At 70.1% G+C, this 53,980-nt stretch carries 44 protein-coding genes, 1 tRNA gene and 4 pseudogenes; 23 read left to right on the top strand and 26 right to left on the bottom strand.

All coding sequences use genetic code 11. The features are described from left to right. Positions 1 to 278 precede the first annotated feature (278 nt). Both AB0K08_RS16360 and AB0K08_RS16365 read left to right on the top strand, forming a co-directional pair. Positions 279 to 2,306, top strand: coding sequence for a VWA domain-containing protein (locus AB0K08_RS16360; RefSeq protein WP_363356304.1), 2,028 nt, complete (start codon positions 279 to 281; stop codon positions 2,304 to 2,306). 23 nt (positions 2,307 to 2,329) lie between these two features. After that, positions 2,330 to 4,222, top strand: a complete 1,893-nt coding sequence (locus AB0K08_RS16365) for a bifunctional 3'-5' exonuclease/DNA polymerase (RefSeq protein ID WP_363356306.1) — start codon at positions 2,330 to 2,332, stop codon at positions 4,220 to 4,222. Positions 4,223 to 4,273: 51 nt separating this feature from the next. On the opposite strand, the gene AB0K08_RS16370 is transcribed toward AB0K08_RS16365, so the two are convergent. Then, positions 4,274 to 5,419 carry an acyl-CoA dehydrogenase family protein gene (locus tag AB0K08_RS16370; protein WP_363356308.1) on the bottom strand — a complete coding sequence of 382 codons (1,146 nt, stop codon included), beginning with the start codon at positions 5,417 to 5,419 and terminating at the stop codon, positions 4,274 to 4,276. 62 nt (positions 5,420 to 5,481) lie between these two features. Next, positions 5,482 to 6,543, bottom strand: coding sequence for a tellurite resistance/C4-dicarboxylate transporter family protein (locus AB0K08_RS16375; RefSeq protein ID WP_363356310.1), 1,062 nt, complete (start codon positions 6,541 to 6,543; stop codon positions 5,482 to 5,484). A gap of 165 nt (positions 6,544 to 6,708) precedes the next feature. On the opposite strand from AB0K08_RS16375, the gene AB0K08_RS16380 reads away from it, so the two are divergent. Further along, the gene (locus tag AB0K08_RS16380) at positions 6,709 to 7,008 is read left to right on the top strand and encodes a DUF4193 domain-containing protein (RefSeq protein WP_363356312.1); all 300 of its coding nucleotides are present in this window, start codon (positions 6,709 to 6,711) and stop codon (positions 7,006 to 7,008) included. Positions 7,009 to 7,039: 31 nt separating this feature from the next. Here AB0K08_RS16380 and AB0K08_RS16385 read toward each other — a convergent pair whose 3' ends face one another. Beyond that, positions 7,040 to 9,292 (bottom strand): transglycosylase domain-containing protein, encoded by a 2,253-nt coding sequence (locus AB0K08_RS16385; RefSeq protein ID WP_363356314.1) that lies wholly within the window; start codon positions 9,290 to 9,292, stop codon positions 7,040 to 7,042. 120 nt (positions 9,293 to 9,412) lie between these two features. After that, positions 9,413 to 9,823: a nuclear transport factor 2 family protein gene (locus tag AB0K08_RS16390; RefSeq protein WP_363356316.1), complete on the bottom strand. Its 411-nt coding sequence runs from the start codon at positions 9,821 to 9,823 to the stop codon at positions 9,413 to 9,415. 136 nt (positions 9,824 to 9,959) lie between these two features. On the opposite strand from AB0K08_RS16390, the gene AB0K08_RS16395 reads away from it, so the two are divergent. Continuing rightward, positions 9,960 to 10,571, top strand: a complete 612-nt coding sequence (locus AB0K08_RS16395; protein ID WP_363356318.1) for a GNAT family N-acetyltransferase — start codon at positions 9,960 to 9,962, stop codon at positions 10,569 to 10,571. Positions 10,572 to 10,603: 32 nt separating this feature from the next. Here AB0K08_RS16395 and AB0K08_RS16400 read toward each other — a convergent pair whose 3' ends face one another. The 4 genes from AB0K08_RS16400 to AB0K08_RS16415 form a co-directional block, all read right to left on the bottom strand. Then, positions 10,604 to 11,944 (bottom strand): SLC13 family permease, encoded by a 1,341-nt coding sequence (locus AB0K08_RS16400; protein WP_363356320.1) that lies wholly within the window; start codon positions 11,942 to 11,944, stop codon positions 10,604 to 10,606. 429 nt (positions 11,945 to 12,373) lie between these two features. Continuing rightward, complete coding sequence (gene selB / locus AB0K08_RS16405) at positions 12,374 to 14,233, bottom strand: selenocysteine-specific translation elongation factor (protein ID WP_363356322.1); 1,860 nt, start codon at positions 14,231 to 14,233, stop codon at positions 12,374 to 12,376. Between the two features lies 1 nt (position 14,234). Beyond that, positions 14,235 to 15,638, bottom strand: a complete 1,404-nt coding sequence (gene selA, locus AB0K08_RS16410; protein WP_363356324.1) for an L-seryl-tRNA(Sec) selenium transferase — start codon at positions 15,636 to 15,638, stop codon at positions 14,235 to 14,237. A gap of 77 nt (positions 15,639 to 15,715) precedes the next feature. After that, a tRNA-Sec gene (locus AB0K08_RS16415) sits at positions 15,716 to 15,811 on the bottom strand. Positions 15,812 to 15,891: 80 nt separating this feature from the next. On the opposite strand from AB0K08_RS16415, the gene selD reads away from it, so the two are divergent. Next, complete coding sequence (gene selD / locus AB0K08_RS16420) at positions 15,892 to 16,932, top strand: selenide, water dikinase SelD (RefSeq protein ID WP_363356326.1); 1,041 nt, start codon at positions 15,892 to 15,894, stop codon at positions 16,930 to 16,932. Positions 16,933 to 17,024: 92 nt separating this feature from the next. On the opposite strand, the gene nrfD is transcribed toward selD, so the two are convergent. The 5 genes and pseudogenes from nrfD to AB0K08_RS16445 form a co-directional block, all read right to left on the bottom strand. Beyond that, the gene (nrfD, locus tag AB0K08_RS16425) at positions 17,025 to 18,182 is read right to left on the bottom strand and encodes an NrfD/PsrC family molybdoenzyme membrane anchor subunit (RefSeq protein WP_363356328.1); all 1,158 of its coding nucleotides are present in this window, start codon (positions 18,180 to 18,182) and stop codon (positions 17,025 to 17,027) included. Further along, a complete protein-coding gene (locus tag AB0K08_RS16430) occupies positions 18,179 to 19,387 on the bottom strand; it encodes a 4Fe-4S dicluster domain-containing protein (RefSeq protein WP_363356330.1) in 1,209 nt (402 codons plus the stop codon). The genes nrfD and AB0K08_RS16430 overlap by 4 nt, the downstream gene beginning before the upstream one ends. Before the next feature lie 219 nt (positions 19,388 to 19,606). Next, a pseudogene (gene fdh, locus AB0K08_RS16435) lies at positions 19,607 to 22,915 on the bottom strand (formate dehydrogenase); the annotation flags it as partial. Between the two features lie 46 nt (positions 22,916 to 22,961). Then, positions 22,962 to 24,839 (bottom strand): S-layer homology domain-containing protein, encoded by a 1,878-nt coding sequence (locus AB0K08_RS16440; RefSeq protein ID WP_363356332.1) that lies wholly within the window; start codon positions 24,837 to 24,839, stop codon positions 22,962 to 22,964. Between the two features lie 167 nt (positions 24,840 to 25,006). Then, entirely contained in the window at positions 25,007 to 27,640 is a 2,634-nt protein-coding gene (locus tag AB0K08_RS16445; protein ID WP_363356334.1) for an NB-ARC domain-containing protein, read from the bottom strand. 216 nt (positions 27,641 to 27,856) lie between these two features. Between AB0K08_RS16445 and AB0K08_RS16450 the strand changes: the two genes are divergently transcribed. The 5 genes from AB0K08_RS16450 (at position 27,857) to AB0K08_RS16470 (ending at position 32,211) form a co-directional block, all read left to right on the top strand. Continuing rightward, on the top strand, positions 27,857 to 28,516 hold the full coding sequence (locus tag AB0K08_RS16450) for an NUDIX domain-containing protein (protein ID WP_363356336.1): 660 nt from the start codon (positions 27,857 to 27,859) through the stop codon (positions 28,514 to 28,516). Further along, on the top strand, positions 28,513 to 29,871 hold the full coding sequence (gene nadA, locus AB0K08_RS16455) for a quinolinate synthase NadA (protein WP_363356338.1): 1,359 nt from the start codon (positions 28,513 to 28,515) through the stop codon (positions 29,869 to 29,871). The genes AB0K08_RS16450 and nadA overlap by 4 nt, the downstream gene beginning before the upstream one ends. Next, entirely contained in the window at positions 29,868 to 30,728 is an 861-nt protein-coding gene (gene nadC, locus AB0K08_RS16460; protein WP_363356340.1) for a carboxylating nicotinate-nucleotide diphosphorylase, read from the top strand. Before nadA ends, nadC begins: the two co-directional genes overlap by 4 nt. Beyond that, positions 30,725 to 31,873 (top strand): cysteine desulfurase family protein, encoded by a 1,149-nt coding sequence (locus tag AB0K08_RS16465; protein ID WP_363356342.1) that lies wholly within the window; start codon positions 30,725 to 30,727, stop codon positions 31,871 to 31,873. The genes nadC and AB0K08_RS16465 overlap by 4 nt, the downstream gene beginning before the upstream one ends. A gap of 128 nt (positions 31,874 to 32,001) precedes the next feature. Continuing rightward, positions 32,002 to 32,211 carry a dodecin gene (locus AB0K08_RS16470; protein ID WP_363356391.1) on the top strand — a complete coding sequence of 70 codons (210 nt, stop codon included), beginning with the start codon at positions 32,002 to 32,004 and terminating at the stop codon, positions 32,209 to 32,211. Here AB0K08_RS16470 and AB0K08_RS16475 read toward each other — a convergent pair. From AB0K08_RS16475 to AB0K08_RS16485, 3 genes are all read right to left on the bottom strand, one after another. Then, positions 32,183 to 32,428 (bottom strand): DUF2798 domain-containing protein, encoded by a 246-nt coding sequence (locus AB0K08_RS16475; protein ID WP_363356344.1) that lies wholly within the window; start codon positions 32,426 to 32,428, stop codon positions 32,183 to 32,185. The two genes, AB0K08_RS16470 and AB0K08_RS16475, sit on opposite strands and share 29 nt — an antisense overlap. Positions 32,429 to 32,621: 193 nt before the next feature. Continuing rightward, entirely contained in the window at positions 32,622 to 34,289 is a 1,668-nt protein-coding gene (locus AB0K08_RS16480; RefSeq protein WP_363356346.1) for an ABC-F family ATP-binding cassette domain-containing protein, read from the bottom strand. A 7-nt stretch (positions 34,290 to 34,296) separates the two neighbouring features. Then, positions 34,297 to 36,654 carry an FdhF/YdeP family oxidoreductase gene (locus tag AB0K08_RS16485; RefSeq protein ID WP_363356348.1) on the bottom strand — a complete coding sequence of 786 codons (2,358 nt, stop codon included), beginning with the start codon at positions 36,652 to 36,654 and terminating at the stop codon, positions 34,297 to 34,299. A gap of 75 nt (positions 36,655 to 36,729) precedes the next feature. Here AB0K08_RS16485 and AB0K08_RS16490 point away from each other — a divergent pair, with 75 nt between their 5' ends. Further along, positions 36,730 to 37,374, top strand: a complete 645-nt coding sequence (locus AB0K08_RS16490; RefSeq protein ID WP_363356350.1) for a M23 family metallopeptidase — start codon at positions 36,730 to 36,732, stop codon at positions 37,372 to 37,374. Here AB0K08_RS16490 and AB0K08_RS16495 read toward each other — a convergent pair. Continuing rightward, positions 37,361 to 38,365: a GNAT family N-acetyltransferase gene (locus AB0K08_RS16495; RefSeq protein WP_363356352.1), complete on the bottom strand. Its 1,005-nt coding sequence runs from the start codon at positions 38,363 to 38,365 to the stop codon at positions 37,361 to 37,363. The genes AB0K08_RS16490 and AB0K08_RS16495 overlap by 14 nt on opposite strands. A 96-nt stretch (positions 38,366 to 38,461) precedes the next feature. Here AB0K08_RS16495 and AB0K08_RS16500 point away from each other — a divergent pair, with 96 nt between their 5' ends. Genes AB0K08_RS16500 through arfB form a run of 3 tightly spaced genes read left to right on the top strand, consistent with a single transcriptional unit; the run spans position 38,462 to position 40,053 of the window. Next, positions 38,462 to 39,058 carry a 1-acyl-sn-glycerol-3-phosphate acyltransferase gene (locus AB0K08_RS16500; RefSeq protein WP_363356354.1) on the top strand — a complete coding sequence of 199 codons (597 nt, stop codon included), beginning with the start codon at positions 38,462 to 38,464 and terminating at the stop codon, positions 39,056 to 39,058. Further along, entirely contained in the window at positions 39,055 to 39,594 is a 540-nt protein-coding gene (locus AB0K08_RS16505) for an FABP family protein (protein ID WP_363356356.1), read from the top strand. The genes AB0K08_RS16500 and AB0K08_RS16505 overlap by 4 nt, the downstream gene beginning before the upstream one ends. Positions 39,595 to 39,612: 18 nt before the next feature. Beyond that, a complete protein-coding gene (gene arfB, locus AB0K08_RS16510; protein ID WP_363356358.1) occupies positions 39,613 to 40,053 on the top strand; it encodes an alternative ribosome rescue aminoacyl-tRNA hydrolase ArfB in 441 nt (146 codons plus the stop codon). Between the two features lie 16 nt (positions 40,054 to 40,069). On the opposite strand, the gene AB0K08_RS16515 is transcribed toward arfB, so the two are convergent. The 3 genes from AB0K08_RS16515 to AB0K08_RS16525 all read right to left on the bottom strand — a co-directional run bounded on the left by AB0K08_RS16515 (position 40,070) and on the right by AB0K08_RS16525 (position 42,497). Then, positions 40,070 to 40,573, bottom strand: coding sequence for a flavodoxin family protein (locus AB0K08_RS16515; RefSeq protein ID WP_363356360.1), 504 nt, complete (start codon positions 40,571 to 40,573; stop codon positions 40,070 to 40,072). Between the two features lie 116 nt (positions 40,574 to 40,689). Beyond that, positions 40,690 to 41,130 (bottom strand): YtoQ family protein, encoded by a 441-nt coding sequence (locus tag AB0K08_RS16520; RefSeq protein ID WP_363356362.1) that lies wholly within the window; start codon positions 41,128 to 41,130, stop codon positions 40,690 to 40,692. A 38-nt stretch (positions 41,131 to 41,168) separates the two neighbouring features. After that, positions 41,169 to 42,497 (bottom strand): NtaA/DmoA family FMN-dependent monooxygenase, encoded by a 1,329-nt coding sequence (locus tag AB0K08_RS16525; protein WP_363356365.1) that lies wholly within the window; start codon positions 42,495 to 42,497, stop codon positions 41,169 to 41,171. A 182-nt stretch (positions 42,498 to 42,679) separates the two neighbouring features. Here AB0K08_RS16525 and AB0K08_RS16530 point away from each other — a divergent pair, with 182 nt between their 5' ends. Then, entirely contained in the window at positions 42,680 to 43,075 is a 396-nt protein-coding gene (locus AB0K08_RS16530) for an MmcQ/YjbR family DNA-binding protein (protein ID WP_363356367.1), read from the top strand. Next, entirely contained in the window at positions 43,072 to 43,440 is a 369-nt protein-coding gene (locus tag AB0K08_RS16535) for an MmcQ/YjbR family DNA-binding protein (protein ID WP_363356369.1), read from the top strand. Before AB0K08_RS16530 ends, AB0K08_RS16535 begins: the two co-directional genes overlap by 4 nt. Positions 43,441 to 43,497: 57 nt before the next feature. On the opposite strand, the gene AB0K08_RS16540 is transcribed toward AB0K08_RS16535, so the two are convergent. The 3 genes and pseudogenes from AB0K08_RS16540 to AB0K08_RS16550 all read right to left on the bottom strand — a co-directional run bounded on the left by AB0K08_RS16540 (position 43,498) and on the right by AB0K08_RS16550 (position 44,327). Next, positions 43,498 to 43,761, bottom strand: coding sequence for an antibiotic biosynthesis monooxygenase (locus tag AB0K08_RS16540; protein ID WP_363356373.1), 264 nt, complete (start codon positions 43,759 to 43,761; stop codon positions 43,498 to 43,500). After that, positions 43,758 to 44,060, bottom strand: coding sequence for a HigA family addiction module antitoxin (locus AB0K08_RS16545; RefSeq protein WP_363356375.1), 303 nt, complete (start codon positions 44,058 to 44,060; stop codon positions 43,758 to 43,760). Before AB0K08_RS16545 ends, AB0K08_RS16540 begins: the two co-directional genes overlap by 4 nt. Continuing rightward, positions 44,047 to 44,327, bottom strand: a pseudogene (locus tag AB0K08_RS16550) (type II toxin-antitoxin system RelE/ParE family toxin). The gene AB0K08_RS16545 and the pseudogene AB0K08_RS16550 overlap by 14 nt, the downstream one beginning before the upstream one ends. Positions 44,328 to 44,716: 389 nt before the next feature. Between AB0K08_RS16550 and AB0K08_RS16555 the strand changes: the two are divergent. The 7 genes and pseudogenes from AB0K08_RS16555 to AB0K08_RS16585 all read left to right on the top strand — a co-directional run bounded on the left by AB0K08_RS16555 (position 44,717) and on the right by AB0K08_RS16585 (position 51,191). Continuing rightward, positions 44,717 to 45,022 carry a helix-turn-helix domain-containing protein gene (locus AB0K08_RS16555; RefSeq protein ID WP_009374917.1) on the top strand — a complete coding sequence of 102 codons (306 nt, stop codon included), beginning with the start codon at positions 44,717 to 44,719 and terminating at the stop codon, positions 45,020 to 45,022. Next, positions 45,019 to 48,102: a DNA-directed DNA polymerase gene (locus tag AB0K08_RS16560; RefSeq protein WP_363356378.1), complete on the top strand. Its 3,084-nt coding sequence runs from the start codon at positions 45,019 to 45,021 to the stop codon at positions 48,100 to 48,102. Before AB0K08_RS16555 ends, AB0K08_RS16560 begins: the two co-directional genes overlap by 4 nt. Before the next feature lie 10 nt (positions 48,103 to 48,112). Next, on the top strand, positions 48,113 to 48,418 hold the full coding sequence (locus AB0K08_RS16565) for a DCL family protein (protein ID WP_094394865.1): 306 nt from the start codon (positions 48,113 to 48,115) through the stop codon (positions 48,416 to 48,418). Between the two features lie 17 nt (positions 48,419 to 48,435). Further along, positions 48,436 to 48,759 (top strand): hypothetical protein, encoded by a 324-nt coding sequence (locus AB0K08_RS16570; RefSeq protein WP_363356380.1) that lies wholly within the window; start codon positions 48,436 to 48,438, stop codon positions 48,757 to 48,759. Positions 48,760 to 49,010: 251 nt separating this feature from the next. After that, the gene (locus AB0K08_RS16575; protein WP_363356382.1) at positions 49,011 to 49,427 is read left to right on the top strand and encodes a hypothetical protein; all 417 of its coding nucleotides are present in this window, start codon (positions 49,011 to 49,013) and stop codon (positions 49,425 to 49,427) included. Continuing rightward, a pseudogene (locus tag AB0K08_RS16580) lies at positions 49,424 to 50,188 on the top strand (relaxase/mobilization nuclease domain-containing protein); the annotation flags it as partial. The gene AB0K08_RS16575 and the pseudogene AB0K08_RS16580, both read left to right, overlap by 4 nt. Positions 50,189 to 50,246: 58 nt before the next feature. Further along, positions 50,247 to 51,191: a hypothetical protein gene (locus AB0K08_RS16585; protein ID WP_363356384.1), complete on the top strand. Its 945-nt coding sequence runs from the start codon at positions 50,247 to 50,249 to the stop codon at positions 51,189 to 51,191. Between the two features lie 265 nt (positions 51,192 to 51,456). Here the strand turns inward: AB0K08_RS16585 and AB0K08_RS16590 are convergent, their stop codons facing one another. The 3 genes and pseudogenes from AB0K08_RS16590 to AB0K08_RS16600 all read right to left on the bottom strand — a co-directional run. Next, the gene (locus tag AB0K08_RS16590; RefSeq protein ID WP_363356387.1) at positions 51,457 to 52,011 is read right to left on the bottom strand and encodes an antirestriction protein ArdA; all 555 of its coding nucleotides are present in this window, start codon (positions 52,009 to 52,011) and stop codon (positions 51,457 to 51,459) included. A 137-nt stretch (positions 52,012 to 52,148) separates the two neighbouring features. Continuing rightward, the gene (locus AB0K08_RS16595; protein WP_363356389.1) at positions 52,149 to 53,417 is read right to left on the bottom strand and encodes a recombinase family protein; all 1,269 of its coding nucleotides are present in this window, start codon (positions 53,415 to 53,417) and stop codon (positions 52,149 to 52,151) included. A 17-nt stretch (positions 53,418 to 53,434) separates the two neighbouring features. Next, positions 53,435 to 53,980, bottom strand: a pseudogene (locus tag AB0K08_RS16600) (IS1634 family transposase); the annotation flags it as partial.

Genomic DNA, 53,980 nt, shown 5'->3' on the forward strand with positions numbered 1-53,980 from the left:
AAGTCGCGAGGATAGTCCACACCCGCCACCGGCATCTGCGGCACCAAATCAGCCATACTCCAGCATACTTCAGCTAAGCAGATACCCAATACACACATTCGAACATGGGCGCCGGACACGTTAAGGCCCGTCGGCCGCCCCCGTGGAAAAGAACCACCGCCCGGTCACCTGTGGAGGAGCGGCCACCACGCCCCTTCGCACCCCCTGCCCACTCCCGCTCCGGAGACGTAGAGTGGCCTCACCGGCTCCGCCCACCCCGACACGAACCAGGGGGCCCCATGAGACACCGGTCCTCCTCCCGCTACGGCCGCTACGACGGCGGCCCCGACCCGCTGGCCCCTCCGATCGACCTCTCCGAGGCCCTCGACGCGGTGGCCGACGACGTCATGGCCGGTTACTCCCCCGAGCGGGCCCTCCGCGAGTTCCTCCGCCGGGGCGGCCGGAGTCTGACCGGCCTGGACGACCTGGCGGGGCGGGTCCAACAACGCCGCCGTGACCTGCTGGGGCGCCACCGGCTCGACGGCACCCTGCAGGAGGCCAAGAAGCTCCTGGACGAGGCCGTCCTCGAGGAGCGGAAGCAGCTGGCCCGCGATATCCGCATGGACGAGACGGACCGCTCCTTCCGCGAGATGCAGCTACAGAACCTGCCGGACTCCACCGCGGCCGCCGTCACCGAACTCGCCGGCTACGACTGGCAGTCGGACACCGCGCGGCGGGCCTACGAGCAGATCAAGGACCTACTCGGACGCGAGATGCTGGACCAGCGCTTCGCCGGCATGAAGAACGCCCTGCAGAACGCCACAGACGAGGACCGTGAGGCTATCGCCTCGATGCTCGCAGACCTCAACGGGCTGCTGGAGAAGCACGCCCGCGGGGAGGACACCCCGGAGGACTTCGAGCAGTTCATGGCGCAGCACGGCGACCAATTCCCGGAGAACCCCCAGGACATCGATGAGCTCATCGACGCCCTGGCCCGGCGTTCGGCCGCGGCCCAGCGCATGCTCCGCTCCATGACGCCGGAGCAGCGCGAGGAGCTCATGGCGCTCTCCGCACAGGCCTTCGGCTCACCGGCCCTGATGGAGCAGCTGAACCGGCTGGACGGAAACCTCCAGGGACTGCGCCCCGGTGAGGACTGGAGCGGTTCCGAGCAGTTCGACGGCGAGCAGGGACTCGGCCTCGGCGACGGCACCGGGGTGCTCCAGGACCTGGCGGACCTCGACCAGTTGGCGGATCAGCTCGACCAGTCCTCCCCCGGATCCACCCTGTCGGGCCTGGACGTGGACAAGCTGGCACGGCAACTCGGCGACGAGGCCGCCGTGGAGGCCCGGACCCTGAACCGGCTGGAGAAGGCCCTGCGGGACAGCGGCCTGCTGCGCCGCGGCACCGACGGCGACCTGGCCCTCTCCCCACGCGCGATGCGCAGACTCGGCACCTCCCTGCTCCAGGACGCCGCCGGCCGGCTCTCCGGGCGGCAGGGGCAACGGGACACCCGCCACGCCGGCGCCGCCGGGGAGCTCACCGGCTCCAGCCGGCCCTGGCATTTCGGGGATGTCGAGGCCTGGGACGTCACCAAGACCCTCACCAACGCGATCGGACGCACGACGGCGGCCGGCCGGGATCCGGCGGCCGGCCTGCGGATCGAGGTGGCCGACGTCGAGGTCCAGGAGACCGAGGCACGCACCCAGGCTGCGGTGGCGCTGCTGGTGGACACCTCGTTCTCCATGGCGGCCGAGGGCCGCTGGGTGCCGATGAAACGAACCGCCCTGGCGCTGCACCACCTGGTCTCCACCCGCTTCCGCGGCGACCAGCTGCAGCTGGTGAACTTCGGGCGGTACGCCGGCCGCCTCGAGATCGGTGAACTCACGGCCCTGGCCCCGCTGCACGAGCAGGGCACCAACCTGCACCACGGCCTCATGCTCGCCACCCGGTTCTTCCGGCAGCATCCCACCCTGCGGCCGGTGCTGCTGATCGTCACCGACGGAGAACCCACCGCGCACCTCATGCCACAGGGCGAGTCGGGGCCCGTGGCGCTGTTCTCCTACCCTCCGGAGCCGGCCACGCTGCGGGCCACCATCGCCGAACTGGACCGCGTCGGGAGGTTCGGCACTCAGACCACCTTCTTCCGGCTGGGTACCGACCCGGGCCTGGAGAGCTTCCTCGCCGCCATGGCCCGCCGGGTGGGCGGCCGCGTGGTGGCGCCCGACCCCGAGGACCTGGGGGCCGCCGTCGTGGGGGAATTCCTGCGGAGCCGCTCCACCTTCTCCCCCTTCTCCCCGTGGGGTGCCGATCCCGACGGGCCGGGCTGAGCCGCGGAATCTGACTGGCCGAGGTGGAACTGGCCGAGATGGAACTGGCCGAGATGGAACTGGCCGAGGAGGACCTGGCCGAGATGGACCAGCCGGTCGGGTTGAATGGGAGGATGCACATCGTCCTCGGCCCGGCTTCACCCCAAGAATCCGGGGCAGCAACCGGGTCGGCATCCGGGGCGGCGTCCGGGCCGGCAGATCCCTGGCTCCCGGTCGTCGTCCGCGGGGAACGGACGGAACAGCTCTCTCCGGTCCCGGCCGCGGCGCTGCCGGAACTGATCCGCGAGTTGCCGCATCGACTCGGGGCAGAACCGGACTCCGTGCGCTGGGTCTTCGCCTCGGTGGTTACCGGGTACCGTCCCCTGCTGGAGGCCGGGGTGCAGATCAGCCGGTGCTGGGATCTGGGCCTGTGCCAGCGCATCCTGTCGACCGCCACCGCTCCGGCCTACTCCCCCGCCGTGGACGTGCCCGTGGCGGAGCCCGAACCCTGGCTGCGGCAACCGCCACCGGTACGCGCCGACCAGGGGACGTTCTTCGACCTGCCCGCCGCCGGCCGCCGTGACCGGGACACGCCGCACGCCGTGGACCTGGCGCGCGAACTGACGGCCCAGCTGGAGGCGGTGGACCGGTCCCCGAACCCGCACCGGCTGAGGCTGCTGCTGGCAGCCGAGTCCCAGGGGGCCCTGATCGCCGCCGAGATCCTGCAGGAGGGCCTGCCCTGGCGCCGGGACCTGCACGAGGCGATGCTCGAGCAGAACCTCGGCCCCCGCCCCGCCGAGGGACAGCGGCCCCGGCTGCTCCAGAACCTGGCGGAGCGGATCGCCGGCACGCTGGGGGTGCCCGGCCTCAACCCGGACTCGACCCAGGACCTGCTGCGGGGCCTGAACCTGGCCGGCGTCCGCGTGGGGTCCACCCGGGCGTGGGACCTCAAGGCATGGGCCGCCGAGGGCGGACCCGACTCGCCCCGGCGGACCGAGTTGATCGCCGGCGTCCTCGAGTACAAGCACCTCTACCGCCTCTGGACGGCCAACGGCTGGCATTGGCTGGACGAATGGGTCCAGGACGGCCGCTTCCACCCGGCCTATTCCGTGGGCGGCGTGGTGACCGGGCGGTGGGCCGCCCACGGAGGCGGTGCCATGCAGGTCCCCGCCGCAGTCCGGGACGCCGTCCGCGCCGACCCCGGCCACCTGCTGACGGTGGCCGACGCCTCCCAGGTGGAGCCTCGCATCCTGGCGGCGATGTCCGGGGACCGTGCCCTGGCGGAGGCCGGATCCGGGAACGACCTGTACCTGGCGGTGGCCGAGCAGGGCCGACGCGCCGGTTCGGAACTGGCCGAACGCTCCCGGGCGAAGGTCGCGCTCCTGGGTGCCATGTACGGGGCGACGACGGGTGACTCGGCCGCGCTGATCCCGCACCTGCGCCGGTTGTACCCGCGCGCCATGGGACTCCTCGAGCAGTCGGCACAGCGCGGGGAGTCAGGCGGGCAGGTGTCCACCTGGCTGGGACGCACGTCCCCAGCACCGGGGCAGCAGTGGATCGCCACCACCACCGACGTCTCCACGGCCGAGGCGGAGGCCCGGTCCCGTACCGTGCGACGATCCGCCGGACGGTTCACCCGCAACTTCGTCATCCAGGGCACGGCCGCCGAGTGGGCCCTGTGCTGGATGGGAGAGATCCGCCGCCGCCTGCGCCAGGTTACGGCCGACGGCTCCGGGGCCGGCGCCGGACTGCAGACACGGCTGGTGTTCTTCGTCCACGACGAGGTGGTGCTGCACGGTCCGGCCGAGGAGGCCGACGCCGTCCGGCGGATCGTCACCGAGGCGGCGCAGTCCGCCGGGCGGATGCTGTTCGGGGCCGCGCCGGTGGGGTTCCCGCTCTCGGTGGCCGCGGTCGAGTCCTACGCCGGAGCGCACTGACCGGCCGCAGGGCACCGACCGGCCGGAGCCGCCCCGGAATCAGAGCCCGGGTCAGAGCCCGAGGTCCCGGCCGATGAGCTCCTTCATGATCTCGTTGGAACCGGCCCAGATCTTGTTGACGCGGGCGTCCTTCCAGGCGCGGGCCACCCGGTACTCGTTCATGTAGCCGTAGCCGCCGTGCAGCTGGACGCAGTGGTCCAGGACCTCGTTCTGCACGTCCGAGGCCCAGTACTTGGCCTTGGCGGCGTCCACGGCGGACAACTCACCGGCCGTGTGGGCCATGATGGCGTCATCGAGGAAGGCCTGGGTGACCTCCACCTTCGTCACGAGCTCGGCCAGCAGGAACTTGTTGTGCTGGAAGGCGCCGATGGACTGGCCGAAGGCCTTGCGGTCCTTGGTGTACTGCATGGTCTCGTCCAGGATCTGCCGGGCATGGGCCAGGCCGTAGACGGCGGCACCCAGGCGCTCCTGCGGCAGGTTCTTCATCATCTGGATGAACCCGGTGTCCACCTCGCCGATGATGTTCTCGCCGGGGACGCGCAGGTCCGTGAAGAACAGCTCCGAGGTGTCCGATTCGGGTTGCCCGACCTTGTCCAGCTTCCGGCCCCGTTCGAAGCCCTCCATGCCGGCCTCGACCCCGAACAGGGTGATGCCCTTGGCCTTCTTCTCCGGGCTGGTGCGGGCGGCCACCACCACCAGATCGGCCGAGAAGCCGTTGGTGATGAAGGTCTTGGAGCCGTTGATGACCCAGTCATCCCCGTCCCGCACCGCGGTGGTCTTGAGGTTGGCCAGGTCGGAGCCGCCGGACGGTTCGGTCATGGCGATGGCCGTCACGGTGGAGCCGTCCGCCACCCCGGGGAGCCAGCGGGCGTGCTGCTCCGGGGTGCCCAGGTCCACGAGGTACGGCGGCACGATGTCCGCGTCGATGCCCACGCAGGAGGCGATCGCGAAGCTGGCCTTGGCCAGCTCCTCGAACACCACGGCGTTGAAGCGGTAGTCCTGCGGGTAGCCGCCGCCGAACTCCTCCGGGACCTCGAGCCCCAGCAGGCCCTGCTGACCGGCCTGCAGCCAGAACTCACGCGGCAGCGCCTTGGCCTCGGCCCAGGTCTCGAGGTTCGGGGTGACCTGGCGGGTGACGAACTCCGCCACGGCATCGCGGAAGTCCTCGTGTTCGGTCTCAAAGATGCGGCGGCGCACGGTGGGGGTCCTTCCGGGACGGTGATCTGGTGGTGGTCCCGACCATACTACTGGCGAGTAGATTAAGCGGCGAGACCCGGACTGCGGCGCAGGCTGGAGACCCATGACCACACCATGGCCCCGCAGGCCACGGCCCAGGCCGCCAGGCCCACCCAGATCCACTGCTCGCCGATCCACGCGACGATCGGCAGCCGGTCCGCCCGCCCCAGGTACATCCCGGCCACGGCGTACATGCCCAGCGGGAAGACGATGCTCCACCACGTGGGGTTGTAGACCAGGGGGACCTTCTTCATCCCGTGACGCCAGATGCCCCCGGCCACCAGCGCGGGGATGAGCCACGTGGCGAAGCACCACAGCACCACGGCCACACCCGCCACCAGGCCGCGGACCGCGTCCACCATGGGGGTGCTGTGCATCTCCACGATGCGCGATCCCGCCACGATCGTGATGGCCAGGGCCCCCATGGAGACCCAGTAGGGCGGGGTGAAGTCCTCCGGGTGCAACGGGAACGCCAGCATCCGGTAGACCACCAGGATCGCCACGGCCACGTACAGCGCCAGGCCGACCGACCAGGCGAAGACCGCCAGGACGGCCAGCCCGTCCCGGAACCCCGGCACCTGGGGCTCGAGCGTCGCGGACAGCACCGCCACCGACTGGCTGGCCACCACCCAGATGAACCAGGTCCCGTTCGCGGCCGAGGTCACGGGCCGCTCCGACCGTCCCAGCACGGCCGCCCAGGGGATCGAGTAGCCCAGCACCAGCCAGCTCACGGAACCGATCACCAGCAGGACCGTGGCCGCCCCGAGGGCCCCGAACCCCGCCAACGCCACGGCCACCACGTTGACCGCGGCGACGAACGTGAAGGCCAGGAAGGCCTTCGCCGAATCGTGCAGGTCCTCCTCCAGCTCGTCCCGGAAGGCCAGGAACCGCCAGGCATTCAGCCCCACCAGGATCACCAGCCCGACGCCGGCCACCACCAGCAGGGCGGTCGAGAGCCAGTCCCAGCCCCGCTGGGACGCCCCGATGGACAGGATCCCCGTGCCCATCACGAAGGCGAAGTACCCCGGGGACAGGTTCTGGGGCGAGATCCGTCTCAGGTGCGGGGCCGGTGCGGTGGTGCTCACGCCTTCGATGGTAGGACGCCACCGGGGAATACAGCGTGCGGTCCCCGTGTTATCGGCGGTCCAGGGGCAACCAGGCTCTCCGGCCTCCCGGGGATCCACGAAGGTCCCACGGCCCCGTCAGCGGGGTGATCCCCCGCGTGAACCTTGTATTGGAGCGTGCAACCCATGGCCACAGATTTCGACACCCCGCGTCAGGACGCGGAGGAGACCACCGATGGTTCGATCGAGGAGCTGAAGAACCGCCGCACGGACACGCAGTCCCCCGTGGTGGACGAGGACGAGACCGCGGCGGCCGAGGGATTCGAGCTGCCCGGTGCGGACCTCTCCGGCGAGGAGCTCACCGTCAAGGTGCTGCCGGCGCAGCAGGACGAGTTCACCTGCGCCTCCTGCTTCCTGGTCCGGCACCGCTCCCAGGTGGCCCGGGTGAAGGACGGGCTGCAGTACTGCACCGACTGCGAGGGCTGAGACCCCGGCCGGTGGCGGCCGGCGGCTGCGGTCAGGGGGCCGTCGACGGCCCCGCATCGGACGGGGTGTCCGCCTCCGGGTTGTCCGGGGTGGACTCGGCGGCATCGCCGGGACGCTCCGGCTCGTTGCCCGGCTCCGTGCCGTCGCCACCCGTGGCGTAGCGGTCCCGGGAACCGGGGTCCTCGAACGGGGAGTCCCGCGGCGTCCGGAACTCCTCGGCGGGATGGGACTGCGCGGCCTCGCCCATGTAGTCGAACCACTGGGGCCCTGCCAGGGTGCTGCCCCAGAAGTCCTCGTGCTCGGTCCCGTTGACGGGCACCTCCGCCAGCGACTTCAGGCCCGTGTAGTTGCCCACCCAGCTCGCGGTGGACAGTCCCGAGGTGTAGCCGATGTACCAGGTGGAGGACTGGGAGTTGTTGGTCCCCGTCTTGCCACCCATGGGCAGGTCCTGCACCGCGGCGGGCTGGTTCGCCTCCCCGGCGTTGCGGTGGGCGATGTTCGTCAGGGACTCGTTCAGCTGGGCGACCACCTCGGGATCCAGCGCCTGCTCACACGCCGGAGCGCCGACGTCGTACTCCTTGCCGTTGGTGTCCTTGACGGAGAGCAGGGACCGCGGGGCGCAGTACTCGCCGTCGTTCGCGAAGGCGGCGTAGGCGGCGGCCTGCGTCATCGGGGCGAACTCCTCGGAGCCGAGGATGAAGGACGGATTGGCCGGGTTCAGCGGCTCACCGTCGTCCGCCCGGTGCACGCCGAGCCGGGTGGACACGTCCGTGATGTCACACAGGTCCAGCTCCTCTGCCATGTTGACCATGACCGTGTTGATGGACCAGTACAGGCCGAAGTCGGCGGTCATCTCCCGCTTCATGTCGTCGATGACGTTGTTGACCTTCCACCCGTCCTCGTCCGGGATGGCGACGGATCCACCCTCCAGGCAGGAGGCCTGGAACTCCGAGCCCTGGGGCCAATGGTCCTGGGAGGCGTCCACCATGTCATACATGGAGCGTCCGCTCTCCAGCCAGGCGGCCGCCACATAGGGCTTGAGCGAGGAACCGCCCTGGAAGCCGTTGCCCCCGCCCTGGGCCGCGTCCACGTTGAGGTTCAGCATCGTGTTCCCCGCGTCCGCGTCCTCCTCGGGGTGGTAGCGGGTGTTCTGCGCCATCGCCTTGATGTTGCCGGTCCCCGGTTCGACCGTGACCAGGGAGGCCCCGGCGCCGGAGGGGTCCCCGGCGGGGACGGTCTGCTCCACCGACTGCTGCGCGCGGCCCTGCAGGCCGGTGTCCAGCGTGGTGGTGATCTCCAGGCCGCCACGGTTCAGCAGCTGCTCGCGGGACTCCGCGTCCGGGCCGAAGGCCTCGTTGGAGAGGATCTCGTGGGTGACGAAGTCACAGAAGTACGGGGCCTGGGAGGCGGAGATGCAGCCGGTGGACTCCCGGTGGATGTCGGTGCCGAGTTCGGCACCCGTGGCCTGTTCGTGCTCCTGCTCGGTGATCTTGCCCTGCTCCAGCATGGAGTTCAGCACCACGTTGCGCCGCTGGACCGAGGCCTCGGGGTTCGTCTCCGGGTTGTAGCCGCTCGGGGACTTCACGATCCCGGCCAGGGTGGCCGCCTGGGCGATGTCCAGCTCGGCGGCCGAGACGCCCCAGTAGTACTGGGCGGCGGCCTCCACGCCGTAGTTCCGGCCCCCGAACAGCACGATGTTCAGATACCCCTCGAGGATCTCCTCCTTGGACAGGTCCTGCTCCACGGAGACCGCGAGCTTCATCTCCTTGAGCTTGTCCGCGTAGGTCTTGGTGCCGGAGATGGTCAGCCGCTCCTCCCCGCGCAGCATGTCCGCGTTGATGAGCATGTTGTTGACGTACTGCTGCGTGATCGTGGACGCCCCCTGCTGGGACCCGGACGAGACGTTGGTGACCAGCGCACGCCCCACGCCCTGCGGGTCCACCCCGCCGTGTTCGTAGAAGCGCTCGTCCTCGATCGCGACGATCGCGTCCTGCATGTTCTGACTGATCCGGTCCAGTTCCACCGGCTTGCGGTTCTCGGCGTAGAACGTCGCCAGCTCCGTACCGTCCTCGGCCAGGATGCGGGAGGGGACGCTCACCGGCTCCTCCCGCAGCTCCGCGGGGAACTCCTCGATCATCTTCTGACCCGTCGCCGCCGTGGCACCGCCCGTGACGGCCAGGGGCAGGAACAACCCTGCCACCAGCAGGCCCGCCAGGGCACTGACCCCGAAGAAGGCGAGGATCTTACCGGCCGTGGTGGACGTCGCTCTGCGGACAAGACTCATTCGAATCACGATGACAGGGGTTCCTGAACGGATCCTCCATGCCTGGCTGGCGGCGCAACCCGGCCGGCGGACTGCTCCCGGCCGGCGGAGCCTCGCGGCTCGCGGACGCCACGCCGGAGGCTACGGCGCGCCCTTCACCACGTACGCGCGCACCGACGCGATCCGTCCGGTCCTCGCGGCGGCCGAGGTGAACCGGACCATTACGGACAGGCTGGTGGAGCCGGCCTCGCTCGGGCCGGCATGGCCGCCCGAACGCTGACCGGAGAACGTCAGCGTGGCATCACAGGCGGCGTGTCGGCCGTGCGAGATGGTGCTGTGGATGGCGAGCGTGTCCGGGCGCACCTCGGGCAGGGTCTGCAGGACCGACCGGCGCCCCTGATAGGTGGCACCGCCCACCACGTTCCACTCGACGTCCTCGGCGAGCCATACCGAGACGGCCTCCCGATCCCCACTCGCCCACGCCACCAGGACCGCGTTCACGATGCCGATGCGCGGGGCATTGCCACAGTCTGCGGGCAGGTGGATCTCCATGGGCCCACTATTGCACCGAGAAGCGAGGGGTGACAGGTCTTGACGTTCAGCGTTGAGACCACGGGGTTGGGCAACAGGGCTGGACACGGGGCCCTCTCATCGTCAATCTGTGGTGACGACGAAAGGGCCCCCTGCCATGTCCACCACCGCTGCGACCCAAGCCACCGAGGAGTCCGTCTGGGAGACCCATCCGGTCACGCCGGACCGCTTCGAGGACTTCGCCGACGTCATCAATGCCAACCGCCGGGACAAGCACTGCTGGTGCCTGTCCCACCGGCTGCGGGCCCCGGAGATCGAGGAACTCGGCGGAGGGGACCGCCAGGAGGCCATGCGTCGGCTCACCGAACGGGAGAACCCTCCCGGGGTCGTCACCTATCGGGACGGGGTCCCCGTGGGCTGGTGCAGCATCGGGCCCCGCGCAGAGATCCCGCTGCTGGCCGCCTCGAAGCTCATGCGCCCGATCGATGAGGTCCCGGTGTGGAGCATCATCTGCGTGGTAGTCCGGCCCGGCCACCGCCGTCAGGGCGTCACCGCGCGGATGCTCGAGGGCGCCGTGGCCCACGCCGCGTCCCGGGGCGCTCCGGCCGTGGAGGCCCACCCCGTGGACCCCGAGGGACGGATGGACCTGACCATGGCGTTCGTGGGGACCAGGATGATGTTCGAGAACGCCGGGTTCCGGGTCGTGGGCACCACCGACGCGAAGGCCAGTCGGCTCCCGCGGCTGGTCATGCGCCGCGAGCTGGGCTGAGCACGCCGGACTGCCGGATCGCCGGACCGTCCTCAGAGCACCATGGCCGCGATGATCCCACCGAAGAACAGCGGGATGTTGAAGTGCACGAAGGTGGGCACGCACGTGTCCCAGATGTGGTGATGCTGGCCGTCCACGTTCAGCCCCGAGGTCGGGCCGAGCGTGGAGTCCGAGGCAGGTGAGCCGGCGTCGCCGATGGCTCCGGCCGCGCCCACCAGGGCCGCGGTGGCCAGCGGGGTGAACCCGACGGCGGCGCACAGCGGCACGAAGATCGCGGCCAGGATCGGGATGGTGCCGAAGGAGGAGCCGATGCCGATCGTCACGAGCAGGCCCACCGTCATCATCACCATGGCTGCCACCAGCTGGCTGTCCCCGATCCAGCCGGTGGCCGAGGCCACGAGCGAGTCGACGGCGCCGGTCTCCGTGAGCACGGAGGCGTAGCCCGAGGCCACCAGCATGATGAAGGCGATGGTGCCCATCATGGTCACGCCGCCGTGGGCCAGCTCATCCGAGGCCCGCCACCGTTCGCCGCGGAAGAGGAAGATGATCAGCACGCCGCCGAGTGCGGCGATGACGAGGGATCCGAACACCAGCTGGAGCACCAGGGTGACTGCGAGCGCGATCAACACCACGATGTGCTGACGGGTCCAGCCGGTACCCGCGCCGACTGCCCCGGACGCGCCGGCGGCGCCGTCCGTGCCGACGGCTGCCACCCCGAGGTTCGGCGCGGCGTCCCGGTACTCGCGGGGACGGCGGTAGGTCACGAGGATCGAGATGACGAGTCCGACCAGCATGGCCGCCACCGGGATGGCCATGGCCAGCGGGATCTGGGCGAGCTCGATCTCCATGCCGTGGGCGGCCATCTCCCCCAGGATGATGTTCTGGAAGATCAGGCCGAAACCGAGCGGGATCAGCATGTAGGGCGCCTTGAGGCCGAAGGTCAGCGCGGTGGCCACGGCCCGGCGGTCGATCTTCATCCGGTTGAACACCGTCAGCAGCGGCGGGATGAGGATCGGGATGAAGGCGATGTGGACCGGCACCAGGTTCTGGGAGAAGCAGGCCAGCCCGGCGATCCCGAACAGCGCCATGGCCCGCTTGCCCTGGATCCGCGGCAGGATCCAGCGGATGAGCTTCTCTGTGATGCCGGAGCGGGCCACCATGACCGAGAGGATGCCGAGCAGGATGTAGCTCAGCGCGGTCTCCCCCTGCCCACCCAGCCCGCCGACGAGCGTGGACATGGTGTCCTCGATGCTCAGTCCGGACATCAGGCCGGCGACCAGGGCCGCGATGAGCAGGGCGACGATGACGTTGACCCGGGCCAGGCTGAGGGCGGCGAGCACCACGACGGAGACGACGACGGGGTTCAGAAGCACGGTGGTAGGACCTCGGTGTATCGGTGAGATGCCGGGTGCGGCGACGGCGATTTGCGCCTCCAAGAGTGTACCGGGCTGCAGCCGACGGCTACTCCACAGGAGGATGCTCATGCCGTGGGGTCCCCATCTGTCCCCCTGGAAGACATCGCGGAGCGGATCGGTCGCACCCCCACAGTCCTCCGGAACCAACTGCGCCGGATGCTGCCGGCCGACGAAAGACACCTCAAGACAGATCTCATCCAGGCCCGCCTGCGCCAGCTCAATCGGAATGGCGACTACAATTGGTTGGCCGCCATGGCCCAACAGCCCACACCGGAGTGGACGCTGATCCACGAGCGGGAGTTGGTCCACCAGCTGGACCGGTGGATGAGGGCGCCGTCTCCCTCCGGATCCGTACTACGAGGAGTTGGCCCCCTGGGAACGGTGAGGCTACCTCGCGACCTCGCGGTGGCTCCCGTCCAGTCGGCGCGTCCAGCCACGCGCGTCGAGGTGTTCGAGCAGCGGGATCGCCACCCGCCGGCTCGTGCCCAACGCCTGCCGGGCCTGACTGGTGGTGAACGGCTGCTCAAGACCGGCCAGCTCCCGCATGGCCCGGGCCGGCGCCGTGGGCAACAGGACCACGTCCCCGTCCAACCGCAGGATCCGGCCCGTGCGCTCGGCGGCGGCCAGCGCCTTCGGGCCCAGGTCCAGAGCCGTCAGGTCGTCCCCCTCCGGGGCGTCGAAGGGATCCCGCGCCAACCGGGCCTCCACCGCTGCGATGGACGCCTCCGCCGGGCCGAGCGCGCGCCGCCCGCCCGGCAGGACCACGTAGCCGCCGTCCAGCCCGAGCCCGGCCTCGGTGATGACGGCGTCCAGCAACTCCGGATCAGCGCCGAGCACCTCGGCGGCGGCCCCGCGGCTCAGCCCCGCGGCCAGGGGGTCTGCGGCAGCCAGTTCCTCCACGGCGGCCCGCAGCCGACGCGACCAGCGGGCCAGGACCGGCTCGTGGACCCACCACTGGCCCAACTCGCGCACCTCCGCCGCCGCCTGGCCCGTCGCCTGTCGCGTCGCCGTTTGGTCCGCCGCCTGTCCCGTCGCCGCCCCATCGGTCTGCGGTCCATCCCTCTCCGGCCCCACCAGGCCCAACCGCTGCAGGGCCCCGAGCCGCACCGCACCCCGGCGCACGACCTCGTGCCGGGCGCTGCCCCCGTCCGGCACGGTCTCCAGGTACGCCGCATGCCGGGTCCCGTCCCCGCGGCGGGACAGCTCCGGCGGGTCCACGTCCAGTACGCGCGCGCCTCCGAACACCGTGCGGCTGCCGGGATCCCGCAGCACGAGCCGGTCCCCGGGGACCAGCGGGAGTGGCCGGTCCAGGGAGAGACGGGCGTGACGGGCGGAGAACGGACGCACGTGGGCGGAGACCGTGGCCGTGCCCACGTGGACCAGCAGCTGCCCCGAGGCCTCACTCAACTCCGACCCGGTGGTGCGGCGGACGTCCACCACCTCCGCCAGCGGCCAGGCCCCGGGTGTCACGAGGGCATCTCCGCGGTGGACCGTCTCGGCCGGGATCCCGCGGAGGTTGACGGCCACGCGCCGGGTGGGGCCGGTCGAGGACTGTGCCTCGTTACGGCTGTGCAGGGCGCGGACCGTGACGGACCGTGGCGCGCCCTCCCCGAGCACCTCGAGGTGGTCCCCCTCGGCGAGCGTGCCCGCCGTGAGGGTCCCGGTGACCACGGCCCCGGCCCCCTTGACCGTGAACGAACGGTCCACCCAGAACCGGACCCGGCCGCCCGCCGTGGGCTCGGGCAGCCCGCCCAGGACGTCGTCGAGTGCGGCGCGCAGCTCTTCCAGGCCCGCCCCGGTCGTGGCGGACACGACGACGGCCGGGGCCTGGGCCAGCCCGGTTCCGGTCAGCTCGGTGCGGGCCTGGGCCAGGACCTCCCCCACCCGTTCCGGCGCACGATCCGCCTTGGTGACCACGATGATCCCGTGGTCGAGGCCGAGGGCGGCGAGGGCGTCCCGGTGATCGCCGGACTGGGCCTGCCAGCCCTCGTCGGCCGCCACCACGAAGCACACCGCGGGGGCCGGTCCGAGCCCGGCGAGCATGTTGCCCAGGAAGCGCTCGTGCCCGGGGACGTCCACGAACGCGACGTCCCGGCCGGAGGGCAGCGCGGTCCAGGCGAAGCCGAGGTCGATCGTCAGCCCGCGGCGCTTCTCCTCGGCCCACCGGTCCGGTTCCATCCTGGTGAGGGCGCGGACCAGGGTGGACTTGCCGTGGTCCACGTGCCCGGCGGTGGCGATGACGTACACGTCAGCGGCCACCTTCTGGGCCGGCGGGGCCCACAGGGCCAGCCGTGCCGCGCCGTGCCTGGGCCGCGCGGACCGCCTCGGCCAGCCGGCCGTCGTCGGGCTCGGGGATGCAGCGCAGGTCCACCAGGCAGGCACCGCCCTGCAGGCGGGGCAGCACGGCGGGGTCCCCGGTCCGGAGCAGGGGGGCCAGGTCCTCGGGCAGCCGGACGGCCCAGCCGGCCAGCGGCACCCCGGGCGCTCCCCCGCCGCCGACGCGCCCCTCGTGGGCCACCACGGGCGCGCCCACCGCCGCGCCGAGGCGTTCGGCGCGTTCGCGCAGCCGCTCGGGATCGGCATGCAGAGCCCGGGACACCGGGGTGAGGCCGCCGTCCAGGGTGGCCTCGAGGGCGGCCAGGGTGAGCTTGTCCGCGCGCACCGCGCGGGCCAGCGGGTGCCGCTCGAGGCGCCGGATGGTCTCGGCACGGCCGAGCAGGATGCCCGCCTGTGGGCCGCCGAGCAGCTTGTCCCCGCTGGCGATCACGACGTCGGCCCCAGCCTCGAGCGCGCTCGTCAGGTCCGGCTCCCCCGGCAGCGCGGGGTCCGCCGTGAGCAGCCCGCTGCCGACGTCCACGATCAGGGGCACGCCGAGTCCGGTCCCGGGCTGCGGGCCGTACTCGTCGGCGAGGGAGCGCAGTTCCTCGATCGGCACGGCGGAGGTGAAGCCGTCCACGCGGAAGTTGCTGGGATGGACCTTCAGCAGCCCGGCGGTCTCGGGGCCGAGGGCGCCGGCGTAGTCGGCCCGGTGGGTCCGGTTGGTGGTGCCGATCTCGCGCAGCCGGGCCCCCGTGGAGGCGATGAGGTCCGGCAACCGGAAGCCCGCGCCGATCTCCACGAGCTCGCCCCGGCTGACGATGAGTTCCCCGGTGCCGATGAGCGCCGTGGTGGCCAGGACGAGGGCCGCCGCCCCGTTGTTGACCACGAGGGCGTCCAGGCCTCCGGGCACCTCGGCCGGGCAGGCGGCGAGCAGGGCCCGACGGGCCCCGGCACCGCGCTGGGAGCGCCGGCCGGTGACGAGGTCCATCTCCACGTCCACGTATCCACCCGCGGTGATGAGGGCCTGGGCGGCGGCCTCCGAGAGGGGCGCGCGGCCCAGGTTGGTGTGGACCACCACGCCGGTGGCGTTGAGCACCGGGCGCAGGCTCGTGGCCGAGCGGGAGGCCACGGCGGCGAGCACCTCGCCCCGGACTTCGTCCGGTGGCAGCTCCCCCCGGCGGGCACGGTCCTGGACCGCACCGACCAGACCGCGGAGCACGGCCCCGCTCAGGCGGTCCCGCGCCCCGGCGAGCTCCGGCAGCGCCAACAGGTCGTCCGTCCTGGGGATCCGGCGCCGGGGATCCTCGGCTGGCCCCGGGGGTGCACTGGGCACGGGCCCTCCTTGCTGGCAGGTGGCTGGCAGGTTGCCGGCAGAGTTACTGACAGAGTCACTGGCTGCATCGTGATGCTTGGCGGAGGCGGACGGGAATCGAACCCGCCAGACCGAGATGCTCGGTCTCACCGGTTTTGAAGACCGGGGGGACCACCAGGACGCCAGACGCCTCCGTGCACGAAACTACCAGCAGCCGGGCCCCGGGCCGTGACGGTCAGTGCAGGGGCCCGCGGCGCGCGGCTAGGGTGGCGTCATGGAGCCCACCGCTGTGACCACCACGGATGCCCTCGATGCCACCGATGCCACCGTGGACCTGAGCCAGATCAAGCTGACCGCCTATGCCCACGGCGGTGGCTGCGCCTGCAAGATCCCCCCGGGCGAACTCGAACAGGCAATCAGCGGCCTGGGCGGGCAGACGAATCCCGAGGTCATCGTGGGTCTGGACGACGGCGACGATGCCGCGGCCGTGCTCGTCCGGGACGGGCTGGCCGTGTTGTCCACCGCCGACTTCTTCACCCCCATGGTGGACGACGCCTTCGACTGGGGCCGCATCGCCGCCGCCAACGCCCTCTCGGACATCTACGCGATGGGCGGCACCCCCGTGGTGGCCATCAACCTGGTGGGCTGGCCCCGCGGGGTGCTGCCGATGGAGCTGCTGACCGAGGTGCTCCGCGGCGGGCTCGCCGTGGCGCAGCTGGCCGGCACCCCCGTGATCGGCGGCCACACGATCGACAACCCGGAGCCGACCTACGGCATGGCCGTCACGGGCACCGCCGACCCGGAGCGGCTCCTGCGCAACGACGCCGCCCAGGCCGGCCTGCCCCTGACACTGACCAAGCCCATCGGCGTCGGCCTGCTGAACAACCGTCACAAGCAGACCGGCGAGGTGTCCCAGGCCGCGGTCGATTCCATGGTGTCCCTGAACCGTGAGGCCGCGGCCGCCGCCCTGGCCGCCGGGGTCACCGCCGCCACCGACGTCACCGGCTTCGGATTGCTGGGGCACCTGCACAAGATGGCCCGGGCCTCCGGCGTGGGCGCCGTGATCGACCGCGCGGCCGTCCCCCTGATCGAGGGGGCCGCCGAGGCCCTGCGGGACGGCTACATCTCCGGCGGGACCCGCCGCAACCTGGACTGGGTCCGCCCACATCTGACGCCTGGCAGCGGGATCACCGAGGAGGACCTGTTGCTGCTGGCCGACGCGCAGACCTCCGGCGGGCTGCTGGTGGTCGGTGAGGTCCCCGGCTACCCGGTCATCGGTCAGACGGTGCCCGGCGGGGGGATCTCCGTGCGCTGATCGCTGGCATCCGCAGGTCGATGGATGAGCTCGTCAGGGCGTTTTAGCGGCGTGTCGGATCATCCATCGACCTCCTGTTGCATGGGAGTGGGTCAGCGGACGGTCGTGATCGAGTCGTCCGTGATGCCGGCCGCGCGGCGGGCGGCCAGGCGCCGCTTCTGTGGCTCGACGGTGTACCTCGGGTCCAGCGCCGAGTCCTTGCCGGCGTAGAAGACCCCGAAGCGGGTGAAGGCGGAGGCGGTGACCAAGGCGGCGCCGGACAGTGCGGCCACCACGCGGCTCCGTCCGGCGAACAGGGCGCCGATGCCGCCGGCGATCGCCAGCCGCTCGCTCCACGTCATCAGCTTCCCGGGGCGGCCGGTCTTCAGCGGTTCCACGGCGACCGGGTCCATCCGGGCCTCCATGGTCCGGGTGGCCAGCACGTCACCCACCGCCCCGAGCACCGCCAGGGTGCGGGCGGGCGCGGTCTCGCGCACCGGCGTCGTGATCATCGCCAGACCGGAGGCGGCGATGGAGGCCGAGCTGACGAAGACGAACGGCAGGTCCTCCTTCGCATCGTTCCAGGTGGGCAGGGCGGTGTCCGAGAGCAGCACCGCGGTGTACCCGGCCAGCGGGGCGCCCAGCAGGGCGGCCAGCCCGCCGGCGGGTGCCTCCGCCGCGCGCAGCACCCCGCGCAGCGGCCCCAGGGGCAACACCTCACCCGTCATGCGGTCCACCTCGGCGGCCGCGGCCACCCCGGCCCCGGTGCTGAACCCGGCCAGCACCCAGGAGCCCAGGCTCATCGGCGAGGTGAGTTTCACGGTGCGCATCATGTTCAGGAAGCGCTCGGGCCGGCCGAGGTCCGCGATCAGGGCCACGGCCCCGACGCCGGCCGCGGCCAGGGCGCTGATCCTCGCGTTCCGGCGCAGCAGCTCCCGCCCGGTCAGCTGGGCGCCGAAGGCCAGCAGGGAGGAACCGCCGGCGATGCCGCCGCAGACCAGGTAGGTCGCCACGCGCTCATCCCACGGCGGGGCCTTGACGATGGGCCGGCCATAGTAGGACTCGGACGCCGTGTCAGTGGCCGTGCGGGAGAATTCCGGCTCCGGCACCATGGCCATCTCGCGGCCGCCGTCCGACGTGGCCGGGGCCAGCCCGCCGCGCCTCCGGCCGGACGGCTGACCGGGCTCCCCCGGTCCGGTGGCGCGGTCGCGGCGACGGCGGCGCCGCGGCTCCTCGGGCGGGCGGTAGCTGTCGAACTCCGACGTCGTCACCGGCGACCTCCACCGAGGAACGCCAGGCCGGCGGCAGCCACCATGCCCGCCATGGCGATCCCGGCGCGGGCGTACATCCGCGGCAGGTCCCGGGTGGGGACGCGCGGGTCCGGGGGCAGGCCGTAGACCTCGGGCTCATCGAGCAGCAGGAACACGGAGCCCGTGCCGCCGACCCCGTCGTTCGGGTTGGCACCGTAGAGACGGGCCTCGGTGCGGCCCTGGGCGTGGAGCTGGGCGACCCGCTCCTGCGACCTGGCCAGCATGTCCTCACGCTCGCCGTACTGGATGGACGTGGTGGGGCAGGCCTGGGCGCAGGCCGGGGTCTGGCCGTCCGTCATGCGGTCGTAGCAGAGCGTGCACTTCTGGGCCACGCCGGCGTTCTTGTTCTTCTTCGGCTTCTCCGCCTTCCCCGGCTTCTCGGCGTGCGCCCCCGGGGCCGGCGAACGGTCCGTCTTGGGCTGGGCGATGCCGTCCGAGCGGCGCTCGATCACCCCGAACGGGCAGCCGGCCACGCAGGTGCCGCAACCGTTGCAGACGTCGTCCTGGACCACCACGGTGCCGTGCTCCGTGCGGAACAGCGCCCCCGTGGGGCACACGTCCAGGCAGCCGGCGTTGGTGCAGTGCTTGCAGACGTCCGAGGACATCAGCCAGCGGAACTCGGGGGTGTCCGGCGGGGTGGTGTCCACGGCCGAGGAGTCGGGCCGTCCGGGTGAGTCCCCCAGGGAGGACAGCACGTCCAGGCCGCCCAGCTCGGGTGCCGGGGCCAGCCCCGCCGCACCGGAGCCGGCGGCGCCGAGGGCACCGGAGAGGCCGCCGCCGGCCGCGGAAGCCGCCCGGCCGTCGTCGTGCCCCGGACCGCCTGCGCCGGGGGCCCGGCGGATCCCGGGCATCCCCAGGCTGACCAGGGCGCGTCCCGAGGCGCGGGCCGCCTCCACCTGCTCCCGGCCCTGCTCCACGAAGGCGACGTGACGCCAGGTGTCCGCCCCCAGGCCCTCGGAGTTGTCGAAGGAGGAGTTGGACAGGGCGAAGGTGGAGTCGACCGGGTTCTGGTTCCACTCCTTGCAGGCGACCTCGCAGGCCTTGCAGCCGATGCAGATCGAGGTGTCCGTGAAGAAGCCCTTGCGGGGCTGGGGGTGTGCGTAGTGGGCGTCCGCGGTCGGGTTGCCGTCCACGGCCGCGTCCGGCCCCTGGGTCAGGTGCACCATCTACTCGTCCCTCCTCGGCTCGGTGGCCGGCCTGCCCGGCTCGTCCCCCGGCCTGGTCGTCCCGGTCGTCGTCCCGGTCGTCGGCCTGATCTCCGGCCCGGCGCCCGGCATGGGTTCGGGCCCGGTCCGCGGCTCGGGTTGGTCCGGGTGACGCCTCGAGGCGGTGACGGCTTCGGGGGCCATCGGGTCTGCCTCCGGCCCGGCGTCCTCACCGCTGCCCGTGATTCCCTCGTTGCCGCTGTCCACCGTCAGGCCGGCCCGTTGCTGGTATCCGGCCACGAAGTCCAGCAGCTCGGTGCCCCGCGGCCGGCGGCCCGGGACGATGTCACAGGCGCCGACCTTGGAGCCCTGGATGAGCACGTTGGGATCCAGTGTCACGCCGATGAGATCGTTCGCCGAGTCCCCGCTGACCACGGCGTCTCCGCCGACGCCCCAGTGGTAGGGCAGGCCGATCTGGTGCACGGTCTGCTCGCCCGCCCCGCCGGCCCCGCCGATCTGCAGGGGGCGCATGCGTTCGGTGATGAGCACCTTGGCCTCGATGGCCGCCCGTGGGGACACGATCGTGGCCCAACCGTAGGGCTCGAGGCCGCGCTCGGCGGCCAGCTCCGGGGAGACCTCACAGAACATCTCCGGCTGGAGCTCCGCCAGGTAGGGCAGCCAGCGGCTCATGCCACCGGCCGTGTGGTGCTCGGTCAGCCGGTAGGTGGTGAACAGGAACGGGTACACCTCGGCACCGGGCTGCCCGGCGCTGGGGGCGCTGTAGTTGTCCGAGCGCGGCATGGTGACCCGGGTCGGGTTGTGCTGCTGGGCGTACACGGCGTTGGGCACCGGGGACTCCTGGGCCTCGTAGTGCGTGGGCAGAGGCCCGTCCACCATCCCCTTCGGGGCGAACAGCCAGCCCTTGCCGTCCGCCTGCATGATGAAGGCGTCATCGCCGGCGAGGGCGGCCGGGCCACCCGCCTCCGGGCCCGGAACGGTGCCGGGGGCCAGGTTGACGGGGAAGTCCGGGACGTCGTTGCCGACCCAGGCGCCCTGCTCGGCATCCCACCAGACCAGCTTCTTGCGCTCGCTCCAGGGCTTGCCGTCCCGGTCCGCCGAGGCGCGGTTGTAGAGGATCCGGCGGTTGGCCGGCCACGCCCAGCCCCACTCGGAGCTCTGCGGCCCGGACCCCCCGCCGGGCTGGCGGTCCGCGGCGTGGTTGATGCCGTCCGCGTAGACGCCCGTGTAGATCCAGCAGCCGCCCTCGGTGGAGCCGTCCGCCGTCATCTCGTTGAAGGTGGACAGGTGCTGGCCCTTCTTGGGACCGGAGACGTAGCGTCCGTTGATCTCCGCCAGCACCGCCTCGCCGTCCGGCTCCCCGTGGTCGTCCACCGGGTAGTCCCAGGTCAGGTCCAGCAGCGCCCGGTCACGGGGGTCGGTGGAGTCCGCCAGGCGGGCGCGGATGCGCCGGCCGACCTCGTAGAAGAACTGCAACTCACTCTGCGCGTCCCCGGGCGGGGTGACGGCCTGATGGCGCCACTGCACGAGCCGTTGGGTCTGGGTGAAGGTGCCGGCCTTCTCCACGTGGTTGGCGGCCGGGAAGAAGAAGACCTCGGTCTCGATGTCCTCCGTGCGCAGCTCGCCCGTCTCGATCTCCGGGCCGTCCTTCCAGAACGTGGCGGATTCGATGAGCTGGAAGTCCCGGACCACGAGCCACTTCAGGTTCGCCATGCCCATCCGCTGCATGCGGCCGTTGGCCGAGCCCACGGCCGGGTTCTGGCCGAGCAGGAAGTACCCCTCGACCTCCCCGGCCAGCATGCCCTCCACCGACTGGTAGGTCCCGTGCGGGCCGGTCAGCCGCGGCAGGTAGCCGTAGCCCCAGTCGTTCTCCGCGGTGGCCGCCTCCCCCCACCAGGCCTTGAGCAGGCTGATGGTGTAGGCGTCCGCGTTGGCCCAGTAGCCCTTCTGCTGCTTGGAGGCGATGCCGGCCAGATAGGTGCCCAGGTCCTCCTTCTCCACCGTCGGCATCGGCAGGTAGCCGGGCAGCAGGTTGAACAGGGTGGGGATGTCCGTGGACCCCTGGATGGAGGCGTGGCCGCGCAGGGCCATGATGCCGCCGCCCGGGCGGCCCATGTTGCCCAGCAGCAGCTGCAGGATGGTGGCGGTGCGGATGTACTGGGCCCCTACCGTGTGCTGGGTCCAGCCCACGGCGTAGGCGAAGCAGGTGGTGCGGTCCCGCCCGGAGTTCTCGGTGATGGCGCGGGCCATCACCTCGAAGTCCTCCACGGAGATGCCGCAGACGTCCCGAACCATCTCCGGGGTGTACCGGGCATAGTGCCGCTTCAAGACCTGGAACACCGAGCGCGGGTGTTGCAGCGTCTCGTCGCGTTTCGGCCGGCTCACGTCCAGCTCGGGGCCGCCCATGCCGTACTGGTCGCCCGCGGCCTCGGTGGTCTGCTCCGCGCCGTCCTCCTCGGCCGGGCCGTCGCGCCCGGCCGCCGCGCCGCCGTCGTTCCCCTCAGGGTTCCCGGCGTCCTCCGGCTCGTAGGCCCAGCTGGACATGTCATAGCCGCCGGTCTCCGGGTCGAAGCCGGAGAACAGCCCGTCCAGGTCCTCGGTGTCCCGGAAGTCCTCGTTGATGATCGAGGCGGCGTTGGTGTACGCGACCACGTACTCGTGGAACCAGTGCTCGTGCTCGATCACGTAGTTGATGAGCGCACCGAGCAGCACGATGTCCGAACCGGCGCGGATCGGCACGTGCCGGTCCGCCACCGCCGAGGTGCGGGAGAACCGGGGGTCGACGTGGAAGACCTTGGCACCGCGGGCCTTGGCCTCCGTGACCCACTGGAAGCCCACGGGATGGGCCTCGGCCATGTTGGAGCCCTGGATGATGATGCAGTCGGCGTTGGCCATGTCCTGCAGCGATTGGGTGGCGCCGCCGCGCCCGAAGGAGGTCCCCAGACCGGGAACCGTGGCGGAGTGTCAAATACGGGCCTGGTTCTCGATCTGGATGGCCCCGGCCGCCGTGAAGAGCTTCTTGATCAGGTAGTTCTCTTCGTTGTCCAGGGTGGCCCCGCCGAGCGAGGCGATGCCCATGGTGCGCCCGAGGTGCCGGCCGTGTTCGTCCACGTCCTGCCACTTGTTGCGTCGGGACTCCAGGAACCGGTCCACCACCATCTCGGTGGCGGTCTCCACGTCCATCTCCTGCCAGTCCGCGGCCCGCGGCGCCCGGTAGAGGACCTTCGTCTGCCGGCTGTCCGAGTTGACCAGCTGCTCGGAGGCCGAGCCCTTGGGACACAGCCGGCCGCGGGAGATCGGGGACTCCGGGTCCCCCTCGATCTGGACGACCTTCTCATCCGAGACGAAGACCTTCTGCCCGCAGCCCACGGCGCAGTAGGGACACACGCTCTGCACGGCCCGGTCCGCGGTGGCGGTGCGCGGAGTGATCTCGGTGGTCTTCTTCGAGACCACGGCCGAGCTGCGACCGAGGCGGTCGCCGTCCAGGAACTGCCGGAGTACCGGCCATCCGAGGAAGCTCGAGCGTGACATGTGTCCCAGCCTAGCCGAACACGGCGGTGGGTAAAGGGGGCCCCGACTAGGGGTTCACCACGGCGTCATAGCGGTGCAGGAAGGTGGCGATCTGCCCGCGGGTGACGTTCTCGCGGACACCGAACCCCCCGCCGTCGAGTCCCATCGTGATCTCCTGCTCGTAGAGCCAGGTCACGGCGTCGTAGTACGCGTCACCGCGCCGGGTGTCGTTGAACGGGGACGTGGCCGGCGGGGTGTGGACCGGGTCCGCCCGGCGGTACAGGATCAGGGCGACCTCGCCACGCGTCATGGTCCGTGTCGGCTTGAAGGTCTTGTCCTCGTACCCGTTGACCACCCCGGTGGCCGTGGCCCAGCTGACCGAGTCGAAGTGGTTGTGGCCGAGGGGCACATCCGGGAACCGGGCCGACGTCGGGGGTGTGAAGTCCGGGGTCGTGTACCGGTACAGGAAGGTGACGGCCTCGGCCCGGGTCACGTCCCGGTACGGGCGGAAGGTGCCGTCGCTGTAGCCCTGGGTCATGCGGTGCCCGACCATCCAGTTCACCGGCGCGTAGAACCAGGCATCCTGCGGGATGTCCGGGAAGGACGTCGGGGCGGGCGGGGCCCCGCGGTCCACGGACCAGTCGAGGACCGACTGTCCGCAGGCGCCGTGGTCGAACCGGATGTCGCCGGAGGCCGTCCCGTCCGCGTGGACGGTGCCGTAGAGGGTGAAGTCCCCGTCATGCCACGTGATCTCGAAGGGGCGGCCGGCGGTGATCCGGGTCGCGGGGATCGGGAAATCGGAGAAGTCGTTCGTGCCGGACCCCAGCAGGCTGCCGTCCACCGGTCCGATGCAGACCCAGAAGTACTCGCCGGTCACTCCGGTGATCCTGCCGTCCGCCGAGAGGTCCAGGGAGAATGCCCGCGTCCGCGGGTCATCCGCCTGGCCACGGCCGTAGTGGGTCTGCAGCGAGCTGCCGCCGTAGCGGCCGGCCGTCGGCGGAGCACCGTGCGAGTCCGGGACCACCACGGTGGTGGCCGAGATCCCGCCGGCCGGATGGTCGAACCGCACCTCGTAGGTCCCGGGCGCACGCGGCGCGCTCAGCGTGAACTCGGCCCTGCCCACCGAGTTGGTGATCTGCATCTCCGCCTTCTCGCCGTTGACCAGGATGTCCACGGGGGCGCTGGCGGGCAGGTCGTAGACGAGGAACTCCGGCGGTGCGGCCGCCAGTTGGGACTGGGTGAACACCCGGCCATCGGTGTACATGTACGGGTCGTGGTCCCGCGTGTACCACTCACCGTCTGCCACCACCGTCAGCGTCGCCTGGGCCGAGTCCTCGCCGTGGGTCAGCCGGATGCGGTGCTGCCCCGGGGGCATCTGCGCGGTGAAGGAGAAGCCGACCTCGCCGGCCCCGCCCACGGGCACCTGGCCCACGGCGGTGTCGTTGAGGTGGATCGTCACCTGTTGCCCCGGGGTGAAGTTCCACCCGAAGACCTCCATGCCCACGCGCGCCATGTCCCACACGGACGCGGACTCGGCGCCGAGGCTGATGCGGGCGTCGTTGGCCGTGGTGCCCGCATCCGCCGCATCCGCCGACTCCGACGGCTCCGACGGTTTCGTCGGTTCCGACGCCGCGGGGGGTTCGGCGGTCGCCGGTGGATCCCGCAGTTCCCGCAGCTCCACGGACTCCGGCGCGGCGCCGCTGCCGGTGCCGGTGCCGGTGCCGCCGATGCCGGCGCCACTTCCGATACTGCTGCTCGCGGCGTCGGGTGCCGCGAGGGCCGGGACGGCCCCCGTGCCCACCAGACCGAAGGCCAGGGCGAGGGCCGAGACCAGGCCCACGGTCCGGCGTCGTGCCCCTCCGCCCGGTCTCCGGCGGCCGACCCGCCCCGGGGCGCCGAGGCCCGCTCCATGGTCCCTGCCGCGGCTGGCGCCCTGCGATGTCATGATCCGCCCCTGTTGTCCCTCGTGTGGTCCCTCGTGTGGTCCCTCGTGCGATGCCCCGGCGGTGCCGCCGGTTGCACCCAACGTTCCACGGCCCGTGGCGGTCGGGAACCGTTCCGGACAACTCCGGACAGCCCGGCACGATGGTGACGACGGCGCGGGGCCCCGCCTCAGCGGGCGGCGCCCTCCAGGGCCTCGCGGAGACCGACGGCCTCGTGGGAACCGGATCGCTCCAGCTCCCGCAGCGCCGCGGCCAGCCAGCGTGACCGCTCGCCCTCGTCTTCGCACAGGTTCCCGCGGTGCCGCCAGATGCGGCCGCGCAGGGCATGGTCGCTCCCCTCAGCGAGGAGCCCCTCCGCCCTCTCCAGCAGCGCCAGGGCCCGCTCCGGCGACCCGCCGCCATCCGCCAGCTCCGCCGCGATCGTCAGCTGCTCGGCGAGGGTCAGCGCGTCCCCCAGGGCCTCGGCGGCCTCCAGCGCCCGGGCCATCCGCCGCTCGGCCGCCTGACGATCACCCAGCCGGCGCAGTGCGCTGGCGGCGGTACCGTCACCGGCGATCACCAGATAGGGGCTGTCCAGGGATCGGGCCTCCCGCACGCCCCGGTCGGCATCGGCCAGGGCCTCCTGCAGCCGGTTCTGCGATACCCGCAGGTGGGCGCGGTTGACGAGGAGGTTGGCGAGGAACAGCCCGTGCCCGTGGGCCCGGGCCAGCTCCAGTCCGGAGTGGATGACCTCGTCCTCCTCCTCCAGGCGGCCGGCCGCGCTCAGCGCGACGCCGAGGTTGACCAGCGCGCTCAACCGGCGCGGGACCTCGCCGCGTTCGCGGTGGATCCGCACGGCGCGGCGCAGGTCCCGGACGGCCGTCTCGAGGTCCCCCCGGCGCACCTCGATCAGGGCCGTCATGTTGAGGATGACCCCGAGGAGTCCCGGATCCGAGAGCTCGCCGGCGTCCCCGACCAACCGGGTGGCCCGGCGGAAGTGGCGCAGCGCCTCCTCCGGCCGGTCACGGTGTGCCAGCAGCTGGCCGGCATCCAGGCTGGCCATGGCCAGCGCATCGGCGTCCGCCACCTGGACGGCGACGTCGGCCGCGGCCTCATGCAGGCGGAGCGCCTCGTTGTGGTGGCCGGCCAGGTTCATCCACCAGCTCAGCCCCTCGGAGAGGCGGAAGAGCAGCTCCGGATGGCCCCACTCCGGGGCGGCATGGGCCAGGCTCAGCAGCGAGGCCAGCTCGGACTGCAGCCAGGCTCCGGCCTGCTCGGCGTCGGCCCATCCGGCGTCCGCTGTCCCGGCCGGGTACTCGAAGGCGGTCCGCCGCGGCGCGTCATCCATGCTGTGCGCGATCACGGCGTAGGCGTTCCACACCCGGCGGGCGGCCTGCCACCCGACCCGGCCGAAGACCTCGCGGCGCACGCGCGGTGGATCCGTCTGACGGGCCCAGGCCCGCCCGGAGGCCCGGACCAGGGAATGCAGCGTGATCCGGCCGGGGCGGCGGTGGACGGCGAGGCTTCGGTCCGCCAGCTGCCCGGCCAGCTCGGTCGCCCGGCCGTCCGAGACCTCGAGGGCGGCCGCCGCCGCGCCCATGTCGAGTTCGGCCAGCGGCAGGTCCGCGGCGATGCGCAACAGGCGGGCCGCGTCCTGCGGCAGGTCCGCATAGGACAGGGTCAGGGCACCGCGCAGCTCCTCGTCCAGGTGGGCCGCGGCGACCCCCTCCTCCATCACGTCGACGTGCTCGGCCAGGGTCCACTCGGGGTGGGTCGCCACGCGGCCACCCACGAGGGCGACGGCCAGCGGCAGTCCCCCGGAGACGTGGGCCAGGCGTTCGGCGACCCCGGCCGCCACCCCGGGGCCCGGGCCGGCCGGCGTCGGTGCGGACCGCAGGAAGTGCTGCAGCACCGCCGCCACCTCCTCCGGGCCCATCCCCTCCAGCGCGATGAGGGTCCACCCCGCGGCATCGTCCTCGGGGCGGGACCGGCTCGTCACCACGACCCGCCCCGGGCCGCCGGGCCCAGATGACCGGCCGGACTCAAACGACGGACCGGGCCCGACGACGGCCCGGACCTGGGCGTCGTCCACCGCATCGTCCAGCACGAGGACCCTCCCGGTCTCGCGCAGGGAGCCCAGGAGCCGCTCCGCCCGATCCTCGCCGGACCCCGCGCCGTCCCGACCCACCGCGCGCAGTACCGCCCGCTGCGCCGCCGCCGGCTCCACCGGGGAGGAGTCCACCGGGCGCCCGCGCAGGTCGATGAACAGCCCCCGGCCCGTCTCGCCCGCCTCCGGTGCCGCAGCCTGGACCCGGTGGAGCGCGGCGAGGACCAGCTGGGTCTTGCCACTGCCGGCCATCCCGGTGATCCAGATCCGCGCGTCGGGGCCGCCCAGCGACCGGACCAGGGTGTCCAGCTCGGCTCGGCGGCCGGCGAAGTAGGGCACGGGGGCGGGGGCCCCGTCGAGCGCCACGGTGATGGAGGCCTCGGTGGCGGCGGCCTGGGCCTGGCGCACCCGGCGGGACCACCGCTCCGCCAGGGGCGGTGGCAGGCCCAGGGCGAGGGCGATCTCCCCGACCGCGTCGGCGTCCAGACGGCGGCGGCCGTCCCGGAAGCAGTCGTAGACCGTGCTGCGGGGGATCCGCCGTTCGTGGGCCGGGACGCCCCGGGCGGTTCGCTCCCTGACGATGCGGCGGACGATCTCGGCGTACGAGGGGCCCCCCGCCGCGGACCGCATGGCCCGCAGCTCCGCCGACACGCCGTCCAGGCCCGCCGGGGCGGAGTCCCAGTCCACGGCGGTGGTCAGGTCTGCCGATGCCGTCATGGTGGTCCTCCTGCGGACTCGTGCGGGTCTCTCTCTGAGGGGTGAGGCGGGGCGAGGGAGAGGTGGGGGTACAGCCAGCCCACCTCATTCCAGCATGGACGGCCCCCTCGCCTTAATGTCTTGCTGACTGTATGATGTGAAACACCTTCAAGTCATTCTGACTCTAACCTGGTGACGCCCCACAGGGATGGCGACGCCCAACAGGAAAGGGGTGCCATGTCCCAGCCGGCCACGCGGCTCGCGGTCTCGACCGTCATCTTCGCCCTGCGCCAGGAAGACGGCGGGACCCCCTCCCTGTGGACCCCTTTCGTGCTGCGCACCCGCCAGCCGCACCTGGACCAGTGGGCCCTGCCCGGCGGATGGCTGCCTGACGGCGAGGACCTGGAGGCCGCCGCCGCCCGGACCCTGGGCGAGACCACCGGCCTGCATCCGAGCTTCCTCGAGCAGCTCTACACCTTCGGCCGGGTGGACCGGTCCCCCACCGGCCGGGTGGTCTCCGTGGCCTATACGGCCCTGGTCCGGTCGGCTGAGGTGGAGCGGTCCGCCCCCGGGGAGAACGTCCGGTGGTTCCGTGCCGAGGCCCTGCCCCGCCTCGCCTTCGACCACAACACGATCGTGGACTACGCGGTCCGACGGCTGCGCACCAAGGTCGAGTACGCCCACATCGCCCACACCTTCCTGGGTGAGACGTTCACGCTCTCCCAGCTCCGCTCGGTCCACGAGGCCGTCCTCGGCCACGCCCTCGACGCCGCGAACTTCCGCCGCTCGGTGGCCGCCTCCCCCGACCTCGTCGACACCGGCGAGGTCCTCGCGGGCACCCCGCACCGCCCGCCCAAGCTGTTCCGATACCGCACTGCAGAAAGCACCAGCCCATGAAGACGCTGACCACCCTGCCCGGCCCGTCCACCCAGTCCACCGGTACGGGGGCCGCCTCCACCGACGCCTCCGTGGACCGCACCCTGAAGCTCATCGCCTCGGGGTCCACCGCCGGTTCCTCCTGCTCCCCCGGGCTGACGTCCGGGCCGTGGGAGTACGACGTCGGCCCGGCCGGGACGCCGGCAGCGCCCGGTTACGGGCCGGGCGCCTCCCAGGACGACCACATCCCCGGTGCCGCCCCGCGCCAAGGTGCGTTGCCGGCGTCGTACACCGAGGCCACCGAGGCCGAGCTGCACGAGCGGATCATCGCGGCGAAGTCGGAGCTCGGGGACCGGGCGGTGGTGCTCGGCCACTTCTACCAGCGCGACGAGGTGGTGGCGCACGCCGACTTCGTGGGCGATTCCTTCCAGCTGGCCAAGGCCGCCCGCACCCGCCCCGAGGCCGAGGCCATCGTCTTCTGCGGCGTGCACTTCATGGCCGAGACCGCAGACCTGCTCTCCACGGAAGATCAGGCCGTGATCCTGCCGAACCTGGCGGCCGGCTGCTCCATGGCAGACATGGCGGACCTCGATTCGGTGATGGACTGCTGGGAGCAGCTCGAGGAGGTCTACGGGACCGCCCCGGATGAGTCCGGGCGGGTGCCCGTGATCCCGGTGACCTACATGAACTCCTCGGCGGCGCTGAAGGGCTTCGTGGGTGAGCACGGCGGGATCGTCTGCACCTCGTCCAACGCCGCCGCGGTCCTGGACTGGGCCTTCGAACGCGGTCAGCGCGTGCTGTTCTTCCCGGACCAGCACCTGGGCCGCAACACCGCCAAGGCGATGGGCGTCGGACTCGAGCAGATGCCCCTGTGGAACCCGCGCAAGCCGCTCGGCGGGAACACCGCGGAGGAGCTGGACGGGGCCAAGGTCCTGTTGTGGCACGGCTTCTGCTCCGTCCACAAGCGCTTCACGGTGGACCAGATCGCCCGGGCCCGGGCCGAGCACCCGGACGTGCACGTGGTGGTGCACCCCGAGTGCCCCATGCCGGTGGTGGACGCCGCGGACTCCTCCGGGTCCACGGACTTCATCGTCAAGGCGATCGAGGCCGCGCCGGACGGGTCCACCTTCGCCATCGGGACCGAGATCAACCTGGTCCAGCGGCTGGCGGCACAGTACCCGCAGCACACCATCTTCTGCCTGGACCCCGTGATCTGCCCCTGCTCCACCATGTACCGGATCCACCCCGGCTATCTGGCCTGGGTGCTGGAATCCCTGCTGGCCGGTGAGGTCGTCAACCGGATCACGGTGTCTCAGGACGTGGCCGAGCCGGCCCGGGTGGCGCTGGAACGGATGCTCTCCGTGGTACCGCGGTGACGGACCGTCACCACCTCGAGCGGATCGTCGCCGCGGCACTCGAGGAGGACGCGCCGTGGGGTGATGTCACCTCGGAGGCGCTCGTGCCGGCCTCGGCCACGGGCACCGCGTCCCTGGTGGCCCGGGAGGCGGGGGTGCTCAGCGGAGCCGAGGTCTTCGCCGCGGCCTTCCGGCTGGTGGACCCGGACCTGCTGGTGCGGCTCCGCTCGCGGGACGGGGAACCGTTCGCGGCCGGAGAGGTCCTGGCGGAGGTGGCCGGATCGGCCCGCGGGATCCTGCGCGCCGAGCGGATCGGGTTGAACTTCATCCAGCGGATGTCCGGGATCGCCACCGAGACGGCACGCTACGTGGCCGCCGTGGCCGGAACGGCGGCCCGGATCGTGGACACCCGCAAGACCACCCCGGGCCTGCGGGTCCTGGAACGCCAGGCCGTGCGGGACGGCGGAGGGCACAACCACCGCCATTCCCTCTCGGACGCGGTGATGGCCAAGGACAACCACCTGGCGTTCCTGGCCGGTGCGGGGCTGAGCCTGACGGAGGCGCTCACCCGGGCGCGGGCCGTGCTGCCCCACACCACCCATCTGGAGGTCGAAGTGGACCGGCCGGACCAGATCCCCGCCGTGCTCGCGGCCGGTGTGGACACCGTCATGCTGGACAACTTCACCCTGGAACAGCTGCGCCAGGGCGTCGAGCTGATCCGGGGGCGGGCGATCGTGGAGGCCAGCGGCGGCGTCAGCCTGGACACGGTCGCGGACATCGCCGCCACCGGGGTGGACGTCATCTCCGTCGGCGCGCTGACCCACAGCGTGCGGTCCCTGGACCTCGGACTGGACGTCTCGAGCGGTCTGGTGCCGTGATCTACCTCGACCACGCAGCCACCTCACCGGTGCGCCGGGAGGCGTTGGAGGCCATGTGGCCGTACCTGACCGGGGACTTCGGCAACCCCTCCAGCCACCACTCACTGGGCGAGTCCGCCGCAGCCGGCCTGCAGGCGGCGCGGAGGGCCTGCGCCGCGGTGCTGGGAGGACGCGCCTCCGGGCTGGTGTTCACCGGCAGCGGCACGGAGGCGGCGAACCTGGCGGTGAAGGGCATCGCCCTGGGCTCTCCCCGCGGCCGGCACCTGGTGACCAGTCCGCTCGAGCACGAGGCCGTCCTGGCCTCCGTGGAGTACCTGCAGCGGGGGCACGGCTTCGAGGTCGACTACCTCAGCCCCGATCAGCTCGGCCGGGTGTCCCCCGCCGAGCTGGCCGAGCTGATCCGCCCGGACACCACCGTGGTCTCGGTGCAGTATGCCAACAACGAGATCGGCACGCTCCAGCCGATCCGCGAGCTGGCCGAGGTGGCCCGCGCCCACCGGGTCCCGTTCCACACCGACGCGGTGCAGGCCGCCGGCTGGCTGCCCCTCGACGTGACCGCACTCGGGGTGGACGCCCTCTCCCTGTCCGGCCACAAGGTCGGCGCACCCAAGGGGATCGGCCTGCTGTGGGCGCACGGGCGGCTCGCCCTGGAACCGGTGGTGCACGGGGGCGGACAGGAACGCGGCCGGCGCAGCGGCACCCAGAACGTCCCCGGCGCCGTGGCCCTGGCCACCGCCCTGGCCGCTGCCGAGCGCGAACGGCCCGGCACCGCCGACCGCGTGACAGCACTGCGCGAGCGGTTCGTGGCCACCGTGCTCGACCGTGTCCCCAGCGCCCGGCTGACCGGACACCCGCGGCACCGGCTGCCGGGGACGGCGTCGTTCGTCTTCGCCGGCACCCACGGGGAGGCCGTCCTGCTGGAGCTGGAGCGCCGCGGGGTGGTGTGCTCCTCGGGCTCGGCCTGTGCCGCCGGCTCCGAGGAGCCCTCCCACGTGCTGACGGCCCTGGGACTGCCGGAACCGCTCGCCCGGACCGCCGTGCGCTTCACCTTCGGCCGGGACTCCTCCGAGCGGGAGGCGGAGCAGGCCGCCGCGGCGGTGCAGGAGGCTGTCGCCGCGGTGCAGGGCCTGCGCCAGGCCGGCTGATCCCGGCGCCGGATCCCTGGCACCACGCCGTCCCAGGGACGGGGCCTATGCCCGGTGCGGTGCGCGCCAGTACCGTGGCGTGCACCGCCCCGGGCCGAAACGCCCGGGCCAACCCCACGGAGGACACCATGGCCAACAACGTCTACAACATCAGCGAGGTCGTCGGCACCTCACCGGACGGCGTCGAGGCGGCCGTTGACAACGCCGTCGCCGAGGCCGCCAAGACCCTGCGCAACCTGGACTGGTTCGAGGTCCAGTCGGTCCGCGGGCACCTCTCGGACGGGAAGGTCAAGGACTGGCAGGTGACCGTCAAGATCGGCTTCCGCCACGAGGGCTGAACCGCAGTGCCCTGCCGGCCAGGGCCATCGAGGCGGGCCAGGCGAACATCGTGAGGATGAAGGCGATAGGCCACGCGATGATGAACTGCCGGGGCCAGGTGCTCAGCCACTCCACGGAGGGGCCACCGGAAAAGATCATGCCGAGCAGCCCGGACATCGTGGCGGCCATGATGAAGGTCATGAAGACCTGGGAGAGGAAGACGTGCTTCTTGCTCATGATCGGTTCCTTGTCTGGGACCGCGGCGCCATCGGGGAACGAGGCGGCGCCACCGTCCCCTTCATTGAGGGATAGGGCGCCACGGGTTCGCACCGGCATGGGTCGACTGCATCTCAGGGATCCGAGGGTCGGAATAACCACACCGACCAGCATCTTCTAGGCTCAGACATCCTAGCGCATCCCGAATGAGGTCTCAGAGCTCGGTGACCCGACCGGCCTCGACCTTCCAACGCCGATCGGTCCGGACCGTCTCCAGCATCCGCCGGTCGTGGGTGACCAGCAGCAGCGTTCCCTCGTAGGATTCGAGCGCCTGTTCCAGTTGTTCGATGGCCGGCAGGTCGAGGTGGTTCGTCGGCTCGTCCAGTACCAGCAGGTTGACGCCGCGCGCCTGGAGCAGCGCCAGACCGGCGCGCGTGCGTTCCCCGGGTGAAAGCCCGCCGGCAGCCCGGTTCACGTGATCGGCCTTGAGCCCGAACTTGGCCAGCAGCGTACGCACCTCGGCCGGCGCCATCTCGGGGACGAATGCCTCAAAGGCCGTGCCGAGGGCCTGGTCCCCCGCCACGAGGGCACGCGCCTGGTCGATCTCCCCGATCGCCACCCCCGTGCCGAGGTGCGCTCTCCCCGCATCCGGACGTTGCTGACCGAGCAGGGCGCGGAGCAGCGTCGACTTGCCGGCACCGTTCGGGCCGGTGATACCGATCCGCTCCCCCGCGTTCACCTGCAGCGACACCGGCCCGAGCGTGAAGGCACCCTGCCGCAGCACGGCCTCGTTGAGGGTCGCGACCACCGCACCGGACCGGGGCGCGGCCCCGATGCTCAGCTGGAGCCGCCATTCCTTGCGCGGCTCCTCGACCTCGTCCAGCCGCGCGATCCGGCTCTCCATCTGGCGCACCTTCTGAGCCTGCTTCTCGCTGGACTCGGTCGAGGCCCTGCGCCGGATCTTGTCGTTGTCCGGCGCCTTCTTCATCGCGTTCCGCACGCCCTGGCTCGACCATTCCCGCTGGGTCCTGGCCCGCGAGACGAGGTCGGCCTTCGTCTCGGCGAACTCCTCATACTTCGCCCGCTGCTGGCGGCGGAGCGTCGCGCGCTCCTGGAGGTAGGAGTCGTAGCCTCCGCCGTAGAGGCGGTTCGAGCCCTGCGCCAGGTCGAGCTCGAGCACGCCCGTCACACAGCGTGCGAGGAACTCACGGTCATGGCTGACCAGCACCACGCCCCCGCGCAGCCCACGGACGAAGGCCTCGAGCCGCTCGAGACCGTCCAGGTCGAGGTCGTTGGTGGGCTCATCCAGCAGCACGATGTCGAAGCGCGAGAGCAGGAGCGCGGCCAGTCCCACCCGGGCGGCCTGCCCTCCGGACAGCGAGGTCATCAGCGTCTGCTCGATGTCGGGGCGGCCCAGATCGAGGCCGAGGTCCGCGAGCACGGCCGGGATGCGCTCCTCCAGATCGGCCGCTCCGCTGGCCAGCCACCGCTCCAGCGCCGTCGAGTAGACGTCAGCGGGGTCGAGGGCCCCGGCCGCGGCCCCTGCCGGTTCTCCCAGGGCCTCGGCCGCGGCCTCCATGTCCCTGCTGGCGGCGGCGCATCCGGTGCGGCGGGCGATGTAGCCGGCCACGGTCTCGCCGGCCACCCGCTCATGCTCCTGCGGCAGCCACCCGACGAAGGCGCTGACCGGTGACAGGGAGACGGTGCCCGACTGCGGGGCGTCGAGGCCCGCGAGCAGCCGGAGCAACGTGGACTTGCCCGCACCGTTCGCGCCCACGACCCCGATGACGTCGCCCGGGGCCACCGTCAGGTCGAGCGAGTCGAAGAGGGCCCGATGGCCATAGCCGCCGGCCAGGCCGTGGGCCACGAGGGTTGCGGTCATCAGACCATCATCGCACCGGCTCGATCAGGGAGCTGACCTCGTGCAGGTTCTCCATCCCGTCTGCGCGGCGCTCGAAGCGGACCATGATCGCCTTGAAGCCGGGCGTGTTCGATTCACGGGCCACCAGATCCCGGTGCACCAGCGCATTGGCCTCCGGGTAGTAGGCGGCCACGCATCCCCGGGCGGTGGGATAGGAGACCAGCCGGAACCTCTCGGCGCGCAGCTCCTGACCGCCGAAGGAGGACACCACGTCCACCAGTTCCCGGTCGGCGAACCCCGAGGCCGCCAGGTCCTCGGGATGGATCAGGATCACGCGGCGTCCGCCGGAGATGCCGCGGTAGCGGTCGTCCAGGCCATAGAACGTGGTGTTGTACTGGTCGTGCGAGCGCATGGTCTGCAGCACCAGATGCCCCTCCGGCGGGGCGAGGTACTCCAGCGGGCGGACCGTGAACTGCCCCTTGCCCTGCTCCGTGGCGAACTGGCGGCGGTCCCGCGGCGGATTCGGCAACACGAAGCCGTACTTCTGGCGCACCCGGCGGTTGAAGTCCTCCGTGCCCGGGATGACCCGGGAACAGTGGTCCCGGATGACGTCGTAGTCATCCGCCATCTCCCTCCAGTCCACCGCGTGGTCCGGGCCCAGCACCGCCTCGGCCATCCGGGCGATGATCACCGGCTCGGCCAGCAGATGGTCCGAGACCGGCTCGAGCCGGCCCTGGGTAGAGCTGATGACGGACATCGAGTTCTCCACGGAGAGGAACTGGGCCCCGCCGGGGTGCTTGTCGTCCCGGTCGGTCCGCCCCAGGGTGGGCAGGATGATCGAGGTCTTGCCGTGCACCACGTGCGAGCGGTTCGGCTTGGTGGAGATGTGCACGGTCAGCCCCGTGCGCTGCAGCCCGGCCTCCATATGGGCCGTGTCCGAGTTCGCCAACGCCAGGTTTCCGCCCAGGGACACGAACACGTCGATCTCCCCGCGGGCCATCTCGATCATGGACTCGGTGGAGTCGAAACCGTGCTCGCGCGGGGAGGTGATCCCGAACTCGGTGTCCACCCGCTGCAGCAGGTCCTCCGTCGGCTTCTCCCAAATCCCGAAGGTGCGGTCCCCCTGGACGTTGGAGTGGCCGCGCACCGGGCAGGCACCGGCCCCCGGCTTGCCGAAGTTGCCCTGCACCAGCAACAGGTTGACGATCTCCTTGATGGTGTCCACGGAGTGCGGCTGCTGGGTGATGCCCAGCGCCCAGCAGAAGATCGTTGCCTTGGAGGCGGCCAGCAGGTCACCGATGTGCTCGATCTCGGAGCGCTGCAGCCCGGTGGCGGTCTCGGTCTCGGCCCAGTCGAGCTCCTCGCGGGCGGCGGCGTAGTCGGCGAAGCCCGCGGTCTCGGACTCGATGAACTCCCGGTCGATGACGGTGCCGGGGGCGGCGGCCTCCTTCTGCAGCAGCAGGTGGCCCAAGGCCTGGAACAGGGCCTGGTCCCCGCCGACCTTGATCTGCAGGAACTCATCGCTGATGCGCTCGCCATCGGCCAGCAGCCCCTGGGGCGTCTGTGGATCCTTGAAGCGCAGCAGCCCGGCCTCGGGCAGGGGGTTGACGGCGACCACCGTGCCGCCGTTCCGGCGGCACTCGGCCAGCGAGCCCAACATGCGGGGGTGGTTGGTGCCCGGGTTCTGCCCGACCACGAAGACCAGTTCGGAGTGCTCGAGGTCCTCCAGGGAGACGGTGCCCTTGCCGATCCCGATGGTGGGGTTCAGGGCGGTGCCCGAGGACTCGTGGCACATGTTGGAGCAGTCCGGCAGGTTGTTGGTGCCCAGGCTGCGGGCGAACAGCTGGTACATGAAGGCCGTCTCGTTCGGGGTCCGACCCGAGGTGTAGAACGTGCAGCGCTCCGGCGTGGTGGCCCGGATGTGTTCGCCGATGGTGGTGAACGCCTCGGACCAGCTGATCGGCCGGTAGTGCGTCTCGCCCTCGCGGATCATCATCGGGTGGGTGATGCGGCCGGACTGGCCGAGCCAGTATTCGGTCTTGTCCCGCAGCACCGAGATGGGGTGCTCCGCCCACCACTCGGGGGTGGCGATGCGGGTGGTGTTCTCCTCGGCCAGGGCCTTGGCCCCGTTCTCGCAGAACTCGATCTTCTTGCGGTCACCGGTGATCGACTCGGGCCACGCGCACCCGGGGCAGTCCACCCCCTGGGGCTGGTTGATCCGGAACATGGACCGCACGGTGCGGCTGACCCCGCCCTGCTTCAGGCCCCGTTCGAAGGCCACCCCGACGGCTTTGAGCCCGGCGGCAGAACCCTGGGGAGGGGTGACCTTGAGGTCGTCCTCGTCGATGTCCTGGAGTTCGACGACATGTCCGCGGACGTCCGCCATGGCTGAATCACCCTCGATGCGTTGTGATGTTGTGACCGTCGCAACAGTACCCGGGTCCGACTAGGCTTTCCACTGATGTCCACCCTCGAGCTCGAGTACCCCTTCGCCGGACGGTGGCTGGTGCAGAACAGCCCGGCCAACCGGGTGCCCAGTCACGGCACCGCGCTGTTCGGGCTCTCCTACGCCATCGACTTCGTCCCGGTGGACGACGGCGGCCGGACCGCGCCGTACACCCTCACGTCGTTCTTCGCCCGGGAACCACCTGAGGCCTTCCCGGGGTTCGGCCGGCCGGTGCTCGCTCCGGCGGCCGGCGTGGTGGTCGGGGTGCACAGCTCGGAACCAGATCACGCCTCCTACCGAGGACTGCCCTCGGTGGGCTACGCCCTCACGCAGCGGCGCCGCCTGGAGAGCGGATGGCTGGCCGTGATCGGCAACCACGTGCTGATCGAGGTGACCACCCACCCCGGGGCGGGCTCATCGGGAGGCCGCCCGGCCGTCGTCGCTCTTTGCCATCTCCAGCGAGGCAGCATCACGGTCCGGGTGGGACAGCGGGTCGGCGCGGGCGAGCTGGTGGGCCGGTGTGGGAACTCGGGGAACAGCACCGAACCGCATCTGCACCTGCAGGCCGTCGACGGACGGGAGCTCCTGCACGCGAGCGCGGTGCCGATCACGTTCCCGGGCGGGCTGCCCCGCAACGGGGACATCGTCAACGCGGGGTGACGTACAGGTGGTCCGGCCCGTCCTCACCATCCTCGTCCAGCTCGGGGGCCCGGACCAGTCCGAGCTTGCCGGCGACCCGCGCGCTGGCGTGGTTCTCCGGCCGGATGCGGGCGATCACCGGGCGGTCCGGCCAGTGGTCCCGGGACTGAGCGATGACGGCGCGGGTCGCCTCGGTGGCGATCCCCGCGTCCCAGTGGGCGGGATCGATCCGGGACAGCAGGTTCGCCACCGGCCGGCCCCGCAGTGTCATCGCCTTGACGCCACAGATCCCGAGGAGCTCGTCACGGTCATGGTCCGTCACCGCGTAGTAGCCGATGCCGTGGTGCCACCAGTGGTGCGCCCACCGGTCCATCAGCCGGCGGGTCTGCGTGACGTCCTGGAGCGCGTCCGCGGGGTTGTGCTCGGTGGCCCGCGGGTCCTGCAGGAGTCGTAGGACAGGCCCGACGTCGGCCCGGTCCGGCGGGCGCAGGCGGAGCCGCCCGGTGCTCAGCGCGCCGGCCAGGCGCCCCTCCCAGCGATCCTCACCCTCCACAACAGTGCTGGTGGGCGTCAGGCCCAGGCCGGTGGCGAGGTGCTGCGAGGCCCGGTGCTCCGGGTGGATGTGGGCGATGACCTCCCGGACTCCGCGCCGGGCCAGCTCCCGCAGGAGCAGGGCCGCGGCGTGGCCGGCGATCCCCCGCCCCTGCCAGGGTCTGCCGATGACCCAGGCGATCTCGGTGGGCTCACCGTTGCGGGGCAGGGTGGCCTGAACGTAGCCGACCGGCTGCTGCTGGGCGCCGAGCAGCACGAGGTGGTTGACCCAGTCCTCCGCGTGGTCGGCCGAATGCCCCCGCGCCTGCACGGTGTACTGGCGCTCGAGCTCGGCGGTGGACGGCGGGTGCCCGCCCGTGAACTCGTAGAGCGAGGGATCGGCGAGGACGGACGTCATGACCGGGGCGTCCTCGACTCGGAGCGGGCGGAGGGACACGGGGTGGGCCGGAAGATCTGCCATGGGAAGACTCAACGCCTCCGCAGCCGCCATCGCAACCATCGGCTCCGAGTCGGGACGGTGCGCGAAGATCCAGCAGGGTGCCATACCGTGGTGCCCATGCTCCGACGACAGATAGCCCGCGCCTTCTGGACGCTCAGCCCGTGGACGCTTCAGACGCAGTCGGTGCCGTCCCGGCCCACCGTGCTCATCGGCGCCCCGCACACCTCCAACTGGGACTTCGTGCTCATGCTCGCCATCGCGTGGGAACTGGACCTCGAGGTGCGCTGGCTGGGCAAGAAGTCCCTGTTCCACGGCTGGCGCGGCCCGCTGATGCGGGCACTCGGCGGAATCGCCGTCGACCGCGAGGATCCCAGCCGGGTGGTCGGGCAGGTGGTTGGATCCGCGCGGTCGGGCGAGGTCTTCGGCCTGGTGGTCACCCCGGACGGCACGCGCGGGGACCACATGCACTGGAAGTCCGGCTTCTACCGCATCGCCCGCGAGACGGGGATGCCGGTGACGCTCGGCTTCGTGGACCGCACCACCATGACCTCCGGCCTCGGGCCGACCTTCGAGCTGACGGGCGAGGTGGCGGCGGACATGGACCGCATCCGGGCGTTCTACGCGGACAAGGCGGGGTTCCACCCCGAGCGACGGGTGGAGCCCCGGTTGCGCGACGAGGTCCGGGCCGGTACCGGCCCGAGGCTCGCCCCATGAGCCCGCACGCCGGCCTCGACCCGGTCCGCGATCCCGTCCACGATCCTGTCCGTGGACTGATCGGCACGTGGCGCGGCCCCGGCCGGGGCGAGTACCCGACCATCGAGTCCTTCGAGTACACCGAGGAACTCACGGTCACCGAGACCGGCAAGCCCTTCCTCGCCTACGCCCAGCGCACTTGGTCCTCCGCGGGGCGGCCGATGCACGTGGAGACCGGCTACCTGCGGGTACCTGGAGACGGGACCATCGAGTTCATCCTCGCGCAGCCGACCGGCCAGACCGAGCTCGCCGAGGGAACGCTGACGGCCGGCCCGGAGGGCTTCTCCGCGGAACTGCGCTCCCGGGTGGTGAACTCCGCAACGGCCAAGCCCGTCGCCGCCACCGAGCGCACCCTCCGGCTGATCGGGGACGAGCTCACCGTCACCTTCGCCATGGCCGCGGCAGGACAGCCGATGACCCACCACCTCCGCTCCGTCCTGACCCGCCAGCCACCGGTGGGCAGCACGCAGGACTCGTTGCCGGGCGGACCGGCCTAGATCCGGCAGACTGGTGTTGTGGACGATCTGCAGGTGCCCCCGGGACCCGGAGCGCCGCGCGGCCTGACGGTGCCGGCGGCGGAGCTCGTCGAGCAGTTCTCCCGCTCGTCCGGCCCCGGCGGTCAGGGCGTCAACACCACCGATTCCCGGGTGCAGCTCAGCCTGGACCTCGGTACGACGTCGGCCCTCGACGACTCCCAGCGCGAGCGCGCCCTTGCGGCACTGGCCGGCCGGCTCACCGGGACGGTCCTCACCATCGACGCCTCCGAGGAACGGTCCCAGCGGCGCAACCGCGCCGCGGCGCGGCAGCGACTGGCGGAGCTGCTCCGGGAGGCGGTCATCCCACCCATCCCCCGGAAGGCGACCCGGCCCACGCGTGGATCGAAACGCCGGCGGCTCGAGGGCAAACGCCAGCGCTCGGAGATCAAGCAGTACCGGCGGCGGCCCCGATCGGAGTGACGGAGGCGGGGCCTCCTCATTCCATGAGCAGGGCTGCCAGGGTCGCACCGAGTTCCCGCGCCGAGGCGAGGTGGTGTGCCGTCACGTCGCCGAGTGCCTCGACCGTCTCAGCTCCCGGCTGCCATCCCAGGGCGCCCACGATCCCCTCCACGGAGCGCACCGCTCCGGTGGTGTCATAGCGGCCGTGGACGATCAGCCCGTAGGGACGCCTCAGGCCGGGGCCAGCGTCCCCCGCGTTGCCGTCCGCCTGGAGCGAGCCGCCGATCTTCAGGAAGGTGCTGTCGAAGACGTGCTTGAGCGCCCCGCTCATGTAGCCGAAATTGGCCGGGCTGAGGAAGAGGTAGCCATCGGCACGCAGGATGGCGGTCTCGTCCTGTGACCCCTGCGCCCAGGCCAGGGCGGGGACCGGGTCGACCTCAACGCCGTCGATGGCCGGATCGTTCGCCCCCTCAAGGGCGGCGTCCAACAACTGCCGGACGCCGTCGGTCGGAGCATGGTGGATGACCAGGAGTCGCTTCATCACCTCAGGATAGGAGAACGCTGGGACGAGCACTCGCTGGCCTGGGCCACGATGTCGAAGGAACCGCCCCCTCAGCGACGTTCACCACTGCGGCGCGAAGCGCTCACCCCACAGGCTCACGCCTTGAGCACGTACCGCAGGGTCTCCACCACCTGGTCGGTGGTCGTGCACCAGGCCTGGGCCTCGGCGTCGACCTCCTTGAGTGGATGGACGATGTCCTCCTCGTGCAGGGTGACGTAGGGCTTGCCCAACGCGGCGCAGTAGCCGGCATCGAAGGCGGCGTTCCACTGCTTGTACTGGTCCCCGAAGCGCACCACCACCAGATCGCTCAGCTGGATCAGGGTCCGCGTTCGAATGGCGTTGACCTTGGCGGACTGGTGATCACGCCAGAACTGGCTGGCGGTCGCGCCCAGATGGTCGCCGGCGGCGTCACTCGCGGGGTGGTCGATCACCGGAGCGGTGAACGCCACATCCAGCCCGGCGGCCTCTGCACCGCGCTGGATCTCGTCACGCCAATCGGTATGGATCTCGCCGGAAAGATAAACGGAAAACGTCATGGCCAGAGGCTCCTCAATGTTGTGTGGATGGATCCGGGTCAGCTGATCCGGGGATCCTGGCCGTACTGCCGCGGCACGCCCAGGTGCTCGCGCAGCGTGGAACCCTGGTAGTCGCGGTGGTACAGGCCGCGCTTCTGCAGGATCGGGACGACCTTGTCGACGAAGTCGTCGGCGATCGCATACGTGGCCTGTTGGAGCCAGAAGCCGTCGGCGATCCCGGTCTCGAACGCGTCCTGCAGGTAGTCGGCGATGGCCTCGGGAGGTCCGACCGGGCTGGGGGCGTAGTCGATGACGCCGTGGGCCAGGATCTCACGTGGGGTCCAGCCCTGCTGCGCGATCTCGAGTGCACGGGACGAGCGGGGATCACCCGGGTTCGCCCGCGCACTCTCGAGCTGCAGTGTGCTCAGTGGCTGGTCGGCCTGCGACGCGTCCAGGCTCAGACCGAGCATCATCCCGAGCATCGGCACCCGCTGCGGCGCGAGGTGCTCGTCCATCTGCATGCGCCTGCGGATCGCGTCCTCCACGGTGCGGCCCATGATGGGCATGAATCCCGTGAAGTACTTCAGCTCATCCGCGTCGCGACCAGCCTGGTGTGCAGCGGATCGGTACATCTCCCGCTCCTGGCGAGTGGTCGCGAAGTCGTACGTGGACGAGCCCACCGCGACGCTGGCGTAGCGGCCGGCCAGTCCCAAGCCGTATTCGCCGCCGCCAGCGGAGGCGACGACAGGCTGTCCCTGCTCAGAGGGCGGGATGACCAGCGGCCCGCGGGAGGCGACATGCTGGCCGCCCAGGTTGATCGGCTGAATCTGGTCCATGTCCAGGAACCGGCCGGTATCGACGTTGCGGACCCAGGCGTCCTCACCCCAACTGCCCCAGAGCGCCTGCACGATACTGATCATCTCGTGGGCGCGCTCATAGCGTTCCTGACGCGGCCGGACCTGCTCGCCGTAGTTGGCCACAGCGATCGGGTCGCTCGTGGTGACGGCGTTCCAGCCCACACGCCCGCGGCTGAGCACATCGAGCGCCTTGAACTGGCGGGCGAGGTTGTAGGGCTCGTTGTAGGTCGTCGATCCGGTGGCGATGAAGCCGACACGCGAAGTCTGGTGCGCGAGGACCGAGAGCGTCACGATCGGGTCGAGCGTGGACACGGGGGCCTGGGTCTCCATGTCCCCGCGGGCCCCCGGGAAGTCCGGGGCGAACAGGAACGCGAACTTCCCACGCTCGGCAGTCTGCGCCAACCTCACCTGAGCCTCGATATCGGTGAAGTTGCCCGTGTCGTTCTCCGGAGCGCGCCACGCCTGTCCCTGCACGCCGTAACCGTTGCTCAAGGTGGCACTGAGCAACATCGTCTTCTGACCCACGCTCATCTCCCTTGTCTATCGCCGGTACGCCCACGCTACCCAATGCCCTCGACCTGTCCCGTGAACAAACCTCGCTCCTTCGAGCCCTGACGTAGGCTTTCATGGATCTCTTCGATCGCCGTGCGACAGCAATCTGGTCGAAGAGATTCGGCCGATGGCCCGGGCGACGATCGAGACGGAGGCGCCCCGTGAAGGGACGAGAACTGCAGGACGCCGCCCGCGAGGAGGCCGAGGAACTGCCGGCATCGGCGATGAGCCATCCTTTCGGCCCCGAGTACGAGGTCTTCAAGGTGAAGGGCAAGGTCTTCATGCTGCTGACCGAGGTCCCCGGAGATCCCATCGTGGTCCTCAAGGCCGACCCCGAGGATTCCACGGCGCTGCGCGAGTCCCACGAGGACATCACCCCGGGCTACCACATGAACAAGACGCACTGGATCACGCTCCAACCTGGGGAGACCGTCGACAAGAGGCTGGTGCGGGAGCTGGTGACTGATTCGTACCGGCTCGTGGTGGCAGGCCTGCCACAGGCGGAGCAACCCGTAGATCCCGAGACTTTCGGCGCAACGACCGGGCGGCAGGGATGACACTCTCCGGCGAGCATCTGCAGCAGGCCGCCCGCACCGTGGCCGGTTCCCTGCCCGGGGTGTCGAAGGGGCGACCCTTCACCGAGGCTCTGGACGTGTACAAGGTCGGCAACAAAGTGTTCCTGATCGTCACCGATGACCCTGACGAGCTGATCATCACGGTGAAGACCGAGCCTGACTACGGCGGCGCACTGCGCCGGGAGCATCCCACGATCAGCCGTGGCCGCTACCTGGACAAGACACATTGGGTGAGCGTCGGTGCCGGCCCGGGGGTCAGCAAGAATCTCGTCGAGGACCTGGTGAATGAATCGTACTGGCTCGTCCACGATTCCCTGGCGCGGAAAGAGCAGCCCGAGCGGAGGTGACCGACTTACCGCTGTTCAGTCCGAGAACAACCGATCACTGCAGCCCGAGACAAGGGCTCACAAGTCGCGCTTGATGCCAGCCGTGGCTCGGCCCCAATCGCCTGCTCCCACACGCGCATGGTGCGCGTCGAACGCGGCCTGGCTCACAAACGTCTCGGAGACAGTCCACACGAGCGGGTCGACTGTCTGCTCGACATCGAAGTGCAGGTACCCTGGCTCTGCGCGAGTGAGTTCGATGTATCGCGGCAAGTGACGCCGCACGATCCTCACCTGCTCGTCGTGTTCGCAGACCAGACCACCCACCAGTTCGACGGTGCTCACGCGACCATTAAAGGCGTGATCGAAGCGATCTGATCCCCTGCGACGTCCTCAGCTCGATCGAGTTCATAGTGGCTCTGCAGATTGATCCAGAACTCCGCCGACGTGCCGAAGTACTTCGCCAGCCTCAGTGCGGTGTCCGCCGTGATCCCGCGCTTGCCGTGCACGATCTCGTTGATCCGCCTTGGCGACACTCCGATCGACACGGCGAGCTTGTTCTGCGTGATCCCGAAACCCTCGATGAAGTCCTCCATCAGGACCTCGCCCGGGTGGATCGGCTCTATCTTGTCAGTGATAGTCAACGATCTCCACCTCCTCTGGTCCGGCGTCTGTCCATTTGAAGCAGATCCGCCACTGGTCGTTAATTCGAATACTGTGTTGGCCGACCCGATCGCCTTTTAAGGCTTCGGCCGATTGCCCGGCGGACTGCGTAAGTCGTCCAGAACTGTCGCGGATCCCACTTGGCGGAGCTTGCGCAGTGCGACCCGGAGGATCCGGGGATCAATTGAAGGCACGCGCTCACGACGCCACAGACGCTCGGTTTCCTTGCTGCCGAACGATCTGATCACCCGATCACTATATAACGGAATGCGTCAATAACGCTAGACGTTAAACCGGAACTCCACCACGTTATGGACAGAACTATCGTCACGAGCACTCAAACTTGCGCGCGCTTGACAGGCCAGGTAGGATCGCGTCAAGTCTTTGATCACCGCGACCGCAAGGTGTTCGAGGGGGGATCACCCCACGTGGGCTGTGGTGAGCAGCGCATAGTCAGCACCGGGTAGCGCCGGGAACCACGTCGAGATTGAGATACAGACGACCCGGCAGGGAGTGACTTCTCCCGTAAGGCACGGAGGTCCCTCAGGGCCCAGTGGAGCATCGCGCACGGCGACCGGGAAAGTAGCCGGACAACTATTCCCCCGTCTCCGGACAGTTCAAGCTGTCTGGAGTTGTCATGGGGTACTCCCCGCCTCCCTCGTCCGACCTCACCCACTACCTCAACCTCACCGATGCCGTCGAACTTGGCTTCGGCGCGTATCAGACCCTTCGGCGATACATCGCCCAGGGCAAGCTTCCTGCGGTCAAGGTTGGAGGCCGCATCAAGGTTCTGCGGTCTGACCTTAATGCCCTCGCGGTCCCAAAGCGACAGCCCACCTTCGAGGAGGTCGAGGCCGCCGCAGAACGTCTCGCCAGCTCCGCTCCCCCGCTGAGCGACGCCCAGGTCCGCCGCCTCAGCGCGATCTTCGGCGGTGCGGCATGAGCGCCGGGCTCGCGTGCACGAAAGACCTCTTCTTCACGCGCGACACCACTGAAACCTCTGGTAGAACGGCAATGGCGGCACCGCCGTATGGGGAGCAGCCCCATGACGCCGCCGCCGCCGATGCTCGCGACCCGGTCGATGCGGCGGGCTGGTCTCGGACAGTGGTGGCGGACTCGGCGACGTCGCGGAAGCACCCGGCCGAGTTCGAGGTCCTGACTCGTTCAATAGCACGCGGAGCGCGCGGCGCTGCCGGCTTCGGGCAGTACCCCTCGGTGGCCGCGATGTCCACGGATCAGGATTCCATCGTCATCGGCTTCGACACCGAGTTCGTGACTGTCGATCTGATGGATGCCGACCGCGTATGGGTCGGCGACGACGAGCACATGGTGCGGAAGATTGTGTCCTATCAGTTCGCCGCGATTGACCCTCTCGATGATTCCCAGCTCCGGCTCTGCGTGGTCATCCCCCGGAGCTACAGGGGGCCGCGCGGCTCTCGTACGGCGCGACTGTCCTTCGAGAAGGGCCTTGAGATCGCGATCATGAGCCTGGGTCTTCATGAGCACAGGCTCGCAGTTGGGTGGACTGACAAGGGCGTCTCGGCGCAGTCTGCCATCGGTGACGACGGCAAGTCCCACCCCTCGGTGTGGTTCAAGCACAGTCCCGAGGGGACGCCCAGGGCGTTGCCGATCACTTTGGTCGCGCACTACCAGCACGCCGACCTGACTACTTTCGTCGATCGCCGGAAGGCGATCAACGTCTGGAACCAGGCGTATCCCGGTCGGTCGAAGACGCTGTCTGATCGTGCGGGTTGGGACGGTCGACGTGCCCGGTGGCTGGACGGTCGCGCCCCGGACATTCTCCGCACGGTGATCTCGGCCAGCGCGGGCATGGTGTCGACCAAGCCCGCCCGCATGGTGCTTTCCGGCGAGAACTGGCGGTGGAAGCTGCCGGTGGAAGTCTCGATCCGCGACACGATGGCGCAGAGCGGTGCTGAGCCGCTCAAGGCACTCGGTGCGGCGATCGGAGCGCCGAAGCTGGATGTTCCTAGTGACTGGATCACCCGGATGGACGAATACTTCGACATGCATCCTGCGGAGTTCCTCGACTACGCGGCGAATGATGCCGTGATCGCTCTGGAATACGTGAGCCAGCTATACGGCGATCACCGTGCTGTCCCGTTGACCTTGCCCACTGCTGCGGCGAAGGCGGTGAAGGGCCTTATCCAGGACGAGCTGGGCGAGGGGCGCGACTTCAATACCGTCTTCGGCGGACTCCACAAGGTGACGAAGACCCGCGAGGGTGCTGCCGGTGTAGACGAGCAGCAGCTCGACTTCTACCGCGTCCGGGCGCTGGAGCCGATCGACGGTGCTGCGGCGACGTGGATCCATGCTGCGGCGATGAGCTTTAGAGGCGGGTACAACATGTCTGCCGAGCTTGGGCTGTTCGCGCGCGTGACCAGTGACTTCGATCTTCAGTCCTGCTACCCCACGTCCAGTTCGACGATTTGGGATGTCGACTACCAGCATCCCGATGGCGTGATTCTGAAGACGGTGAACAACGCCGACCTCACGCTGTCCGACTTCAAGAGCCCACTCACGCCGTTCCTCGGGTTCGTGAGCTTCGAGTTCCCGAGCACGGTCGCGTTCCCTTCGTTGCCGGTTCCGGTCGAGGGGTCGATGGTCTATCCGCTCACAAGCGGTGGTGCTCGTGGGGTCTGGGCAACCGGTCCCGAGGTCTGGCTCGCCCTCACGCTTGGCGCGACTGTGACCTGTCAGATCGGCCACTTCGGACGGGTCCTCACCGATGAGCATGGTGAGCCCTCTCGGCTTCTCCGGGGTGCGTACAAGCAGCTCCTCGATGACCGTGCGCGGGCCAAGGCGGAGTCCGGTGCGAAGTCGTTCGAGCAGAACGTCCTGAAGCTGATGGCGAACTCTCCCTACGGCAAGCTGGCGCAGGGAGTTATGGGCCAGCGGGGCTGGGATGCCTGGGCGCAGGAACGTGATGCGGTCGGCGGGTCCGCGATCACCTCACCCTGGCACGCGTCCATGACTACCGGCCTCGTGCGCGCGGTTCTGCTTGCGACGCTGAACCAGCTTCACAACCTGGGCTACAGCACGCCGTCCTGCACTACGGACGGATTCATCACGGATGCCGATCTGGACGTGGTCGACAGCCTCGACCTTTTCGGGCTCGGTCCGATCTGGCGTGAGTCCCGGCTCGCGCTGACCGGTTCGCAGGGGATGTGGGAGCGCAAGCACCAGCAGACCGACCTGCTCAACATCACTACCCGGGCGAACTTCAGCCGACAGCCTGCCGGCGTCCTGGCACACGGTGGCTACAAGCTTCCAGAGGGCATCGAGCAGGACAGCCAGGCCGACCGCGAGCTCATGTACGAGCTCATGGCGAGTCGTGAGGGCGCACTCCCGGTGACGATGAAGGTCTTTCCCTCGGTGCAGGAACTGACCCGCATCGACAACCGGCTGGACTTCGCGCCGCGCGTGGTCCACAAGGAGCAGACCATCGAGTTCGACCGAAAGCGCCGCCCCGTCCCCGATGGGATGTCGGTCGACGTCATCGACATCGACGGCGTCCAGCATGAGGTCGCCCATGTGCACACCGTGCCCTGGGATTCTCCCGAGCAGGCCACGTTGGGGCGTTCGGTCGACCAGGGCCTCAAGGAGTGGGACGACGGCCTCGGCGAACCCGTGTGGATTCGCTCCCCCGTTCGGCGGACTGTCGAGCAGTGGAAGGACTACTTTGCGCGGCTCGACGCTCTGCTCGATGAGGACGGTTCGATCGCCCATGCAGAGCAGCTGGAGCACATCGCCAAAGGCATCGTGATCGCCTTCCGTCAGGAGATCATCGACATCCCTTGGCTCCATCCGGGACAGCCTCTGGCAGACAGGCTCGATGCGTTCGAGGCATTCGGGCTGCCTCGCGTGAAGGAGCGGTTCTGGTCGCACGCCCGGTCGAAGGCCGAGCGCCAGATCGACATCGACCTGGAGGCGATCCGCCCCTACGTCAAGTGGATGCAGGCGATCGACCCCTTTGACGAGTCGGCTTCTGCTGGCGCTTCGTGAGGTGGTGACGATGAGCTACAGCCTCGGAGGACTTGCCTTCGCCACCAAGCAGAAAGTCGCCAACCACGCCAGTGCCGTGCTGAACCGAGCGGGGCTCGGGGAGGTCCTGCGCGGTTCCGATGAGTCGTTCGCCCGTGACCTCCTCGCCCACCATCCAGAGGCCGACCGCAAGCACGGCGCTGGCGTCTTCTGGATCACCGTCGCCCTCATCCCTGAGTGGGGCACGAGGAACTTTCTCGTCTTTCGGGAGGACGGGTCGATCGACAACTGGTCGATCAAGAAGTGCATCAACAACTTGCGACCGGAAGGTCACTGAACCGAAAGGCACTGACCATGAGCAACAAGACCACGACCAATCTCGACGCGCTGATCGAGCAGGAGCGCCGCCGTGCGTCCGAGCGCGTCACCAAGCTCAAGCGTGCCGTCGCTGCCGAGCAGCGCCGCATCGACGAGAAGGTCATCGATCTGCTGCGCGACCAGAGCCCCGACCTCGACGACCGGCTCTCCGAGGAGGCGGCCGATGCCTTGGAGGCAGAGAAGGCGAAGAGGTCGAGGCGTGCGAAGAAGGCGGCATCGTCTTCGGGATCGGTGAACGACGGAACTGCCTCGCAGACGGTCGACCCCGAGCATGAGAAGGCGGCACAGTGGAACGGCTGACGACTCCGATCCGGGACTTGCGTCAGTGTCCCGGCACCCCCTCGCCCGCAGGGAGCGCAGCGACCGAGGACGAGGGCCAGCGGTTCTTGGAGGACACGAGCGTCAGCGAAATGTCCGACAAAAACCCTGCTGGCCGTCTTCCGTACGCCCCGGAGAGCGAGCCCGACTCCCCAAGCAGCGCTGGTCGGGCTCGTGCGGAGGGGTGTGCGGAAGACCCGGCCCTGGCAGCGGAGCAGCACCACGACCCCCAGGTGAACACCGGTCGTGGTGCTGCGCAGAGGGCAGGGTCGGCCGAGGCTCCGGTGGAGCCTCGGAACAGCCGTCGTCGGGAGGTCTCTCTCGACGTCCGGCTGACGGTGGCTGATCGCGATGCGATCCGCCGCCGTGCCCACGTGCTCAGCGTCAAGCCGAGCGCATGGGCTCGTGCCGTCATGCTCGACGCGCTGGACTCGAGGTCCTCGAAGGTCGATCAGCTGGAGAACAACGCGGGAGTGAAGGAGGCGGCGCCTACGTCGCTTGCTCGGGCAGTAGAGCAGCTGCGTCGAGTTGGTGTGAACCTGAACCAGGCGCTCCGGAAGGGTGCTGCCGTCGATGACAGTCTCCTTCACGCGGTGATGGTTGCGGTGGACGAGGTGCGTGCCTCGCTGGGCGATCGGACACGGGTATGAGTACCGTGAACGTCCGCCCCTCGACCAACGCTGCGGGAGCCGTTGGGTACATCCTCTACGGGCGTGACCCTGAGGTGCGAAAGGAGCTCCTCAGGGTCGGATCGACGCGTGCAGCCGCGTATGCGATGTCCATGGTCGACGGCGGGACGACCCCGTCGGAATTCATAGCGTGTGCCGAGGCGCACGCTGCTGCTCATGGTCGGACGAACCAGCTTCAGAGCTATGTGCTGGCGTTCCATCCCGACGAGTTCGACGTGACCTCGCAAACCGACCTTGAGCGCATCCGGGACGTGGCCGTCGAACTCGCCGAACGCATGCACAGCGCTGACTACATGGTCGCGGTGCACTCTGACTCTGCCGGAGGCCATGGGCACGCGCACATCCTGGTCATCAACCACGACAACCTCACCGGTAAGAGCCTCCAGCGGTACACGTCGTGGAAGCACGGACTGCGCCAGTTGAACGACGAGCTGATGGCCGACGAGAGCCTGCGGGTGCTCCCCGATCCCGAGGAACCGAAGCCCGACTGGGAGCTGCGCCGCGAGGCCTTCGCTCCGGGCGGGTTCGAGCAGGTCCTCGGCGACAAGGTCTACGACGCACTGACCGACTCACGCTCGACGAATCGCGAAACGTTCGAGCACGTCCTCGCCGGGCACGGGGTCACGCTCGCGGTGACGAACCGCGACGGCTGGAGTTACAAGATGCGCCGGGATGACAACGGGAAGGTCGGACGGAAGAAGGCCTCGGCGCTGACACCAGAATTCACCGCCGAAGGTGCTCAAGAGATCTTCGACTATCACGCACAGAAGGGACAGGCTCATGGGAGCGCTGGACAGGATCAAGCAGGCCGACGAGCAGCAGAAGACTACGGAGCTCCTGGAGAACTTGATCTCACAGCACGACGCCGACATGCAGCAGATCGCGAAGCTGACGAAGACCGTCGCCGACCTGACCGAGTACGTGAAGGTGATGGACGAGGAGCAGATGACGCGGCTGGATCGCCTGTCGACCTCGCGGCAGCACGAGCTTCCCTCCACGCTGCCGCTCGACGCCGAGACGAAGAAGCGGCTGAACGAGATCGAGAAGACGCTGAGCGCCGTCGCGCAGCAGCTGAGCAGCAGCGAGGTCGTGAAGCTGCCCGACGGGTCCTCGGTCACCAGGGCGGACCTGGCCGCATACACGATGACACAGAAGATCAGCGAGGAGCTGAAGACGACGACTTCAGCCTCGGCTGACCTCGCCGAGGCCCTCCGTAAGCGCGGCAACGTCCGTATCGACACGGACAAGCTCACCGAGCACGCTGTGAAGGTGCTTGATCAATGTCTGGCGAAGGCTGTCGAGGCTCCAGTCCAGAGGGTCGAGAAGACCCTCACGGGGCTCGAAGAACGGGTGGGCAGGCTCGGCACCGAGAAGCTCGCCGAGGTGACCGACCGCGCCCACGAAGTGGTCAGCGCTGTCGGGCGGGCCGAGCGGCGAGTCGAGAGGCTCTCGGCGAAGGTCACCTGGACATCGGTCGGTCGTATGTGCCTTGCCCTCATCCCGTTCACTGTCGCGTTCATCATGCTCACGGGGATGGTCGGCGGGATCACGCAGATGCTCGGCCTCGGGCCACTGCTCGGATGGGCCTGGGACTCGTTCGCCACCGCGAGCGCCTGGTGGGCGAAAGGACTCACCGCTCTCGCCGCCCTGGGCGGATGCACTCTGTTCGGCTGGCTGCTCTGGTGGCTCGGAAAGAAGCTGCACGAGAGCTATCGTGGCTGGTAGCCGAGAGAAAGTGAGTGCCCCGTAGCCGAAGCTACGGGGGCACTCTGAACTCAGTCGACTTCGGGGTCATCACCGAACAACTCGGCATCCGTGTCGTGGTACCCGAGAAGGTCCCGCTGCTGGCGGATCAGCTCGACGGTTGCCTTGTGCAGGGCACAGGTCATGGAGGTGGGCCTCCTCATCGCTCATTTGGGGGTCGCCGATCCGCCACCGAAACGACTCGGCGTGGCTGTAGGCGTTGGACTCAACGCTCATGGTCGCCACCTCACAGGTTTCGAAAGATGTACACGGAGATCGTGTCGGCTCGGACAACCGTGTAGTCGTGTTCGAGGTCGCGGATCCAGGCATCCCAGTTGAAGTAGCGCACAAGCTCTTCCGGCGCGTCCTGCGGGATGAGGCCGACCTCCTCGGCGAGGGTCTCGGCATAGTCCCGGAAACTGCCCCATGTTCCGCAGAAGCGCTCTTCGAAGTCGGGAACAGACGGCAAGTCTCCGGTGCCTTCTGCGACGTAGCTGCCGGAGGCCGTCCAGGCGCACAGAGCATCGCGCTGATGCTCGGGGCTCGCGAGGAGGACGCGCGCCCACTCGGCGGCCTCCGACGGACTCATCTCGCCCGAGGCGGGGATGTTCTCGTGGTCCATGACCCACAGCTCTTCGCATCCACTGTGCATGCGATGAGCGCCGCCGTGGACGTCAGCAAGGGTGACTTCGTCGGCGGTTTCGGCTTCGAACCACTCGCCGACGAGGCGAGCGTTGTTGTAGCAGGCGAGGCAGCCGATCCAGGCTCGGGGCGTGGTGTCGGTGTTCGTTCGGGTGGTCATGGCGGGTCTCCTCCGTGATTGAGGAGAGCGGCGGGCGCGACAGGCAGTCGTGCTCGGTGAATCGACGCGCTTACGCCACGTCGCCGCTCTCAAGAGGTCTCCCGGCCACGCTCCGCGTGGCTACCCAACCAGGTGGTCTACCTCCAGTTGACGACGACGGACTCGGTCCTGAACCCCTTGCGCCCGCGCGGCTGTGGGAGAAGCGTGACCGTGGCAAGGGTGTCGATGGTCTGACGACGGAGGTCAAGTGAAGCACCCCGGAACGCCCCGGCAGGATCCTCGACGCCCAGGATCGGCGACAGCGCGCCTGCGCGGCCTTGCATGAGCCTTTCGGCTTCCAGCTCCTGGATACGCGCTTCTGCGGCGTCTCGAACACGCTTGAGGTCGCGGGCCTCGATGATCTCGGCGTCGTAGTCGGCCTCGGCGCGCAGAATGCGCGCCCGCTGGTCGCTGATCGCCGAGTCGATGCCTGCCGCATGCGGCCCACCGTCCGCAACCTCGACTATCACCGTCGCGTCCTTGCGTGCAAGACGCTTGGCGACGACCGTCATGACGAAATCGTCGATGGCGGCGCCTGAGCGGACGATGTGCCCTGCGCACTTGTACCCGCGCGGTGCTCCGGTTACTTTCCTCCCGCACACCTCGCCGGTCTCCTCGTCGACGTATCCGCACCGGTAGAGCCCGCTGCCGAGGTGCTTGCGCTTGGTCGAGCCGGATGTGTTCGTCACCCGCTCCGTGTCGTCGAGGACTTGCTGTGCCTTCCACCAGGTCTCGTCGTCGACGATCTGCTCCCACTGCCCTCGGATCGGCTCTCCGGCGTCGTCTCGGAGGATCTGTGCTTTCCACATCCGGCGCCGCTTCCCGTCGGCCTGGGCGAACTTCGGAGTGTACGTGCTCAGCGCCGCGTAACGCGGGTTCCGCAGGATGCCGAGCACGGTCGAGGGAGACCACGGACCGTCCTCGACGATCGGCCTAGGTTCGAGGCCCTGCTGCGCGCGGGCGGTGGCGCGCTCGACACTCACGGTATGCGTGTGCTTGGGAAGGGGCGAGAGACCTTCGATCTCCTCGGTGCCGCTGAGCGCCCGGGCGAGCGAGCGCAGCGACTCGGGATGCTCGATCCTCGTGAACAGGTCGTAGATCGCCCTCACGGCCTCAGCCTCGTGGCGGATTACCTCGCCGTCTACGGCGTAGCCGAGTGGGCGCATGCCCTTCGGAGCACGCCCCTGCATGGCGCGCTGACGCTGGGCGGCGGACTGACGGGCGCTCTTGCGCTCCATCTCCGCGCGCGCCACGGCGGCCTTGATGCGTGCATACATACGTCCACCGTCGGTGGAGAGGTCGGCATCACCGTTGGCCGTGACGAGGGCGAGTCCGCGCAGCTCGGCGGCGTCGATCCAGTCCTCCAACCTGACTCGTGCCACTTTTAGTGCCCCGCGTGGGCGTTGATCTTGTCGAGGATTTCTTGGGTGTCGGCGTCGATGGCCGGGGCCGCGGTGAGTTCGTGGCCATTGACGTCGATGGTGACCGTCCGCAGGGGCCTGAGCGTCTGGACGAGCTTCTTGATGCTGATTCTGCTGGCATCTTGCAGGTGCCGGGCCACGGCCAGGGCGGCGAACACCACCGTCAGGTGGGCCTCGATGGAGTCCCGCTGGTGGTGGAACATGGGTCTGGCCCGGATATCGCTCTTGGCCATGCGGAAGGACTTCTCGACCTGCCACAGCGAGTGGTAGGCAGCCACCACGGCCGGCCCGTCCAACATCTCCGGGCCGATGTTCGAGACGTACCCTTTCAGGCCCAGGAGCTGGCGGGCGCGTTCGACCAGGGCCCAGTCCACGCCGGGTTTCTTCCCGGCGAGCTTGACGAACCGGTCGCGCTTCAGCGGCCGCTGTCCGTTGGCGACCTTCTCGGCTTTCTCGATCTGCTTGTTCAGGGTGTAGTTGTCTCGCTTCTCCCGCTTGAAGGAGTAGTG

Source organism: Citricoccus sp. NPDC055426, assembly GCF_040677445.1.
Classification (GTDB): Bacteria; Actinomycetota; Actinomycetes; order Actinomycetales; family Micrococcaceae; genus Citricoccus.

Excerpts from the sequence above, each read along its gene's own strand:
- AB0K08_RS16520 (WP_363356362.1), bottom strand. The coding sequence starts at position 41,130 with ATGACGTTTTCCGTTTATCTTTCCGGCGAGATCCATACCGATTGGCGT.
- AB0K08_RS16560 (WP_363356378.1), top strand. The coding sequence starts at position 45,019 with ATGAGCGCCGGGCTCGCGTGCACGAAAGACCTCTTCTTCACGCGCGAC.
- AB0K08_RS16495 (WP_363356352.1), bottom strand. The coding sequence starts at position 38,365 with ATGGCAGATCTTCCGGCCCACCCCGTGTCCCTCCGCCCGCTCCGAGTC.
- nadA (WP_363356338.1), top strand. The coding sequence starts at position 28,513 with ATGAAGACGCTGACCACCCTGCCCGGCCCGTCCACCCAGTCCACCGGT.
- AB0K08_RS16450 (WP_363356336.1), top strand. The coding sequence starts at position 27,857 with ATGTCCCAGCCGGCCACGCGGCTCGCGGTCTCGACCGTCATCTTCGCC.
- AB0K08_RS16360 (WP_363356304.1), top strand. The coding sequence starts at position 279 with ATGAGACACCGGTCCTCCTCCCGCTACGGCCGCTACGACGGCGGCCCC.
- AB0K08_RS16380 (WP_363356312.1), top strand. The coding sequence starts at position 6,709 with ATGGCCACAGATTTCGACACCCCGCGTCAGGACGCGGAGGAGACCACC.
- AB0K08_RS16505 (WP_363356356.1), top strand. The coding sequence starts at position 39,055 with ATGAGCCCGCACGCCGGCCTCGACCCGGTCCGCGATCCCGTCCACGAT.
- AB0K08_RS16585 (WP_363356384.1), top strand. The coding sequence starts at position 50,247 with ATGGGAGCGCTGGACAGGATCAAGCAGGCCGACGAGCAGCAGAAGACT.
- AB0K08_RS16490 (WP_363356350.1), top strand. The coding sequence starts at position 36,730 with ATGTCCACCCTCGAGCTCGAGTACCCCTTCGCCGGACGGTGGCTGGTG.
- AB0K08_RS16525 (WP_363356365.1), bottom strand. The coding sequence starts at position 42,497 with ATGAGCGTGGGTCAGAAGACGATGTTGCTCAGTGCCACCTTGAGCAAC.
- AB0K08_RS16570 (WP_363356380.1), top strand. The coding sequence starts at position 48,436 with ATGAGCAACAAGACCACGACCAATCTCGACGCGCTGATCGAGCAGGAG.
- AB0K08_RS16590 (WP_363356387.1), bottom strand. The coding sequence starts at position 52,011 with ATGACCACCCGAACGAACACCGACACCACGCCCCGAGCCTGGATCGGC.
- AB0K08_RS16470 (WP_363356391.1), top strand. The coding sequence starts at position 32,002 with ATGGCCAACAACGTCTACAACATCAGCGAGGTCGTCGGCACCTCACCG.
- AB0K08_RS16445 (WP_363356334.1), bottom strand. The coding sequence starts at position 27,640 with ATGACGGCATCGGCAGACCTGACCACCGCCGTGGACTGGGACTCCGCC.
- AB0K08_RS16555 (WP_009374917.1), top strand. The coding sequence starts at position 44,717 with ATGGGGTACTCCCCGCCTCCCTCGTCCGACCTCACCCACTACCTCAAC.
- AB0K08_RS16500 (WP_363356354.1), top strand. The coding sequence starts at position 38,462 with ATGCTCCGACGACAGATAGCCCGCGCCTTCTGGACGCTCAGCCCGTGG.
- AB0K08_RS16565 (WP_094394865.1), top strand. The coding sequence starts at position 48,113 with ATGAGCTACAGCCTCGGAGGACTTGCCTTCGCCACCAAGCAGAAAGTC.
- selD (WP_363356326.1), top strand. The coding sequence starts at position 15,892 with ATGGAGCCCACCGCTGTGACCACCACGGATGCCCTCGATGCCACCGAT.
- AB0K08_RS16480 (WP_363356346.1), bottom strand. The coding sequence starts at position 34,289 with ATGACCGCAACCCTCGTGGCCCACGGCCTGGCCGGCGGCTATGGCCAT.
- AB0K08_RS16440 (WP_363356332.1), bottom strand. The coding sequence starts at position 24,839 with ATGACATCGCAGGGCGCCAGCCGCGGCAGGGACCATGGAGCGGGCCTC.
- AB0K08_RS16515 (WP_363356360.1), bottom strand. The coding sequence starts at position 40,573 with ATGAAGCGACTCCTGGTCATCCACCATGCTCCGACCGACGGCGTCCGG.
- AB0K08_RS16430 (WP_363356330.1), bottom strand. The coding sequence starts at position 19,387 with ATGGTGCACCTGACCCAGGGGCCGGACGCGGCCGTGGACGGCAACCCG.
- AB0K08_RS16390 (WP_363356316.1), bottom strand. The coding sequence starts at position 9,823 with ATGGAGATCCACCTGCCCGCAGACTGTGGCAATGCCCCGCGCATCGGC.
- AB0K08_RS16395 (WP_363356318.1), top strand. The coding sequence starts at position 9,960 with ATGTCCACCACCGCTGCGACCCAAGCCACCGAGGAGTCCGTCTGGGAG.
- AB0K08_RS16485 (WP_363356348.1), bottom strand. The coding sequence starts at position 36,654 with ATGGCGGACGTCCGCGGACATGTCGTCGAACTCCAGGACATCGACGAG.
- AB0K08_RS16385 (WP_363356314.1), bottom strand. The coding sequence starts at position 9,292 with ATGAGTCTTGTCCGCAGAGCGACGTCCACCACGGCCGGTAAGATCCTC.
- AB0K08_RS16475 (WP_363356344.1), bottom strand. The coding sequence starts at position 32,428 with ATGAGCAAGAAGCACGTCTTCCTCTCCCAGGTCTTCATGACCTTCATC.
- AB0K08_RS16535 (WP_363356369.1), top strand. The coding sequence starts at position 43,072 with ATGACACTCTCCGGCGAGCATCTGCAGCAGGCCGCCCGCACCGTGGCC.